Source organism: Sphingobacterium sp. NPDC055346 (genome assembly GCF_053645235.1).
This window is the reverse complement of record NZ_JBSHMI010000009.1, coordinates 57672-115342: the sequence shown is the minus strand read 5'-3', so window position 1 is coordinate 115342 and position 57671 is coordinate 57672. Positions and strand designations below refer to the sequence as shown.

At 42.3% G+C, this 57671-nt stretch carries 45 protein-coding genes (2 of these 45 cut by a window edge); 12 read left to right on the top strand and 33 right to left on the bottom strand.

The window, feature by feature from the left end; translation table 11 throughout:
• The 5 genes from ACWICE_RS17475 to gyrB all read right to left on the bottom strand — a co-directional run.
• A protein-coding gene (locus ACWICE_RS17475; RefSeq protein WP_454298888.1) for a sodium-translocating pyrophosphatase crosses the window boundary here: on the bottom strand, positions 1-68 show its 5' end (the start). 2179 nt of this gene lie to the left of the window's left edge; only the first 68 of its 2247 coding nucleotides appear in the window; it begins with the start codon at positions 66-68; its stop codon lies off the left edge, out of view.
• A gap of 143 nt (positions 69-211) precedes the next feature.
• The gene (locus ACWICE_RS17470; RefSeq protein ID WP_454298887.1) at positions 212-2131 is read right to left on the bottom strand and encodes a RecQ family ATP-dependent DNA helicase; all 1920 of its coding nucleotides are present in this window, start codon (positions 2129-2131) and stop codon (positions 212-214) included.
• Entirely contained in the window at positions 2061-4154 is a 2094-nt protein-coding gene (locus ACWICE_RS17465) for a ComEC/Rec2 family competence protein (protein ID WP_454298886.1), read from the bottom strand. The genes ACWICE_RS17470 and ACWICE_RS17465 overlap by 71 nt, the downstream gene beginning before the upstream one ends.
• Positions 4155-4156: 2 nt before the next feature.
• Positions 4157-6208, bottom strand: coding sequence for a ComEA family DNA-binding protein (locus ACWICE_RS17460; RefSeq protein WP_454298885.1), 2052 nt, complete (start codon positions 6206-6208; stop codon positions 4157-4159).
• Between the two features lie 399 nt (positions 6209-6607).
• Entirely contained in the window at positions 6608-8566 is a 1959-nt protein-coding gene (gyrB, locus tag ACWICE_RS17455; protein ID WP_185214354.1) for a DNA topoisomerase (ATP-hydrolyzing) subunit B, read from the bottom strand.
• A 201-nt stretch (positions 8567-8767) separates the two neighbouring features.
• Here gyrB and ACWICE_RS17450 point away from each other — a divergent pair, with 201 nt between their 5' ends.
• Both ACWICE_RS17450 and ACWICE_RS17445 read left to right on the top strand, forming a co-directional pair.
• On the top strand, positions 8768-9379 hold the full coding sequence (locus tag ACWICE_RS17450) for an OmpH family outer membrane protein (protein ID WP_093098363.1): 612 nt from the start codon (positions 8768-8770) through the stop codon (positions 9377-9379).
• Between the two features lie 152 nt (positions 9380-9531).
• Complete coding sequence (locus ACWICE_RS17445) at positions 9532-10437, top strand: CorA family divalent cation transporter (RefSeq protein ID WP_185214353.1); 906 nt, start codon at positions 9532-9534, stop codon at positions 10435-10437.
• Here ACWICE_RS17445 and tsaB read toward each other — a convergent pair.
• The 5 genes from tsaB to mscL form a co-directional block, all read right to left on the bottom strand.
• Positions 10432-11142 carry a tRNA (adenosine(37)-N6)-threonylcarbamoyltransferase complex dimerization subunit type 1 TsaB gene (gene tsaB / locus ACWICE_RS17440; protein ID WP_454298884.1) on the bottom strand — a complete coding sequence of 237 codons (711 nt, stop codon included), beginning with the start codon at positions 11140-11142 and terminating at the stop codon, positions 10432-10434. The genes ACWICE_RS17445 and tsaB overlap by 6 nt on opposite strands.
• 6 nt (positions 11143-11148) lie before the next feature.
• A complete protein-coding gene (gene yidD / locus ACWICE_RS17435) occupies positions 11149-11403 on the bottom strand; it encodes a membrane protein insertion efficiency factor YidD (protein ID WP_185214351.1) in 255 nt (84 codons plus the stop codon).
• Entirely contained in the window at positions 11366-11779 is a 414-nt protein-coding gene (locus ACWICE_RS17430; RefSeq protein ID WP_185214350.1) for a ribonuclease P protein component, read from the bottom strand. Before ACWICE_RS17430 ends, yidD begins: the two co-directional genes overlap by 38 nt.
• Positions 11780-11839: 60 nt before the next feature.
• Positions 11840-11998 carry a 50S ribosomal protein L34 gene (rpmH, locus tag ACWICE_RS17425; protein ID WP_093098370.1) on the bottom strand — a complete coding sequence of 53 codons (159 nt, stop codon included), beginning with the start codon at positions 11996-11998 and terminating at the stop codon, positions 11840-11842.
• A gap of 171 nt (positions 11999-12169) precedes the next feature.
• Positions 12170-12577, bottom strand: coding sequence for a large-conductance mechanosensitive channel protein MscL (mscL, locus tag ACWICE_RS17420; protein ID WP_185214349.1), 408 nt, complete (start codon positions 12575-12577; stop codon positions 12170-12172).
• Between the two features lie 334 nt (positions 12578-12911).
• Between mscL and ACWICE_RS17415 the strand changes: the two genes are divergently transcribed.
• Complete coding sequence (locus ACWICE_RS17415; protein ID WP_185214348.1) at positions 12912-13556, top strand: response regulator transcription factor; 645 nt, start codon at positions 12912-12914, stop codon at positions 13554-13556.
• Between the two features lie 50 nt (positions 13557-13606).
• On the opposite strand, the gene ACWICE_RS17410 is transcribed toward ACWICE_RS17415, so the two are convergent.
• From ACWICE_RS17410 to mraZ, 15 genes are all read right to left on the bottom strand, one after another.
• Positions 13607-14743, bottom strand: coding sequence for a sugar phosphate isomerase/epimerase family protein (locus ACWICE_RS17410; protein WP_185214347.1), 1137 nt, complete (start codon positions 14741-14743; stop codon positions 13607-13609).
• 78 nt (positions 14744-14821) lie between these two features.
• Positions 14822-15007, bottom strand: a complete 186-nt coding sequence (locus ACWICE_RS17405; protein WP_185214346.1) for a histone H1 — start codon at positions 15005-15007, stop codon at positions 14822-14824.
• Between the two features lie 131 nt (positions 15008-15138).
• Positions 15139-16845, bottom strand: coding sequence for a cell division protein FtsZ (gene ftsZ, locus ACWICE_RS17400; protein WP_185214345.1), 1707 nt, complete (start codon positions 16843-16845; stop codon positions 15139-15141).
• A gap of 141 nt (positions 16846-16986) precedes the next feature.
• Positions 16987-18369: a cell division protein FtsA gene (gene ftsA, locus ACWICE_RS17395; RefSeq protein ID WP_185214344.1), complete on the bottom strand. Its 1383-nt coding sequence runs from the start codon at positions 18367-18369 to the stop codon at positions 16987-16989.
• A gap of 33 nt (positions 18370-18402) precedes the next feature.
• Entirely contained in the window at positions 18403-19233 is an 831-nt protein-coding gene (locus tag ACWICE_RS17390; RefSeq protein WP_185214343.1) for a cell division protein FtsQ, read from the bottom strand.
• Positions 19223-20581 (bottom strand): UDP-N-acetylmuramate--L-alanine ligase, encoded by a 1359-nt coding sequence (murC, locus tag ACWICE_RS17385; protein ID WP_454298883.1) that lies wholly within the window; start codon positions 20579-20581, stop codon positions 19223-19225. The genes ACWICE_RS17390 and murC overlap by 11 nt, the downstream gene beginning before the upstream one ends.
• The gene (gene murG / locus ACWICE_RS17380; RefSeq protein WP_313261148.1) at positions 20578-21684 is read right to left on the bottom strand and encodes an undecaprenyldiphospho-muramoylpentapeptide beta-N-acetylglucosaminyltransferase; all 1107 of its coding nucleotides are present in this window, start codon (positions 21682-21684) and stop codon (positions 20578-20580) included. Before murG ends, murC begins: the two co-directional genes overlap by 4 nt.
• 12 nt (positions 21685-21696) lie before the next feature.
• Positions 21697-22890: an FtsW/RodA/SpoVE family cell cycle protein gene (locus ACWICE_RS17375; protein WP_185214340.1), complete on the bottom strand. Its 1194-nt coding sequence runs from the start codon at positions 22888-22890 to the stop codon at positions 21697-21699.
• A gap of 11 nt (positions 22891-22901) precedes the next feature.
• The gene (murD, locus tag ACWICE_RS17370; protein ID WP_454298882.1) at positions 22902-24275 is read right to left on the bottom strand and encodes a UDP-N-acetylmuramoyl-L-alanine--D-glutamate ligase; all 1374 of its coding nucleotides are present in this window, start codon (positions 24273-24275) and stop codon (positions 22902-22904) included.
• 9 nt (positions 24276-24284) lie between these two features.
• Positions 24285-25529, bottom strand: a complete 1245-nt coding sequence (gene mraY, locus ACWICE_RS17365) for a phospho-N-acetylmuramoyl-pentapeptide-transferase (RefSeq protein WP_185214338.1) — start codon at positions 25527-25529, stop codon at positions 24285-24287.
• A 5-nt stretch (positions 25530-25534) separates the two neighbouring features.
• The gene (locus ACWICE_RS17360; protein ID WP_454291287.1) at positions 25535-26992 is read right to left on the bottom strand and encodes a UDP-N-acetylmuramoyl-L-alanyl-D-glutamate--2,6-diaminopimelate ligase; all 1458 of its coding nucleotides are present in this window, start codon (positions 26990-26992) and stop codon (positions 25535-25537) included.
• Position 26993: 1 nt separating this feature from the next.
• The gene (locus tag ACWICE_RS17355; RefSeq protein WP_185214336.1) at positions 26994-29120 is read right to left on the bottom strand and encodes a penicillin-binding protein; all 2127 of its coding nucleotides are present in this window, start codon (positions 29118-29120) and stop codon (positions 26994-26996) included.
• 16 nt (positions 29121-29136) lie between these two features.
• Positions 29137-29547, bottom strand: a complete 411-nt coding sequence (locus ACWICE_RS17350; RefSeq protein ID WP_185214335.1) for an FtsL-like putative cell division protein — start codon at positions 29545-29547, stop codon at positions 29137-29139.
• Between the two features lie 12 nt (positions 29548-29559).
• Positions 29560-30477 carry a 16S rRNA (cytosine(1402)-N(4))-methyltransferase RsmH gene (gene rsmH, locus ACWICE_RS17345; protein ID WP_454298881.1) on the bottom strand — a complete coding sequence of 306 codons (918 nt, stop codon included), beginning with the start codon at positions 30475-30477 and terminating at the stop codon, positions 29560-29562.
• Positions 30464-30937, bottom strand: coding sequence for a division/cell wall cluster transcriptional repressor MraZ (gene mraZ / locus ACWICE_RS17340; RefSeq protein ID WP_454298880.1), 474 nt, complete (start codon positions 30935-30937; stop codon positions 30464-30466). Before mraZ ends, rsmH begins: the two co-directional genes overlap by 14 nt.
• Positions 30938-31372: 435 nt before the next feature.
• Between mraZ and aspS the strand changes: the two genes are divergently transcribed.
• Together aspS and ACWICE_RS17330 are read left to right on the top strand one after the other, a co-directional pair.
• Positions 31373-33127 carry an aspartate--tRNA ligase gene (gene aspS, locus ACWICE_RS17335; protein ID WP_454298879.1) on the top strand — a complete coding sequence of 585 codons (1755 nt, stop codon included), beginning with the start codon at positions 31373-31375 and terminating at the stop codon, positions 33125-33127.
• Positions 33128-33311: 184 nt separating this feature from the next.
• Positions 33312-34697: a LutB/LldF family L-lactate oxidation iron-sulfur protein gene (locus ACWICE_RS17330; RefSeq protein ID WP_185218547.1), complete on the top strand. Its 1386-nt coding sequence runs from the start codon at positions 33312-33314 to the stop codon at positions 34695-34697.
• 511 nt (positions 34698-35208) lie between these two features.
• Here the strand turns inward: ACWICE_RS17330 and ACWICE_RS17325 are convergent.
• Complete coding sequence (locus ACWICE_RS17325; protein ID WP_454298878.1) at positions 35209-37041, bottom strand: YfbK domain-containing protein; 1833 nt, start codon at positions 37039-37041, stop codon at positions 35209-35211.
• A 79-nt stretch (positions 37042-37120) separates the two neighbouring features.
• Here ACWICE_RS17325 and ACWICE_RS17320 point away from each other — a divergent pair, with 79 nt between their 5' ends.
• Together ACWICE_RS17320 and ACWICE_RS17315 are read left to right on the top strand one after the other, a co-directional pair.
• A complete protein-coding gene (locus tag ACWICE_RS17320; protein WP_185214330.1) occupies positions 37121-37696 on the top strand; it encodes an RNA polymerase sigma factor in 576 nt (191 codons plus the stop codon).
• The gene (locus ACWICE_RS17315) at positions 37689-38981 is read left to right on the top strand and encodes a carboxypeptidase-like regulatory domain-containing protein (protein ID WP_185214329.1); all 1293 of its coding nucleotides are present in this window, start codon (positions 37689-37691) and stop codon (positions 38979-38981) included. Before ACWICE_RS17320 ends, ACWICE_RS17315 begins: the two co-directional genes overlap by 8 nt.
• Before the next feature lie 224 nt (positions 38982-39205).
• Here ACWICE_RS17315 and tsaD read toward each other — a convergent pair whose 3' ends face one another.
• Positions 39206-40207, bottom strand: a complete 1002-nt coding sequence (gene tsaD / locus ACWICE_RS17310) for a tRNA (adenosine(37)-N6)-threonylcarbamoyltransferase complex transferase subunit TsaD (RefSeq protein WP_454298877.1) — start codon at positions 40205-40207, stop codon at positions 39206-39208.
• Between the two features lie 22 nt (positions 40208-40229).
• On the opposite strand from tsaD, the gene ACWICE_RS17305 reads away from it, so the two are divergent.
• Positions 40230-44723: a translocation/assembly module TamB domain-containing protein gene (locus tag ACWICE_RS17305; protein WP_454298926.1), complete on the top strand. Its 4494-nt coding sequence runs from the start codon at positions 40230-40232 to the stop codon at positions 44721-44723.
• On the opposite strand, the gene ACWICE_RS17300 is transcribed toward ACWICE_RS17305, so the two are convergent.
• The 3 genes from ACWICE_RS17300 to ACWICE_RS17290 all read right to left on the bottom strand — a co-directional run bounded on the left by ACWICE_RS17300 (position 44668) and on the right by ACWICE_RS17290 (position 47937).
• Complete coding sequence (locus ACWICE_RS17300; RefSeq protein WP_454291291.1) at positions 44668-44955, bottom strand: hypothetical protein; 288 nt, start codon at positions 44953-44955, stop codon at positions 44668-44670. The genes ACWICE_RS17305 and ACWICE_RS17300 overlap by 56 nt on opposite strands.
• A 111-nt stretch (positions 44956-45066) precedes the next feature.
• Positions 45067-47316, bottom strand: a complete 2250-nt coding sequence (locus ACWICE_RS17295) for a Tex family protein (RefSeq protein WP_185214326.1) — start codon at positions 47314-47316, stop codon at positions 45067-45069.
• Between the two features lie 75 nt (positions 47317-47391).
• Entirely contained in the window at positions 47392-47937 is a 546-nt protein-coding gene (locus ACWICE_RS17290) for a Sec-independent protein translocase subunit TatA/TatB (RefSeq protein ID WP_185218541.1), read from the bottom strand.
• A 154-nt stretch (positions 47938-48091) separates the two neighbouring features.
• Here ACWICE_RS17290 and ACWICE_RS17285 point away from each other — a divergent pair, with 154 nt between their 5' ends.
• The gene (locus ACWICE_RS17285; RefSeq protein ID WP_254530158.1) at positions 48092-49468 is read left to right on the top strand and encodes an MATE family efflux transporter; all 1377 of its coding nucleotides are present in this window, start codon (positions 48092-48094) and stop codon (positions 49466-49468) included.
• Positions 49469-49514: 46 nt separating this feature from the next.
• Here ACWICE_RS17285 and ACWICE_RS17280 read toward each other — a convergent pair whose 3' ends face one another.
• The 3 genes from ACWICE_RS17280 to ACWICE_RS17270 all read right to left on the bottom strand — a co-directional run bounded on the left by ACWICE_RS17280 (position 49515) and on the right by ACWICE_RS17270 (position 54936).
• Positions 49515-50939 (bottom strand): dihydrolipoamide acetyltransferase family protein, encoded by a 1425-nt coding sequence (locus ACWICE_RS17280; RefSeq protein WP_454298876.1) that lies wholly within the window; start codon positions 50937-50939, stop codon positions 49515-49517.
• Between the two features lie 107 nt (positions 50940-51046).
• Positions 51047-52297: a competence/damage-inducible protein A gene (locus ACWICE_RS17275; RefSeq protein ID WP_454298875.1), complete on the bottom strand. Its 1251-nt coding sequence runs from the start codon at positions 52295-52297 to the stop codon at positions 51047-51049.
• Between the two features lie 26 nt (positions 52298-52323).
• Positions 52324-54936, bottom strand: a complete 2613-nt coding sequence (locus tag ACWICE_RS17270) for a putative LPS assembly protein LptD (RefSeq protein WP_214648520.1) — start codon at positions 54934-54936, stop codon at positions 52324-52326.
• Positions 54937-55143: 207 nt separating this feature from the next.
• On the opposite strand from ACWICE_RS17270, the gene ACWICE_RS17265 reads away from it, so the two are divergent.
• The 3 genes from ACWICE_RS17265 to ACWICE_RS17255 all read left to right on the top strand — a co-directional run.
• The gene (locus ACWICE_RS17265; protein ID WP_454298874.1) at positions 55144-56037 is read left to right on the top strand and encodes an N-acetylmuramoyl-L-alanine amidase family protein; all 894 of its coding nucleotides are present in this window, start codon (positions 55144-55146) and stop codon (positions 56035-56037) included.
• A gap of 69 nt (positions 56038-56106) precedes the next feature.
• Positions 56107-56955 (top strand): N-acetylmuramoyl-L-alanine amidase family protein, encoded by an 849-nt coding sequence (locus ACWICE_RS17260; RefSeq protein ID WP_254530167.1) that lies wholly within the window; start codon positions 56107-56109, stop codon positions 56953-56955.
• Positions 56956-57010: 55 nt separating this feature from the next.
• Positions 57011-57671: the 5' portion of an MlaD family protein gene (locus tag ACWICE_RS17255; RefSeq protein WP_185214320.1), read on the top strand. It continues 287 nt past the right edge of the window; only the first 661 of its 948 coding nucleotides appear in the window; it begins with the start codon at positions 57011-57013; its stop codon lies beyond the right edge, outside the window.

The following is a 57671-nucleotide window of genomic DNA, read 5'->3' as shown; positions in this document are numbered from 1 at the left end:
TTGACAAACATAAATAACAGACCCAATACAGCGAGTGCTGCTGGTAAATAGATGATAAATTGTTCCATACAAAGTTTATTTGGTTAGTATTAAAGATAACACATTTTTTTATCAATATACAAGCGTACAAAAACTTGTTTGTTTTTGTACTCAATCGATAAACCTTGGAGGAACAATCACTTATGCTTAAGATTTTTTATGCTGGAATTGGTTAGAGGGCATTCCAACTATAGTGCTCGTTTTCCAATTTCACTTCATCGGAATCCAATAGTTTTCGGAGGACTTTGAGGCGGTCCTCATCTTTGCCTATCTCAATAGCTTCGATCAGGTCATGAAGCAACATAGGCTTTGCCAGCAATAGGAACTGGATCTTCTTTTCTATAGACTCGGCCAAACCCGATTTATGCTCGCGGACCACACAGAGATCACATACGCCACAAGGTTCCTTGGCTTCTTCTCCAAAATAATGCTGCAAACTCAAACTCCGGCAATCCTTGCTGTCCAGATAATGATATATGGCCTTTACCTGATCCTCTTTGATCAGTTTTCGTTCTGCAATAAACGCGGTATCGATGTAGAGGTTCTTATAGTCCACCCTTGGCTGTAAAAATTGTAATTGTGGTGAATCAGTCTTGGCCACATAGGTCATCAGCTCCTGTTGTTGCAGGTACCGCATCATCCGAACAACCTCTTCATAGGGCTTGCTTAACTTCTTGGCAATTTCAAATTCATTGATCGGGACATAATAATCAAATACACCACCATAAATCCGCAAGATGGCCTTGATCAATGGATCATACTGCGCACTCTGGACCTGAAATTTATAAAGCTCCTGAAAATCCACCTCGAATTTAATCCTTGCCGGAATATACACCGCTTCACTTAATGACAACCATTTATCTCTTTCCAGGAATTTCAAGGAGCTCAGGGTCTTGACCACATCCAGCTTATATTTCTTGGCAAAATCGACCACATCAAAATCATAGGTCAACCCTTTCCCAGCACCGTACGCAATCTGGAAATAATTACAGAGATGATGGTAGACTTGTTGGATATATTGAAAATCCGGAAAGCTCAAATCTATATTTTCCCAGAGTTCATTTCGATCAGCTTGTTGATACAACAAGACTGGAAATGCTTTTTTTCCATCTCTACCTGCCCTTCCAGCTTCTTGATAATAGGCCTCTAGGGAGTCTGGAATGTCCAGGTGAATGACAAAACGTACATCAGGCTTATCTATTCCCATCCCAAAGGCATTGGTCGCTACAATGACCCGTACCTGGTTACTGGTCCAAGCATCCTGTTTTTTGGAACGGCTTTGCATATCCAATCCGGCATGATAGTAATCAGCCGGTATACCATGGTTCAACAGATAGCGAGCCACCTCTTGGGTTTCCCGACGGTTCCTTACATATACAATTCCCGTTCCACCGACCTTGGAGATGATCTTCAACATCCGACCCATCTTATTGTCTTCCTTGAAAACCATATAACCCAAGTTTTCCCTTCGGAAACTCTTGGAGAGTACATTTGGCTTCGCAAATCCTAATTTTTCCTGTATATCTTCAACGACCTTAGGGGTAGCGGTGGCGGTCAAGGCCAGTATCGGAACTTTGGGTTGTAATTCCCTTAACTTGATCAGTTCCAGATACGATGGGCGAAAATCATATCCCCATTGCGAAATACAATGGGCCTCATCAATGGCAAACAGATTCACCTTCATGTGGCGAATCCTTTCTTGGACCATATCGTTGTACAATCGCTCCGGTGCCAAATAGAGGAATTTGATATTGCCGAAAATACAGTTGTCCAATGCAATATCCACTTCTCGATGCGACATACCTGAATAAATGGCAATCGCTGGAATATTTCGCTTGCGTAGATTTTCGACTTGATCTTTCATCAGAGCAATCAATGGACTGATCACGATGCAGATCCCTTCTTGGAGCATGGCAGGTACCTGGAAACAAATAGATTTCCCGCCACCGGTTGGCATCAAAGCCAAGGTGTCATTTCCCAACAGGATCTCATAGATTATCTCTTCCTGCAAGGGACGGAATTTATCGTATCCCCAGAACTCCTTTAATATGGATAAGCTCGTTTTTTCCATCTTGATTACTCTCCCAAACATACGCAAAATTATCCTTCAATATGTAATAAGCCCTGTTTACCCTTTTTAATTCTGCCACTGTCTGCTCGATATACCAATCTGAATTGGACCCATCCAAAATGCACATAGAAGCATTCAATTCACTCGGTAGCTGCGCATTCTTTCTGAGCAATAAAATCTTGGAAGCCTGGTGATCATGGACCTTGGTATTTTGGATATATAGGTCCATATCATCATAGAGATGTAGGCATTGGTTTTCATCCTTAACCTTCAAGCTGGCAAACTGAATATCTTTTGGATCCACATACTTCTTTAAATCTGGCAATACTGAAAACTGCAGGCTTTTATGCTGAAGAGAATCACAGGTACTCAAGAGCAGTACATCTGCACGATTGATATAGGCAATGCTCAACTCTTTTCTTGTATTATAGATTTTTACTCCCCGAAAGGATCGATGATCCAGCCTTATTTTTAGGACCATGGAAAATAGCATGACAAAGGAAATGACCGAAGTGCAGAGAAATATTTTCGACTGTTTCTGAAATCCAATAAAAAGAAAGGCAAGACCTAAGTAGCAGAGAAAGGTTACTTTCGCATCTATTACCATTCCTTTGATGCTGGAAAAAGGAATGGAATCAATGTACTTAAGGATTTGGTAGGAAAACAAAATGCATTCGTTCAAGAGATTGCCAAGGATCTCTCCTATCCCTTCAATTGAAAAAACGACTAGCCCCATGCCTAAATAAAGGATAACCGTAGATGGCAGGCTGATAAAAAGGTTGGAAAACAGAAAGAAGGTGGGAAACTGCTGGAAATAGAAAATTGCCAAGGCAGTTGTTGATAATTGTGCTGCAACGGAAATATATAACAGGTCCAATAGCTTATTGATCCATATGTGGGATGTATAATATAAACCTTGGAGTACGGGAATAAACAGCAGGATTCCAATAACTGCATGATAGGAAAGCTGAAAACCTATATCAAGAAGCATAAAGGGGTCAAAAACCAATAAAAGAAATGCAGAGGAAAAGACCGTGTTTAATGATAGGACGACCCGAGCTCGCCAATGTCCGATCAAGTACAGGCTAAACATTAATGTTGCTCGCAGCACGGCGGGGACAAATCCACAGATCAGTGCGTAAAACCATATAAAACAGAGAATTAGAAGGTATCTTGCCTTTCGACCATGTGCTAGGCGATCTATTGGTTTTAATATCCAGGTCAAAAGCAAGAACATCAAACCGACGTGCATGCCTGATACACTCAGTACATGAATGGTCCCGGTGTTAGAGAACACTTCCATCAGCTCATCGGCCATGTCGGAGCGATATCCAAAAGTAATCGCACTGGCAATCTGAAAGGCTGAAGGATCGTTGATAAATTTTCTGAAGTTCATCTGGAGCCTTTCCTGATATTGCAAAACCCAGCTTTCAAACCTGTTGATCTTGGCAATTTTCAGTCGCAACAATTGGTCTATTGGGATAAAGACCTGGTAGAATATCCCCTTCCCATTTAAATATTTTGAATAGTCAAACTGTCCTGGATTAAAGGCTGGATCCAATTCCTTAATCTTGGTTCTAAATCCAATGATATCGCCCTTGTGCAAATGGACTATGCTGGAATCTTTATCCCAAATAGTGGCCATAACCAGGATACTCTTTGGTTTTGGACCTGAAGGAAGATGTTGAAAATTCAGTTCAAGCTTACTTCTTAAAACCTGACCCTTTCTGCTTGGCTCTTCCAATAATTTCCCTGAATAGATCAGCGTTTTGGATAGATCGACTTTTTCTTTGGGCATTTTTATCGCAAGGCTCAAGACCCCCAACAGAAATAATAGGACATAGATAAGATAGTAAAGATTCCTTGATTTTTTCCGCACCCAAAACAGGAGAAGGAGAACAAACAACATTAGGATCAATAGTGCCAATCCTTGGAAATAGGCATAATTCCAATGGATCTGAAAGGAGACCAATATCCCAAGTCCGAAGCAAAAACATATCCGAAAGAAGGGAATCTGCTCTAATTTTAATTCTTGGATTTCCATGTTTACCAGGAATAACGGATTTGCAATTTTATATCCGACTTTATATTCCCCGATATCTGATCCAAGCCAGAGCCTATCTGCGTTTGACCTAGATAATGTGTCAGGGCATACCTGAGCCAAATATCAATTCCTTTAATAGGTCTCATTTTTTGGTTGAGGTAGGCGCGAAAGCCTTTTCGAAAATAAGATGGAAATGAAAATCCATACAGTACATCCCTTTCGTAAGCATATAATCGCGATTCGTAGGATTCGGCATTGAAATAGGCCAAGCGGAGGTTCCCCCCGATCCGCCAGGTAGGTTTATTCCAGATCAAATCTTGATATGCCATGAAACCATGCTTTTTCCCCAAGTTGCTTTTATGGAACTCTTTCACTTCCATCTGATGTCCAATCTGTACCGAATTATTGAGCTTGTACAGGAAGATCAGCCTCGCCTGTTGCCTGGCTACATCTGCCACAGCTATTGGTCCCTTCTGCGTAGCACGATAGTTCTCCTGAAAGAATTTATATTGATACCGTAATCGCAGATGCCCTTTCTTATACCAGATATAACTTATTTGGATGCGTCCCTGGAAGGAATAGGAAGCTTCTTTGGTCCTAAATTTCATCCAAGGAAATTTTACATAGTCTATGCTATTCATCCATTCTATTTTCCGGTTTGGTTGAAAGGCGAAACCCAGGCTCCAGGCTTTTTCATTGGACAAATGAGATTGTGCCTGAAGAGACTGAGTAAAAAAAGCATGATAATCTTTCGCATAATCCCTATAGGAAATGGAAGCAGAAAACTTCCTTCCCAGCGCTGCTATCAATCCATGGTTATGGGCCCAGCCTGATCCAATGGAATGTGCTGATTCTCCAAATAGCAACATGTTGTATAGATTGTATTGATAGTAGGCAGAAACGTTCTGTAAATTTTGACCTTCAAATCTATACCGGCTGTGGGCTTTCGTATTTAGCTTTAGGGGTAAGCTGAATTGCGTATTCAAAAGATTTGCCCCTACTTTAAAACGTTCATTCACATAACCCACCTGAATTCCGTAAACCATTTGATCGAGCCTTTTTCGATTTTTCCATTCAGTGGGCGTTCGATGTAATCCAGAATAATTGATGCGCTCGACAAAGGGTTCTTTGCCTTCGGTATTTAGGCTGGCCGAGAGGTTATTGTAGGAAAAAAAAGGGCTTAGCTCAAAGCTTTTCCTCTTGATCCGAATCGCCAAGCCACGCATAAATTTACTTTCCATCATTCCTGTATGCGGCCTGATCCCCAATCCCTGTTGCATAATGTTTGCAACAGATGCTGACCTACCCACTACAGATCCATTCCATAAGGAAAGGCCTTGACCAAACTGTAAAAGATAATCGCCCACAACAATCTGCTCAAAAGGTCCTAGCATATTGATCAAGATCGATCCTGAATAATAATCGAATCCCATCTTTTTACCCTTTATCGAAAAGGGTTCACCCGCATCTTTCTTCATGTTGAGGCTGACCTTAAGCTTCTTTCGGGCATTCCAGCGGATACGGTTGATGATCCTGTCTGGACTGCCCAAATACCTTGAGCGCTTAGGATCGGCAATCTCATAACCTCTAGGCACCTGCAATCCACGGGAATAGGTCATCATCCAAGATCCACCTGGATCCTTGAGCAATTCGCGCCAATGCCCATCTCCATCCAAAAGGTTTTCATTGACCCTGACAAAGGGAAGCAGTCTTTCTAAAGTTTCTAGATTGATGCTTGGAATAGCCTGAAGTTCCAAGGTAGAGATAAATGGTCCAGCTTTCTCGCGGTGTAGCAGGATCTGCTGTACCTGAAATGGTGAAAGGAAAATCAATTGATTTAGATCCGCTGCTGTTACGTTGTTCAAATCCAGAGGTCGCTTTAAGTATTGAGATAAAGCTTCTGCATAGTCGGAAAGACCTGCATCTACTTCACTTTCATCCAGAATCTGGTTGACTATTATTTCTTCGGTTTCACTTTCATTTTGGGCAAGTACAGAACATGAAAAAAGACATAGGGCAAAATGGGAAAGCAAACAACGAAATATACTATTCATTCAAAAAAGCAATACAAATCCACACTCGGGTTTTCATGCTAAATATCGTTTCCCTCTGTTAATCGGGAATGATCTCAATTTTAAACTAAGGCTAAGGGTACGGTACTGTAAAATAATTTTTGGTAAAGTACAGCTGAAGATCAGGACAGGGAAAGGGGAAAAAACCTAAAGAAAAATAGGGTTGAAAAATAAAAAAATCGAAAAAAGTTGGAAAACTTTACCTTACTCTTATTCGAGGCATGTTCGGGCCATATTGCGAAAATTCCGAATATGTCCCGAATAAGACCAAAATCAGAATGGGGGAAAAATTCATGGCAAATCCATGTTAAGAAAAAGTAAAGGTGGTCAAAATTACTTCTGACCACCTTTACTCTGTGAAACTTATATTTTTATCTATTCTTAGATATCTATTTTTGCGTAACGTGCATTCGCTTCGATGAACTCTCTACGTGGCGCAACCTCATCACCCATTAGCATAGAGAAGATACGGTCACATTCAGCTGCGTTCTCAATGGTGACTTGGCGAAGCGTACGTTTTTCAGGATCCATGGTCGTATCCCATAACTGCTCAGCGTTCATCTCTCCAAGACCTTTATAACGTTGAACATGTACGCTATCTTCTTTACCTGCACCTTTTAAGCGTTGGATTGCTGCCAGACGCTGATCTTCGGTCCAAGCGTATTCGAAATCTTTACCTTTCTTCACCAAATATAATGGTGGAGTAGCGATATAGACATAGCCACGTTCAATCAATTCTTTCATGTAACGGAAATAGAAAGTCAACAACAAGGTTGCAATGTGCGAACCATCGACGTCGGCATCCGTCATGATGATGATCTTGTGGTAGCGAAGCTTATCAATGTTCAAGGCCTTGGAATCTTCGGCAGTACCGATCGACACGCCTAATGCAGTGAACATGTTCTTGATCTCTTCATTTTCATAGATCTTGTGTTCCATGGCTTTTTCCACGTTCAAGATCTTACCACGTAAAGGCATGATGGCCTGAGTAGCACGGTCACGGCCTTGTTTCGCCGTTCCACCCGCTGAGTCCCCCTCGACGAAGAAAATCTCACATCTTTCAGGATCCCTATCCGAACAGTCGGCCAGTTTTCCAGGAAGTCCGGAACCACCCATTACGGTTTTACGTTGCACCAATTCTCTTGCCTTACGCGCAGCAGCACGTGCTTGGGCAGCTATCACTACCTTCTGAACGATTTGCTTAGCCTCTTTCGGGTTCTCTTCCAAATAAGAGCTCAAGATCTCGCCTACGGCAACATCTACGGCACCCATTACTTCCGAGTTACCCAATTTGGTTTTGGTCTGTCCCTCGAATTGAGGTTCTGCAACTTTTACCGAGATTACCGCAGTAAGTCCTTCACGGAAGTCATCACCGGTGATCTCGACTTTTAAGTTTTTCAATAGACCCGAATCGTCAGCATATTTCTTCAGGGTACGGGTCAATCCTCTACGGAAACCAGCAACGTGAGAACCACCTTCGATGGTATTGATGTTATTTACATAAGAATGAACATTCTCAGAGTACGTATCGTTGTATTGCAGGGCAAGTTCAACTGGAACCCCTTGTTTGATACCTTCCACATAGATTGGTTCAGGGATCAGAGCGGTTCTATTACCGTCCAGGAATTTCACGAATTCTTGAAGACCACCCTCTGACAGGTATACATTTTTCTTAAACTCGCCATTGTCCAAGATTTCCCTTTCATCGATCAAGGTCAACTTAATGCCTTTGTTCAAGAAAGAAAGCTCTCTAAGACGGTTTGCTAAGGTATCGTAGTTATATACGGTAGTAGTGGTAAAGATTTCCGGGTCAGGAATGAATGTAACAATGGTCCCTGTGACATCACTGGTACCGATTTCTTTTACATCAGCCTGAGGTTTTCCTTGTGCATATTCTTGGACAAAGATCTTACCTTCTCTATGTACTTCAGCGCGTAAATGAGTGGAAAGGGCATTCACACAGGAAACCCCCACACCGTGCAAACCTCCGGACACCTTATAGGTATCCTTGTCGAATTTACCACCGGCGTGCAATACAGTCATTACAAGCTCTAAAGCCGATTTCTTTTCTTTTTTATTGATTCCTGTTGGAATACCACGACCATTGTCGCGTACAGATACACCGTTAGATTTTAGAATGGTTACGACGATGTCGTTACAATAACCGGCAACAGCTTCATCGATAGAGTTATCGACTACTTCATAAACCAAGTGATGTAGGCCTTTTACGCCTGTATCACCGATGTACATGGAAGGGCGCTTACGTACAGCTTCTAATCCTTCTAATACCTGGATATTATCCGCTGAATACGTAGATGCATTTTTATTTTCTTCGCTCATGAAAATCCTTTAAAATTACTGTTGATTAACTTTCAAAAATACGAAATTTTCCCCTAATAATCAAATAAAAAAGGCAACGTGAACGAGCAAAATTAACATTATTTCACTATTTAAATTCCATAGGAAATAGCGGCGTTTTTAGAATAATTGAAATTTTTATATTAGGTTTGTCATTAAGAAAATCGAAATATAAAACACAGAATGAATAAACTATTAAAAATTACCTTAGGTCTTGTTGCTACTGCAGCAATCGTATCTTGTAATCAACAGGCTAGTACCCAAGCAGAAAAATCACCATCTGCAGCAACAACTACCGCTACTACACCTGACCCTACTGACAAAATCGCATATGTAAACTCGGATACTCTTTCTGAGAAATACCAATATTTCAAAGACGTTCGCACTAAACTGGAAGCTAAAGTGAAAAAAGCTCAGAGCGACCTTCAAGCGAAAGGACAAGCTTACCAACGTGAACTAGCTGAATACCAACAAAAAGCAGCGACCATGAGCGCTTCGGAGCGTCAAGCTACAGAAGAGCGTTTGGTAAGACACCAAAATGACCTTGGCCGTATGGACCAAAATGCATCTACTTCCATTGCGCAAGAAGAACAGACTGAATTCACTAAAGTGTACACCACCATTACCGACCACCTGAAGAAACACTCAGAAGGAAAAGGTTACAAATTGGTATTGACCTATTCAAAAACCAATCCTGCGGTATTGTATGCTGATCCTAAAATGGACATCACAAACGAAGTTTTAGATGCCCTAAACAAGGAATATAAAGACAAAAGCGCTGCTGACAAAAAATAAACAGTAAAGGAAATTTTGGAGATGCCCCGATAGATCGGGGCATTTTTTATGCCCTACAGTTCCCTAAAAAACTGTCAAAGGCATGCCTAGCCTTACAAATCAAATTTGTAATTTAATGGAATCTCACTAAATTTCATCTTTAAACGAAATACATGGTACGACATATCCTCCGAAAAGAAGAAAATGGTTACGATTGGTACGAGATCCTGGACCCTACCCTAGAGGACTTTATCGAACTCAAGGCAAAATACGACCTGAACGACGCTTCCATCAAGGATTGTTTGGAAATTGGCCACCTTCCCAAGATTGAGGAATTCGACAATTACCACTTCCTGATCTTGCGTTCCATTGCCGATTCCTTTCCGGAAAATTCGGATACCTTAGCGGATATCACCTTACGTATTTCGGTCTTTTATGATGAAGATTTCATCATAACGGTCCACAGGAATGAAATCCCATTGCTCAATGAACTGATTGAACTGGACAAGACCAATAAAAAGCTGAAGTCCAGCAAGAGCCTGGTCAACAGCTTGGTATCGCAATCGCTGAAAACCTTCGAAAACCTGGTGATCAATGATTTGGCCGAGAAACTGGATGATTATGAAGAGATCGTGTTTTTGCACAGAAAGCGGAAACCCTTCCTGATGAAGCTTTATTACCTGAAAAGGCAGGTAGACCTTATCAAGATAATCCTAACCCTGTACAAGGACATTGTGGACTATTTCCATATGCCGGAATACCAGAACATCTATACGCAGGACCTTAGGGACATTTACTCCAGAACGAACACCTTGTATAGGAATATAGCTGAAAACACGGCTCAGTTGCTTTCTGTTTACTTTAACATAGAATCCAACCACACCAATGAGATCATGCGCATCCTGACCATTATCTCGGTGTTCTTTATGCCATTGACCTTTATCGTCGGGGTATATGGGATGAACTTCAAATATATGCCCGAATTGGAATGGTTGCTAGGCTATCCTGCAGTCTGGATCTTGATGATCTTGGTTTCCCTGATGATCTACATCTGGTTCAAAAGGAAAAGATGGTTATAATAAAGGCGATTTCTTGGGTGTAGTAGCCACAAAATCTTTGAGATAGAAAGGCTCAAAATAGGCCACATCTTCAAATTTCTGATCCACAAATTTCTTGTAGGAAACTTCATCCTGGTAGTTGGCAATGGAATCGAAGCCAGCAATGACCTGAACCTGATCGTTATTTTCAAACGTAGTCATAAACTTATCTGCACCTGAACCGAAAAGTATCAGTCGGTATCCATCGTTCAGGTATCCATCAAATGTATGTTCATCGATGATCAAGGCTTCAGTTTCCTTATACAGGCTTCCGTCTGTGTGGAATACTGCGGTATAAACCTCTCTCCGTCTTGCATCGATCATTGGCAACAGTAGCACCTTATGATCACTTTGGGGATATTTGGCCATGAAACCGTCTTTTAGCGCTTCTAAGGTATTATTGGCGATAAGCGGGATATCCAAGGCGTAACACAGTCCTTTTGCCGTAGAGACGCCAATTCGCAATCCGGTATAAGATCCTGGCCCCATGCTTACTGCAACTGCGGCAAGCTGATCGAGGGACATGCCAGCCTTATCCATTAATTCCTGGATGAAAACGGTCAGTTTGGTCGCATGAAGATTGGGCTCATTGCCGACTACGCTGCATAGATTTTGACCATGATTGGAAAGAGAAACTGAGCACAGATTGGTCGCAGTCTCGATGGAAAGGATATACGAATTTGACATAGTGAATTAAGGGACTGGATCGTGCCCATGTCCACCCCAAGGGTTGCAACGGGCAATACGTTTAATAGTTAGCCAACCACCCTTGAAAGGGCCGTGCTTAAGAATTGCTTCTTTGCCGTATTGGGAACAGGTTGGGGAATATCGACAGCTAGCGCCGAGCAATGGCGATAGAAATAGCTGGTAAATCTTGATTATGAGCAAAAAAAGCCACTTTATGGGCAACTTAATTCCTTTCTCCCAGATTAGATTTAGATATTTCATGTTCTAGTTTACCGATCAATTGACCAAGCTTGCCCTGAAGCGTTTCCATAGGTAGCTTTTCATTACTTACGTACTGAATGGCCAGCAACAAATTTAAGGAATGATCTTGTAAAAAGGAATAGAGTTTGTCTTTCTCGAGCCTGTAACATTCCCGGGTAAGTCTTTTGATACGGTTTCGGTCCACTGCTTTTTTGAAGCGTTTCTTGGGGACCGAGGTAATGACCTGAGCGGGGAATTGCTGTTCGGGACTGGCGGGCTGGCTAAGGTAAACCACTCGGAAAGGATATACAACAAAAGAAGAACCATTATGGAAAAGATCGTCAATAGACCTTTTGCTACATAATCGTTCTTCTTTTTTAAATGTATATTTTTTCATCACGATGACCATAAAGCCGGCTAAAACAGCGCGGTCCCTATATCACCGGCGAGCGCAAGATTAACCTTTGTGACGGCTTTCGTCAGAAACTGAAAGGCGTTTTCTTCCTTTTGCTCTACGAGCAGCAAGTACTCTTCTACCATTTGCAGAGCTCATACGCTCTCTGAATCCGTGTTTATTTCTTCTTTTTCTTTGCGAAGGTTGAAATGTTCTCTTCATGACGCTTTTATGCTTGTTTTAATACTTTTAATCAAATTATCCCTCAAAAGAGGAATGCAAAAATAAAGTTTATTTCACACATACGCAACACTCTAAATCTAATAAATAAAAAAAAGCAAATTATTTGGGCCAATAACCCTCATAATTTGCTTTAGAGCATATATTTTATGCTTATTTATTTTTTAAAATATCGCGAATCTCAGCAAGCAATGCTTCCTCTTTTGTAGGAGCTGGAGCTGCTTCTGGTTCTTTTGGTTCTTCTCTTTTCAAAGAATTGATCCCTTTAATCACCAAGAAAATACAGAAAGCAATGATCAGGAACTGGATCAACACGTTGATGAAGTTACCATACGTTACGGCCACTTCGGCAACACCTGCTGCTTCGTTTCCTTCTTTGATAACATACTTCATGGCGGAGAAATCCACACCACCGGTAATGAATCCAATAGGAGGCATGATGATATCATCGACCAAGGAGGTAACGATCTTTCCAAACGCGCCACCGATAACAACACCGACAGCTAGATCAATCACGCTGCCGCGCATAGCGAATTCTTTAAATTCTTTTAAAAATCCCATAAGTTAAATAGTCTAAAAGTGAATATAATATGTTTAAATTGTTTTTCCCTTAATAGTTGTGTAATGTATTGAATATCTTACAAAAAAAGCGGTTTACATTCACAAACTAAAATTATTTTCAAAATAAATGAGTATTTTTATTGTATACTAGGTACTTGTACTGAAGTAGCCGCACACAAAACTTTAAATTATTTTTTAAAGAGAACGAATACATATAAAATTATTATATTTGAGGAAACAAATTAACTACTAAATACAATTTTTCAACCCAAATCTATACGTTGAGAAATTCAAAAAAATCATGTGAATCTAGGGTAATTTGTGTAATAACTTTATGAAAAAAATATTAATAGCCGACGACCATATTATTGTCCGACTGGGGGTTTCAACTGCCATTAAAGAGACTTTAAAAGCGGTTGAGATAGTCCATGCGCAAACATATGATGAGGTATTTGCACAATTAAAGACAACACATTTTGATTTACTTCTCCTAGATATCAATATGCCGGGAGGAAATAACATCAAGGTGATCAAGGAGTTGTTGGACATTCAACCTGACTTAAAAATCTTAGTCTTTTCTTCTTATGACGAGACCCTGTACGCCCTTCGCTATATAGAGGCTGGTGCGGCGGGCTATGTCAACAAAACGACTAGCATGACCGAATTCACCAATGCCATCAATAGCATTTTTGAACGCGGACGCTATATGTCAGAAGCCATTAAGGACCTCTATGTTCAAAAATTGACGACCAGTAAATCCAAGGTGGATAGCCTGAACCCTCTGTACAAACTTTCTAATCGCGAAATGGACGTGGCAAGACACTTAATTGAAGGATTGGGAATCATTGAGGTTTCAAACAGGTTGAACCTGAGCTCATCCACAGTGAGTACCTATAAGAGTAGAATCTTCGAGAAGCTGGGTGTACACAACATCCCAGATTTGATATCGCTGTTCAAAATGAACGCAGATAAGGAATAACCAAACGGTTATTCCTTATTTTTTTATCTTCTGCCTATGGTTTAAAACCCTTAGGTCAGATCAGCCATGCTCTTCACGGGAATGTCTTCTCGCGAAACTACATTTAAAGGCTTCTGCTCGGTAAATTCATATCCATTGGCATCTAGCTTCCAGAGCAATGGTGAAAGGAAGCTGATACAGGCTTTGGCACCTTGGTTGATCGCCGCCATATTATGCGTGTCCTTGGAATTCTTCGCTTCGTTTTCAATTTCAAAGGGCCCTGAAAAGCCGCGCTCATGCAGAACCTCCGCAAAGCTGTTCCAGTCCATATCATCAGTACCTCCAAAACCCGGAAGCATCGCGGTATAATGATGACGGTCCCAATCGCTCTGGGGCACACTGACACCCGCTCGTTTAGCAAGTTCAGCATGCACCTGCTGCATGGGATACATTCCGCCCCACTCTACCCTAGCCTTGCTGCTCAGCATCCTAGTTGTTTTTACATGTACACGCTTCAATCGCTCGATATCCATTTCTTCAATTACCTCCACGGGATCTGTATTCTGCCAGATATCATGGGAAGGATCGTATATCTCTCCATGTGCCTTGCTAGGGATCATCGTGTACATTAGTTTGCGAGCTGCCAATACGCCGGGCAGGTTGTTGAAGGTACTTGTGTAACGAGAGGAACGCCATCCTTCCATCGGACAGTTTTCGTAGACCACCGTTACGCCCAGGTCTTCTGCATAGCGGATGATGGGCTCGAAAACCCGTTTATATTCATCGAGGTTCTTTTGGAAGCCATCGATTTGGTTACCCAGCTCATGGTTATAGCCTACGAATGTCCCCACCATGACATTGTTTTCATCTCCACCCAGCAAATGAGCTATTCTGATCAGTTTTAAGAGATGGTCCTGGTTTTTCAGCCTTTCCCCCTCATCACCACCGATCATGTTCTCAAAAGCCCCCAAAGACAGCCTTAGCCCTTTATTATTGAAGGCTTCCAATGTTCTTTTGGCCTCCTCTGGACCGAAGCCTTCGTAATCCAAATGGGTAGCGGTATGGTCAGCCCTGGAACCATCCTTACGGAACACACAGAGATCAATTCCCTGCGCACCTAATTGGGCAGCAGTATCTAATAGTTCGGATTGTCCCAACTGGTCGTATGCGGAGCTCATCAGCCAAATGGGATTCTGGATCTGTTTCATCTTATATCTAGTTTATTCGAATATACACATAAAAAAAGCCCAATAATGGGCTTAGTTCTTAATAGGGTTTAAAGATCTTTATTTCTTGTTTTTCAGACCTTGGATTCCTAGGCGTAGATCTTGAGCTAATGTCTTGATATCCTGCAGGCCTTTTCTTACTCGTGTACCAGCGGCACTATTCCCTTTTGCAAAAAACTTGTCTGCGTCATTTTCTAATCCGTCAATTAGAGACTTCAACTCTTTGAATTTATCAATACTTGCCATAACTTTTAGATTTATTTATAATTTTTAATAGTAACTCACTTAAAATTAGCATCTTTTTTCTATAAACAAAATCTAAAAAACAAAAAAGGTGACCTTTTCAAGCCACCCTTTATTTATTAAATAGGATAAGATTAATCTACATTATCGTGTAGAAAGGAGTTATTCGGTCTGATTTCAGTCTCACCATCATCAAAAGATAGGGTGAAACGGGAAACCTGAGATTCTGAGGAATGAGGAACATCATCCAATGTTTTTTGCTTTCTTTTGTAAGCTGGCTCATTCTCAAGCTCTTGAAGACCATTTGAAGACTTCAACTTCATGCTCAGTTCTTTCAGGCGAAGGATACGCTCCTTGGTTTTCAACAACTGATCTTCGAAATTAGTTTCTTCTTTCTTCGCTTCTTCCAACTCGATTTCAGCTTTTGGCTGAACAACTTCGTTCACTGGTTCTGGAGTTGGCTCTTCCTTCTCTTCAGTAGGTTTGTATGTATCAAATACAGTAGGCAACTTGAACTCGAACAGTGATGGCGAAGTCTTTAATTCAAACCCATGTGGATTTGGATCTTCCTCAATTTCTTCCACATCAGAGTTATCATCTAATTCCAATGTATGGCGAACGATTTGAGATTCGTTTTTTTCCACTGCATTTGCTTGTTGGGCAGCTACTGCTGCTTTGTTTGAAAACAAGTCGCTTTGTGGAGCTTGATTCGATGGCGAGTCAACTGGCGTACTAGGCTTCACGAAAGCACTAGCTTCAGTATTGCTTCTATCCACGAATTGATTGGTCGTTACCGGTTTAACGAATGCTGAAGTCGATACCTCAGGAGTCAAAGGAATGGCAATCTTTTCCATTTCTTTTTCCTTCACACGCTCTTCAGAAGTCTGAAAACCAGTAGCGATTATGGTTACTGAAAGTTCCTCTTCGTAGTTTGCATCGATACAGTTACCCCAGATTAAGTCAGCTGAAAGGCCAGCTTTTTCTTGGATATAGTCTGTAATGATCGCAACCTCATCCATGGTTACTTCACGGGTACCGGAAGTAATGTTCAATAGGATGTAACGAGCACCTTCAATTTCATTGTCTTTTAATAATGGTGATGCCAACGCGCCTGTTACAGCATCTAATGCACGTTGTTCACCTGTTGCCACAGCATTACCCATGATCGCAACACCAGAATCGTTCATAACGGTACGAACGTCCTTGAAATCGACGTTTACATATCCAGGGATGGTGATGATCTCTGCTATACCTTTGGCCGCAGTGGTCAAGATATCATCTGCTTTGGCAAATGCAGCAGTCATCGTCAGGTTCCCGAAGATTTCGCGCAAACGGTCATTTGAAATAACTAGATAAGAGTCAACGTATTTGCGAAGTTCTCCCAAACCGTCTTCTGCTTGCATACGACGACGTTTACCTTCGAATGTGAATGGAGTTGTAACGATAGCAACGGTCAAGATTCCTAATTCCTTTGCTGCCTTGGCAAGCACCGGACTAGCTCCAGTACCAGTACCACCACCCATTCCTGCAGTAATGAAAAGCATCTTTGTATTGGTACCCAACATGCGTTTGATATCCTCAATACTTTCGATAGCTGAGTTTTCACCAACATCAGGATCAGCGCCAGCACCCATACCTTCTGTAAGACTCGCTCCCAATTGCACCTTGTTTGGAATAGGGCTAAGCTCCAAAGCTTGCGCATCTGTATTGCAAACTATGAAATCAACACCACTAATTCCTTGCTTATACATGTGATTGACTGCGTTTCCGCCGCCCCCACCTACACCAATTACCTTGATAATTGATGAGTTCTCCTTTAACATTTCAAATTGTATCGACATATATTTTATCCTATTTAATTCTTCATCAAGCCTTTACGTTAACACAACGCAAGTCAACAATTCTAATGTAATATTACCAAATTCTTAACAAGAGTTTTCCACATTTGTTAAAATGTGGAAAAAACAAGTCGATGTTGATAATTATTTCTTACCGATGAATGTGTCGTCGTCTATATCCGCCCCATCTTTGATCCAATCGCCTAAAAAACGAGTCAACCACCCTTCTTTTTTGTTTTGACCTTCCGCTATTTCTTTAACGCCTTCTTTCACTTTTCCTTGTGTTGGCGCAGTCTTTTTGATGAATTTCTCTTCATTCCTTTTCTCTTCTTCCTCGATCGACTGAATCCCTTTGATCAATAGACCGATACCGGTTGCATACAATGGGCTCTTCAATTCTTCAAATGCCTGCTTGTTCAACATATCGGTTTTTGCAAGGTATTCATTCGGATATCCAATGCGACAATCGATTCCAGTGATATATTCTACCAATTGAACCAAGTGCTTCAATTGTGCACCACCACCAGTGATCACGATTCCTGCAATCAATTTGTCTTCATAACCTGAAGATTTGATTTCGTAGAACACGTGCTCGATGATCTCTTCCATTCTCGCTTGAATGATATATGCTAAGTTCTTAACGGAAATTTCTTTAGCTTCTCTTCCTCTGATACCAGGTACACAGATAACCTCGTTCTCTTTGTTCTCATCGGCTAAAGCTGATCCGTAACGTACTTTCAATTGCTCAGCTTGATTGCGCAATACGGCACAACCTTGACGGATATCTTCCGTAACGATATTTCCTCCCAAAGGAATAACAGCCGTATGACGGATGATGCCCTCATGGAAGATAGCAACGTCGGTAGTTCCACCACCGATATCCACCAACACAACACCTGCAGTCTTTTCCTCTTCATCCAACACAGCCTCGGATGATGCAAGAGGTTCAAGAATCAATTCAGAAACTTCAAGGTCCGAGTTGTCCACACATCTCTTGATGTTCTTGATGTCGGTAACACGACCAGAGATGATATGGAAGTTAGCTTCCACTCTTCTTCCCGCCATACCGATTGGTTCCTTGATACCAGGTTCGTTGTCAATGGTAAATTCTTGTGGCAAGACATGGATGATCTCTTCTCCCGGAGGCAGTACCAACTTGTACATGTCCGAGATCAAACGCTCGATATCCAGGCGTCCGATTTCATCATCGTCATTCTTTGTTAAAATACCACGGTGTTGGATACTCTTGATGTGCTGTCCGGCAATACCTACATTGACAACTTTGATGTCAACATTGGATTGACCTTCAGCCACAGCAACAGCCTCACGGATACTTGTAACGGTCTTCTGGATGTTGGCAACAACTCCACGATTTACGCCGGCAGATTCCGCTTTCCCTACACCTAATAACTCAACCTTGTTCGATCCACTACGACGACCTACAGTTACGCAGATCTTTGTCGTACCGATGTCCAATCCAACGATAATTGGATTTTCTTTTTCATTTTCTACAATTCTAGGTTTCATATGCTGTGTTTGATGCTGTATGTAATTTGTTTCTTAAATCTTCTTGTTAATTTTCATTTGCAGGCTATCGATAAACCAATCGCCCTTGCGCTCGCAGACTATCTGTCCGCTATACTTCACGTTCACCTTGCTGTATGCATCGGAGCCTACCCTTGGAAGGATATGCGTATAGAACTTCTTCAAACGTTCCAACTTGTAGCTTAAAGAGTCTGCATTTCCGATGATCAATTGTTGGCTGCCCACTCTAGGAACGATCTCGATATCTCTTTCATCATTTACATAAAGTTGGACGATCTGGTTGCTCCAAAGCTCATCTGCTTTTGTTTCCTCAACGATCCTAACCAGGTCTTTCACCAACTGGCTCTGTACAGGCTCCAAAGACTTCTTATAGCCCTCTTTGATATTTCCGTTTGCAACCATGACATGCGGTACATATTTTAAGGTCACTGGAATCTTATTTCCTTTGGAGTCTACATAGAACTCCTGCCCACCTTGATTGATAATCCTGACAACAACCTCGCGCTGCTGAACGGAAACGCGCATTGTACCATCCATATCCATATGAACATCAGCATTGGATACATATGGTGATTTTTTCAATTCCGTTTCGATCTGTTGCAATGGCAATTGGTTCAATTGCTTGCCTACCACTGCTCCAAACTTCTCCTTGATCATCGATGAAATATCATTCTGATCAATGAAAGTCTCCTTTCCTTCTACCATCACTTTGAGTGCGGTACATTCTTGCACTTGGTCTTTCTTGTTGACCAAGCTCATCAACATGCCGACACCTACGATGGCCACTAATCCTAAGAAAAAATAGCCGACTTGACGCCATTGTATATTTCTTATTCTATTTAGCATGGTTCAATTCTTCTTTAAGAGGTTTCACCAATTTGTCAATATCTCCAGCTCCAACGGTTACCAATAATTCTGGATCTTCTGTTTTCACGATTTCCAGAACTTCCTCAGGGCTTACCAAACGCTTGTTTTCCAATTCGATCTTGTTCAGCAACCATCTTGAGTCAACACCTGGGATTGGCAATTCCCTCGCCGGATAGATTTCCATCAATAGCAACTCATCTGCCAAGCCCAACACTTCTGCAAAGCCATCAACAAAATCCCTGGTCCTGCTGAAAAGGTGCGGTTGAAAAACTACCGTCAATTTCTTGTTTGGGTACAGTTTTTTCATCGAGGTCAAAAATGCCCTCAACTCTTCTGGATGATGTGCATAATCATCGATGTACACATTCTTATCAGACTTCACGATATATTCAAAGCGTCTTTTCACGCCTTGGAAATCAGATAATGCCGCAACGATTTTATCAGCAGGGATATCCAAAAGATGAGCAACCGTAATGGCCGCAACTGCATTTTCAACATTGTGCAATCCTGGAATCCCTAAATGGATATCCTTTATCACTAAATCTGCAGAGTGGTAATCAAAATAGAACTCTCCATTTTCCACCCTTACATTTTCTGCATAGGCATCACAAACCTGCTCTCTTGCATAGCTGATATCACCTGAAAAAGGCAATCCAATCTTTACGATTTTCTTTCCGCCATCTACGACCCTATCCAGGAACATCTCAAAAGAAGTAATCAACTCCTGAGGATCGCCGTAGATATCCAAGTGATCCGCATCCGCAGACGTCACGATGGCAATATTCGGATGCAAGGTCAGGAATGAGCGATCATATTCATCGGCCTCAACCACCACTACATCATTTTCTCCAAAGAGAACATTGTTTTGATAATTGGTACTGATGCCGCCTAAGAAGGCTGAGCAATCAAAACCAGAATGTTTCAAAACATGTGCTACCATGGTCGAAGTTGTTGTCTTTCCATGTGTACCTGCAACTGCAATGGTAAATCTACTTGCAGAGATAAAACCAAGTACCTGAGAGCGTTTGAAAAGTTCATGTCCGTGATCAACAAAAAACGCTTTCAATTTTAGATCCTTTGGAATAGCAGGTGTGAAAATGATCAGGGTTTCATCGCTTGCCGATTTAAAAGAAGCAGGAACGGTATCCAAATCATCAGCATAACTGATCGGCATGCCTTCCGCTTCTAATGTTCTGGTAAGCTCTGTTGAGGTACGGTCATAACCGGTCACCTCACAGCCCAAACGACTAAAATAACGAGCCAATCCGCTCATGCCGATTCCGCCGATACCCAGTAGATAAACTCTTTTTATTTTGTCGATATTCATTTTCTATTTTCTATTATACTCAATACTTCTTGTGCGATCACCTCATCTGCGTCAGCCAAAGCCAATTTCAGAATATGTTCGCCTAGTTCTTTCTGCTTGCTTTCACCCTGAAACAAAGCCAAGACCGTAGGCACCAGCTCTTCACGAGCCACATTATCTTTCACCATCAGGGCGGCATCCTTTTCAACCAGGGCATTTGCATTCTTGGTCTGATGGTCATCCGCTACATTTGGCGATGGCACCAAGACCACTGGCTTTCCTACCACACATAATTCTGATATGGTCCCTGCTCCTGCTCTCGCCACGATAACGTCAGCTGCTGCATAAGCATAATCCATACGCTCTAAGAATGGCATCAACTTGATGGTCTCCGGTAATTGATCTGCCAGTTCAGCATTCAATTTCTCGTAGTAGTAGCTACCACATTGCCAGATTACCTGTATTCCTGCTGCCACCAATTTCTCCAAACCGGCTTTAATGCTATCATTCAAGGTCAATGCACCAAGGCTTCCACCAGTAACCAACAAGGTTTTCTTGTCCAGGTCCAATCCAAAAGCATGGATAGCTTCCTCTCGTTTACCTTCAATGGCTACTGAAGATTTACGGATCGGATTACCGGTCAACAAAACGCGGTCTGCCGGAAAGAACCTTTCCATGCCTTCATAGGCAACACAGATCTTTTTGGCCTTAGCACCCAACTTTTTGTTGGTCACCCCTGCAAAGGAATTCTGCTCTTGGATTACCGTCGGCAACCCCATCATATTCGCCATCATCAATAATGGTCCAGATGCATATCCGCCAACACCAATTGCCGCTTCCGCTTTAAACTCTTTAAGAACTTTCCTCGCCTTCCACAAGCTTTTCAACATCTTGAATGGAAGACTTATATTTTTCAGTAAGGACTGACGGTTGATCCCAACGATATCCAGTCCTACGATTTCATATCCCGCTGCCGGTACTCTTTCCATCTCCATTTTGCCATTTGCCCCTACGAACAGGATCTCAATATCTGGAGACAGGTTTTTTAACGCATTGGCTATCGCTATCGCCGGGAAGATATGCCCTCCGGTTCCACCACCACTTATGATTACTCGATGCGCCATTCAATATTTCAATTAAATTGAGCCAACTACCACTTTGCGTGGAGCCTTTACAACTTCTTTTTCTTCTTTAACTTTCAACTCTTCAACATTACGGCTCACACTTAGGATGATCCCTAAGGCTACACTCGTAAACAAGATCGATGTTCCCCCCATACTCACTAATGGAAGAGGAACCCCGGTCACTGGTCCAAGACCAACGGCAACCGCCATGTTTGCCAAAGCCTGAATCGTCAGACTGAAGCCCAACCCGGCTGCCAGAAATGCCCCGAAGGCCCGCGGACTTAAGGTGACAATCCGGATACATCGATACATCAATGCTATATACAGGAAGAGCAACACCGCCCCTCCGATCGTGCCATACTCCTCAATGATAATGGCGAAAATAAAATCTGAATATGGGTGAGGCAAAACGTTACGCTGAACACTGTTACCGACACCTTTACCAAACATCTCACCCGTAGCAATCGCTATCTTGGCATTGTTTGCCTGGTAGTTTTTATCATCCTGAAAGGACCCTTTCCCTTCATGCACTTCTTCTGTATTGAAGAAACCCTGAATACGGCTGATATAAGTAGCTCGTCTAGGCCCCATAAAGATCACCAGCATCAACAGCACTCCTCCGCCCATACACACCACTGCAATCTGTTTAAAACTGATACGACCGATCAACAATAACAATACACTCACCCCAAACAGCATCAAGGCTGTCGAAAGGTTTGCCCATGCGATCAATACGAACACAAAACAAACCGCTCCCATGATCGGAATAAAGGATTTCTTCACGTCCTTGATCTCCTCTTGTTTACGGGACAGCATCCTCGCCAAGAAGGTAATCAAGGCCAATTTCGCTAAATCCGAAGTCTGGAAAGTCTGATTGATCACCGGAATGGTCAACCAACGGCTGGCATCATTTACCTTGCTACCGAAAACAAGGGTATATAACAACAATGGAATCGTGACTACCATCAACAACTTGGATATCCCAGCATAATAGCGGTAATCCAACTTATGTGATAGATACATCATCACTAAACCAGCAACAACGATGAAAAGGTGTTTGAATAAATAAAGTTCTGTACCTTTTCCTTCCTTGTATGCCAAGGTGCCTACTGAGCTATAAACAGCTAATAGTGACCAAATGGATAGCAAGATCACAATGATCCAGATCCATTTATCGCCTTTTAGTTTAGAAAAAATGTATTCCATTGTCCTCCTAATTATAAAGTCATTACCGCTTCCTTAAATTTATCACCACGATCTTCGTAGTTCTTGAACCAGTCAAAGCTGGCACATGCTGGCGATAACAATACGGTATCACCTTTCTTCGCCAAATGAGATGCGATCTGAACAGCATCACTCATCGAGGCGCTATTGACGATTACATCCGTATCATCCTCAAAAGCCTCATGAATACGGCCCGTATCCTTTCCGATACAGATGATTGCTTTCACTTTTGATTTCACAAGGTCTTTCAACATTTCATAATCGTTGCCTTTATCTACACCACCCATGATCAATACGATATCCGTAGAGAAACTCTCAAGTGCATACCAAACCGAATTGACATTGGTCGCTTTAGAATCATTGATATAATTAACCCCACCGATACAAGCTACATGCTCCAATCTGTGTTCCACGTTCACAAATGAACCCATGCTCTCCTTCATCGTTTGGTTCCTCAATTCCTGAGCCTTAGCAACCAGTCCTGAAGCCATGTTGTTGTAAACATTGTGCTTGCCTTGCAGTGATAATTCTTCGATATTCATGATAAAAGCTTCTCTATTTGGTATTAAAATGTTCAAATTCTTCTCCTCGTCCAGATACGCACCGGTATCTACGGTTCCTTCCTGTGTAAATGGCAGGTGCATTGCTGCTGTTGGATGTTTCTCCAGGGCTGCCATCGTCTCCGGATCATCTTTACAATAGATAAAGTAATCCGTCGGCTTTTGATTTTGAACCATGCGGAACTTCGAGGCCACATAATTCTCCATCTTATAATCATATCGATCCAAATGATCGGGTGTGATATTCAAAATCACGGCAACATCAGCGCGGAAGTGGTACATATCATCCAGCATAAAACTGGAGATCTCCAAAACGTAAGCATCATGTTGCTCTCTAGCTACCTGCAAGGCAAAGCTATTTCCTATATTTCCAGCTAGACCTACATTCAGACCTGCATTCTTCAATACATGGTAAGTCAACAAGGTTGATGTTGTCTTGCCGTTTGAACCCGTGATGCACAATAATTTGGCATCCGTATATTGAGCTGCAAACTCGATTTCCGAAATGATCGGTAGGCCTAAACCTCTTAGTTCTTTTATCAATGGAGCCTTCTCCGGAATCCCTGGGCTCTTCACCACTAGATCGGCGTTGATTACCAATTCCTGTGTGTGCTGCCCCTCTTCAAATGCAATCCCCTCTTTTTCCAAAGTGGCTTTATACGTATCAGCTATCGTTCCCATATCTGACACAAACACATCAAAACCCTTATCCTTACCTAGGATCGCTGCACCAACTCCACTCTCGCCTGCGCCTAAGATCACTAGGCGGCCAGTTTGAGGGTAATATGTGTGTGCTATATTCGACATCTTCTTCTACTATCTTACTTTCAATGTAACTATGGTTAATATGGCCAACATGATCGACACGATCACAAATCGCGTCACGATCTTGGACTCATGATAACCCTTTTTCTGATAATGGTGGTGCAAAGGCGACATCAGGAAAATCCTTCGGCCTTCGCCATATTTCTTCTTGGTATACTTGAAGTAAGAAACCTGAAGGATAACCGATAGATTCTCGATCAAGAAAATACCACACAATACCGGAATCAATAATTCCTTACGGATCAGGATCGCGAAAGCAGCAATGATACCACCGATCGCCAAACTACCCGTATCTCCCATAAATACCTGTGCAGGGTAGGCATTGTACCAAAGGAAACCTGTACAGGCTCCAACAAATGCACCCGCGAAGATTACCAGCTCACCCGAATTCGGGATAAACATAATGTTCAGGTAATCCGCAAAAATGATGTTACCGGATACATAGGCCAATATGGCCAAGGTAATCCCCATAATAGCGGAGGTTCCCGTGGCGAGGCCATCGATCCCATCTGTAATATTCGCTCCATTGGAGACTGCCGTGATGATAAACACGACAACAACCAAGAAAACAAAGAACGTTGCCAAAGGGCTATTGATACCGAATACGTCCAACACTTTGGCGTAATCGAACTCATTGTTTTTGTAAAAAGGAATGTTCGTCTTGGTAGACTTCACATTCTCGGCATAGGTCTTCTCCCCTGTTGATGGATTGATGATCACTTCCACCGGTTTTGAAGAAGTAGGATTTGCCACTTGCTGTCTAGCAACAATCTCAGGGTGGAAATACATCGTGATCGCGATCAATACGCCCAATCCCACTTGACCAATCACCTTGAACTTCCCAGCCAATCCTTCTTTATTCTTACGGAATACTTTGATGTAGTCATCCAAGAACCCGATTGCACCCATCCAGATTGTTGTAATGATCATCAGGATGATGTAGATATTATCCAATTTTGCAAAGAGCAATGTTGGGATCAAGATACCGGCGATGATGATCAGACCTCCCATTGTAGGGGTTCCTTGTTTTTTCTTCTCACCTTCCAATCCTAAATCACGGATGGTCTCTCCCACTTGTTTTTGATGCAGTAAACGAATCAATCGGCTACCAAATACCGTTGTGATGATTAACGAAAGGATGACTGCCATGGCCGTACGAAACGAGATATATTGGAATAATCCAGCACCTGGAATATGTACGTGCTCGTTAAGCCAAGTGAATAAATAGTAAAGCATGCAGTCTAATTATGTTCGTTAAAAATCTTTATTAATTCCTCTTTATCGTCAAAGTGATTTTTCACCCCATTGATATCTTGGTATTTCTCATGTCCTTTTCCAGCGACCAAGATCACATCCCCTGGTTGTGCTAGATGGAAAGCAGCACGGATAGCCTCTCTTCTATCTGTAATCGAGAAAACATTCTTGCGCTTATCTCCAGGAATACCAACTTCCATTTCTTTGATAATGGCAGCAGGGTCTTCCGTTCTTGGATTGTCCGAAGTCAGGACCACTTTATCGCTCAATCGTGAGGCTACTTCTGCCATCTCTGGGCGTTTAGTCTTATCACGGTCTCCACCGCAACCCAACACCGTCAGGATCTGTTGACCAGGCTTTCTCAATCCGCCAATGGTTTCCAGAACATTTTCCACCGCATCAGGGGTATGGGCATAGTCCACAATGGCAACCACACCTGTAGTAGATTTTAAGGTTTCAAAACGCCCCTCAGCACCAGTGATCTCACTCAAAGCCATCAACACCTTTACAGTCTCCTGCTCCAATAAAATGGAAGCACCGAACACTGCCAATAGGTTATAGGCATTGAAATCACCGACCAATTTCACCCACACTTCCTGTCCGTCAACCTGCAATAACATCCCATCAAAATGGCTTTCCAAGATTTTTGCCTTAAAGTCCGCCATTTGGTGCAAGCCATAGGTTTTCTTATGGGCAAACGTATTCTGAAGCATCACCTGACCATTTTTATCATCGATATTGGTCAATGCAAATGCATATCTGTCTAAATCATCAAAGAACTTTTTCTTCGCCTTGATATAGTTGGCGAAAGTTCCATGGAAGTCCAAGTGATCATGCGTGATATTGGTAAAGATGCCACCCGCAAATTTCAACCCTGCGATACGCTGCTGAACAACAGCATGCGAACTCACTTCCATAAAACAGTAGTCACATCCATCTTCCACCATTTCCTTCAACAGGGAATTCAATGATATGGGATCTGGAGTGGTATGGGTCGCTTCAACAATGCGCTCACCGATCTGGTTCTGTACCGTAGACAATAGGCCTACATGAAAACCCAATCTGCTGAACAGGTTGAAGAGCAAGGTAGCCACGGTCGTTTTCCCATTGGTACCTGTCACGCCCACTAACTTCAGTTTCGAGGATGGATTTCCGTAAAATGTAGAGGCCATTACACCCAGTGCATAAGCCGAATCGCCGACTACCACATAAACTACATCTTCCTTGATTTCCTCTGGTAATTCTTCTACCAGCACCACGGAAGCACCTGATTCAATCGCTTTATTGACGAAAAGGTGTCCATCGGTCTGATGCCCACGAACTGCCACAAATACACTGCCCTTAACCGCCTTTCTTGAATCCAAGCATAGCGAGCTAACCTCTGTGTCCAGAGACCCTCGGTAATCAATTACCGGAATGGCATGTAGCAACTCTTTCAACAACATATTAATTCAATTCTATTAGAACATGGGTGCCAGGTTTTAATTTCTGACCAGCAACCAATGATTGATTTATTACTCTTCCTTTTCCCCTTACAGTGGTCTTGAATCCCGCATTCTCCATCGCGTAGATTGCATCTACCAATCCCATTCCTTTCACGTTCGGCACTACACCTTCCTTAAACTCTGCCACTGTAAATGCGCCCGCCGAATGGTTCGCTGAATCCTTATCAGCAGCAACAATGGAATTCCAGTTCACGGCCTGCACGCCCAACATCTCATAGACCTTCGCCGTAGCATCCTTAGAACCTTTCAAAGTATATGGAACTTTATTTCCAGCTACATTTACTTTTCTATTGTTAAATGTCTTGTGCAATGACAGGTCATTTGCAAAAACCATATCAGCCAACTCTCTAAATACAGGACCTGCTACCGAACCACCATAGTATCCATTCCTAGGATTACGAATCACGACGATCATCGAATACTTTGGATTCTCCGCTGGGAAATAACCTGCAAATGATGATTGGTATCTTCTCGCTCCATATCCCCTTGCACCATCAGCCATCTGCGCTGTACCTGTTTTACCTGCAGATGAATAAAGTGGGCTCTTCAATTTCTTACCGGTCCCTTCAACCATCACCCCTTCCATCATCTTCTGCATCTTACCGATCGCCTCTTTGGAAGCAATCTGCTTATTGATCACCCTAGCTTCAAACTTCTTAACCGTTGAACCTAGGTGTTGAATTTCTTTTACAAACAATGGAGCCAACATCTTACCATCATTGGCAACTGCATTGTACAAGGTCAATGTCTGCAATGGCGTTAATTTCAACTCATATCCATAGGCCATCTGTACCAAGGACAGCTTGCTCCAAGACCTGCTGTCCGGCATTTTCACCCAAGGATTTGCCTCACCGGGAATTTGCAAGCCTAATGGCTTGGCCATTCCCCACTCGTGCAATTTGCCAGTGAATTTCTCTGGATTCTTGCCATATGCATTCCCGATCGTTTTGGCAACCCCCACGTTGGAAGACTCTTCAAATGCCTCCTTGATGGTCACCTTTGATTTTTTCGGTGGGTGAGAATCTCTAATGGTATGGCCAGGAACTTTCCAGGTACCATTACCGATATCGATCACTGTATTGGTGTCAACCTTATTATCATCCAATGCCACCAGGTAGGACGCAACCTTGAAAGTTGAACCAGGGTCAGCACCTTGCGCAATGGCATAATTAAATTTCTCTCTATATACCCCTTCACCATCTCTGGTAAAGTTGGCAATCGCACGTACCTCTCCAGTTTCCACCTCCATCAGGATCACACAACCGTTGTCTGCATTACTGATGATCAGCTGTTTTTCCAAGGCACGTTGCGCCATGTCCTGCATGTTCACATCAATGGTGGCAATGATATCCGAACCATCGGTTGGAGCGACCTCCATCTCACGGTTTACCGGAATCCATACCCCACCAGCAATACGCTGCATCAACTGCACCCCGCTCTTACCTTCGATATAATCTCCGTAAGCACCTTCCAATCCAACACGAACGGTATCGCCCTTGCTGTTTTTATAACCAATGGTACGGGCTGCCAAATTCGTGAATGGCAGGATACGCTTGTTTTCTCTTACTGCTATCAAAGAACTGGAGAATCTTTCCTTCTCTTCCTTAAAGTTTCTCAACAAAGGAAAGGTCTTTAGGACCTTCAACTGTTGGTGTGATACATTACGCTTGATCAAAACGTAACGTTGTTTTTTAGCCCTTGCCTCTTTCAACTGAGTCAGGTACTGTCTGGCCGATTTATCCTTAAAATAGGTCGCTAGCTTACTGGCCAAAGAATCCACCCGAGCATTGAACACATTGTTGTGCTCGGATGGAATGGCCATCGCATCAAACCGTATCTCATATTCCGGAACAGAAGTAGCCAGTAAACTTCCGTCATTGGAATAAATATTTCCTCTCGCCGCTTCGATTACGCGTTCGCGTATCGTCAAGCTATCTGCAATCTCACGCCACTTATCACCGTCCACATATTGCAAATGCAATAATTTCCCAAATACCATTAAAGCACCAAAAACCATCAGGCCAAACGCCAGGTACACCCTAATCAATATGGACTTCCTAATATTCATGTTTTGGTCTTAATCTTTATTTTACTTCCCTTACTATCTCCAACTTGATTGGCGGTTCCGTTCTTTCTTTCAAGCCCAAGGTATCCGCACGTTTTGCAATCTCTGTCTGCGTGGTCAATTTCATCAACTCGGCATTCAACGATTTATAGTCCCAACCTAACTCCTTCACTTCCCTGCCCAACTTATCGATCCTTCTAACCGTGTTCTCTGCCAAGTGACGGTTTGAGATATACAGCAAACCTAATAAGGCAAGAAATGCCACGAAAGGCAGATTCTTGGCAACTAGGTATGTAGAAAGCTTTTTCTGAGAAAAGAAGGTCTTCAGGAAGTCTTGGGTTTCCTCAACCTTTTCCTCCAGTGCATCAGACATCTCCTCTTGCACTTCCTCACTCAGTTCATTTTGCTTTATAGTATTTCTCTTTGCCATATACCTTCGCTACTATATTTTTTCCGCAATCCTCAACTTCGCACTGCGTGCTCTGTTGTTCTGTTTTACTTCATCTTCCGAAGCAACGATCGCTTTTCTACTGATCACTTTAAATGGCTTGATCTCATTCCCAAAGAAATCTTTCTCCACTTCGCCCTTAAACTTCCCTTTGGCCATGAAATTCTTTACCAACCTGTCTTCCAATGAATGGTATGACATGACTACCAAACGACCTTCCGGTTTTAAGACCAATGAGGTCTGCTCCAAAAACTCCTGCAAGGCTTCCAGCTCTTTGTTCACCTCAATGCGCAGGGCTTGAAAAACCTGAGCATGATATTTATGCTCTTTGCCTTTAGGAACCAATTTCTGGATCACCTGCTTCAACTCGGCCACCGTCTGGATCGGATTGCTCAATCGGCTCGTCACAATGGTTTTGGCCAAGGATTTCGCATTCTGGATCTCACCGTACATCCCAAAAATCCTGTGCAATTCCTCTTCAGCATAGGTATCCAGTACTTTACGGGCATCCAAATCAGCTACTTGATCCATTCGCATATCCAGATCCGCATCAAAACGGATGGAAAAGCCACGGTCTGCAGCATCAAATTGATGCGATGAAACACCAAGGTCAGCTAAAACCCCATCCACTTGTTTCACCCCTTCCAGGCGCAAATAATTTTTTAAGAACTTGAAATTTTGATGGATCAATGTAAATCGATCATCAGGAAGTGTGTTTTTAATCGCATCTGGATCTTGATCAAAAGCGATCAATCTGCCATTTGGCCCCAAATGCTTCAGGATTTCCTTCGAGTGTCCACCACCCCCAAATGTCACGTCTACATAAATCCCGTTTGGCTTTATCGCTAGTGCGTCGATACATTCCTGCAACATCACAGGAACATGATATCCAATTTCATTATTCATTGTCATCTCCTGCAAAGTTAAATCCACCCATTACCTCCTCAGCCAATGCAGAAAAATCCTCGTCAGTACTATTGTCCATCATTTTTTCGTATTCGTCTTTCGCCCAAACCTCAATCTTATCAAACTGACATTGCAAGAAAACCTCACCTTTGATATTGGCATATTCCAGCAATGATTTTGGCAAAAGAACCCTACCTGCAGAATCCAAAGAAAGCTCCGTAGCACCACGCATAAACTGACGGATAAAGTTCCTGGTCTTCTCGTTATACTGGTTCAATTTCGAAAGCTGGTGCATCTTCTTGCTCCATTCTTCTTTGGTATAGATCACTAAATTCTTCTCAAAACCGCGATTCATAACAAGCCCCTCACGCTCTACATCAGGCAGTTGCCTTTTGAGCGCAGCAGGGACCACCATTCTTCCTTTGGTGTCTAGCTTGCATTCGAATTCTCCGATTAATTGAATCATTTCCTATAATTCTACTCTAATTTTAATGTAAAAGTATACACTTTCTCCCACAATCTCCCACAATGCCCCACAAAAAAGTTTTCCACATAGCCTATCAACTACAAAAAAGCCCTTTATTGCACTTTAAAAGCATAATAACATTGAAATACAATAAATTAAGAATTGTAAAAATCATCTCCATAACAGTAATATTTGGCCCCAATTCTCTTGTTTTTAAGGAATTGTAGACTCAAAAAACAGCAAAAGTGGGGCGAAGTGGAGCAACTGGAACCAAATGACATGTCGAGTGGGGCAAAGTGGTAGAATCGGCTATTTTTTGACCTAGATTTCATAGGGCTTTTGCTCAAGTCCAACCCTCCTTCTGGTTATTACTTAAATATTCTTTATTCTCGCATAAATGCGATAATTTTGTGGCTCAATAAAATTGAGATAATCATGCACAGAACACATACTTGTGGCGAATTAAGAATTGAAGACCTAGGAAAAACCGTAACCCTGAGCGGATGGGTACAAAAATCACGCGATTTAGGTGGAATGACTTTTATTGATGTTCGTGATAGATATGGTATTACTCAGCTAACTTTCAATACCGAAGACAATGAATCACTTCGTAGCCAAGCCCGCGAATTGGGAAGAGAGTATGTTATTAAGGTTACAGGTACCGTTATTGAACGTTCCAGCAAAAACCCTAAAATCCCTACCGGAGAAATTGAAATCAAAGTCAGCAACCTTGAGGTACTGAACGAATCAAAATTACCTCCTTTTACTATAGAAGATGAAACAGACGGCGGTGAAGACATCCGTATGAAATACCGTTACCTGGATATCCGTAGAAATCCCGTAAAGAACAGCCTATTGTTCCGTCATAAGGTAACCCAAGAGGTAAGAAACTATTTATCTGCCCTAGATTTCTGCGAGATCGAAACACCTTATTTAATAAAGTCCACACCTGAAGGTGCCCGTGACTTCATCGTTCCATCACGCATGAACCCTGGTCAGTTTTACGCACTTCCTCAATCTCCACAGACCTTTAAACAACTGTTGATGGTGGGTGGAATGGATAAATATTTCCAAATCGTGAAATGTTTCCGTGACGAGGATTTACGTGCTGACAGACAACCTGAGTTTACACAGATCGACTGTGAAATGTCTTTCGTAGAACAAGAAGATATCTTGAACGTATTCGAAGGAATGACCCGTCACCTATTAAAGTCCATCCATGGAATCGAATTGGATCAATTCCCAAGAATGACTTTTGACGAAGCGATGCGCACCTATGGCAACGACAAACCAGATATCCGTTTCGGAATGAAGTTTGGCGAACTGAATACCGTAGCTCAACATAAGGACTTCGCGATCTTCAACAATGCCGAATTGGTTGTTGGTATCGCAGTTCCAGGCGCTGCTTCCTACACTAGAAAACAGATCGATGAGCTAGTTGACTGGGTTAAACGTCCCCAAGTAGGTGCTTCTGGAATGGTCTATGTAAAATGTGAAGCTGATGGAACTTATAAATCATCAGTAGATAAATTCTACGACCAGGCTGACCTAGCTAAATGGGCCGAGGTAACCGGCGCTCAAACTGGCGACCTGATCTTAATCCTTTCTGGACCTGCAAATAAAACAAGAGCGCAATTAAGCGCCCTGCGTATGGAATTAGGAAATCGCATGGGCTTACGTAAGCCGAACGAATTTGCTCCACTATGGGTAGTAGACTTCCCGTTATTGGAATGGGATGAAGAAACGGAAAGATTCCACGCTATGCACCACCCATTTACATCTCCGAAAATCGAGGATATGCCTTTATTGGATACTGACCCAGGAAAGGTTCGTGCCAATGCATATGACTTGGTGTTGAACGGAAATGAAATCGGCGGTGGCTCTATCCGTATCCACGACAAGGATATGCAAGCCTTGATGTTCAAGCACCTAGGCTTTACTCCTGAACAGGCACAAGCGCAGTTTGGCTTCTTAATGAATGCTTTCCAATATGGAGCTCCTCCACATGGTGGTTTAGCATTCGGCCTTGACCGCTTGACCGCAATCTTAGGAGGTCAGGAAACCATCCGTGACTTTATCGCATTCCCGAAAAACAATTCCGGACGCGATGTCATGATCGATGCTCCTGCTGAAATTGCCAAAGAACAACTGGACGAACTAAGCATCAGCTTAATCGAACCGAAAAAATAAAAAACACAAAAGCAAAAATAGCGGTCAACGAAAATTGACCGCTATTTTTTTGTTCATAGCTCAAATTTTGAACAGCGCTTTAGTTATAAACATTTTACTGCCTTTAGCAGATATTTTTTTATCTTTAAAATTGGTTGATTATCACGCTCAACCTTTATTTTTGCATGAGCAACAGAACATCCCTATGGCACAGACAGTAGCTGAGAAATTCCTGAAAGATAGTGCTTCAAAATCCTTCGATTTACAGCATAGACAGATTATCAATAATAACATTGATAAGTATGAGCATGCTTTTGAAAAAGGGAAAAGTAAGTTCCTAGATCTCGAAAATTCCAAGATCAAGGCAAACCTGATCAAATGGAAGGTAATAGAGAATCTGGATCGCTATCTCCTGGATTTTGAATCCAATTTTACAGCGCATGGCGGCAAGGTCATTTGGGCAAACGATGCTGAAGAAGCTCGGGAGGAAATCTGGAAGATCATGGAACAGCACCAAGCCAAATCGGTAGTAAAATCCAAATCCATGGCCACCGAGGAAATTGAGCTCAACCATTTCCTGGAAAAGAAAAACATTGAGACCATTGAAAGTGACTTGGGTGAATTTATCATTCAACTGCTTGGTCAAAAACCGTATCACTTCGTCACTCCTGCCATGCACCTCAGCTTGGAGGAGATTGCGAAACTTTTCCATGAAAAGTTTGACACCCCATTGGAAGCTACAGCTGAAGAGCTCACGATGAAAGCCAGGGAAATATTGCGAGAGAAATATACCCAAGCCGATATCGGAATCACAGGAGCAAACTTCCTATTGGCAGATACCGGTGCCATCGCCATTACCGAAAATGAAGGAAATGCCCGATTGACTACCACCTTCCCTAAAGTGCATATCGCCGTTGTAGGGATCGAAAAAATATTGCCGAGCATAAACGACCTAGACCTTTTCTGGCCTTTATTGGCCACCCATGGAACTGGTCAAAATCTAACGGTATACAATACCGTCTTATCTGGCCCAAGGAAAAACACGGAATACGATGGCCCTGAGGAGATGTATGTCATCCTCTTGGACAATGGCCGTACCAATGTACTTGAACAGAAAGAGCAACGCCAAGGATTGTACTGTATCCGTTGTGGCGCTTGCCTCAATGTATGCCCAATCTATCAAAATATTGGTGGCCATACTTATGAAACAACCTATCAAGGTCCTATTGGCTCCCTGATCTCACCTCACTTGAATGGCATGAAAGAATTCAAGCATCTCAGCTATGCTTCTTCCTTATGCGGAAAATGTACAGAGGTCTGTCCGGTAGGCATCGATATCCAAAAGATGCTTTTGGTAAACAGAAGGGATGCCGTTCAACAAGACCTGGTTTCTTCAGTAGAGAAGAAAGGCTGGAGCATGTTCACTTGGGCAATCCAAAAAAGAAAACTCCTTGATTTCTTCGGAGGAAAGACCAAAAACTTCTTTGTCCGAAACTTCTTCAAGAAAGCTTGGGGAAACCAACGCGAACTTCCAAAAATCGCCGATAAATCTTTTTCCCAGCAATGGAAAGAAAAACAGAAAGATAAGTAGATAAATCTTATTGAACAGGTCCATTTTTTGAACCAGGATGTTCGGGATTCGAGGATGGACCAAGATCTGGGAATGAACCAGGATTCAACAGAGTTGAGGATAGACCAAGAAAGGGGAATGAACTAGGATGTGGCTCGACTATGCTCCTTTAGCTTTCTATGAATACAACTCCAGCGCATTTCCAATTCTGAACGGTCAGTGAAGAATCCGTTCGGTTCTCCTCCATCAGGCCCTGTCATTCTGCACCGAAAGGTGCAGGAACTGTACGCCAAAAAACTCATTGCTTGAATGGTTTCGATAATCTTTTTGCCTCAGATTAACTTGAAAAAGTAACAAAGAAAATTATTGTCAATTCGACTTCGTACTTGAGGATCCTTTAGGTTCCTATAGTCGATGATTTTTACGCCCTTTGGTAAATTTCATCTTCCAGACTTTTTTTTAATAGAAAAAAGGTTCACTTTCGCGAACCTTTAAAAATAAAAACATTAAAAACCTATTTATCTCCTCACTTTTACTTTTCTGTATCGACAATTGACTTACTATTTTCTGCCATACGGATAAACTCTGCACGATAGCCTTCATCATCCTTTCCTTTTGCAGCTTTTGCACGGGCGATCAAGCTTGAAAAACTTGAGTTTTGCTTGTAATCTGAATTACGCAACAACATCCCAAATTCAGCAACTGCTGTTGCAAAACGGAAATCCTCACTCACGGTATCAAATGCTTTTGGAGCATCTTTCACGACAGTCTGCTGCAATTCACTCTTGTCCGATTTAGGGTCTTTGTACCTGAATTTCACGGTTGCCAATTCTCCATTCTTAGACCCCAGATTTGGTTTATCGTTATTCTGGTATTTCAATGGATCCACCGTTCCAATAATTGAACTCTTAACACCTACCGGAATGATTTCGTAGATCGCAGTTACGGTATGTCCAACGCCCATATCTCCACCTATTTTAGCATCATTATTGAAATCTTCCGCTTCCAATAAACGGTTTTCATATCCAACCAATCTATAGGCTTGCACATAAGCCGGATTAAACTCCACTTGAATTTTCACATCCTTGGCAACGGTAAATAAGGTCGCTCCAAATTCAGTCACCATAGCCTTTCTTGCTTCTGAAATATTATCGATATAAGCATAGTTGCCTCTTCCTTTGTCCGCCAAAGTCTCCATCTTACTATCTTTCAGGTTTCCCATTCCATAACCTAATACAGTCAGGTTAACCCCACTTTCGCGTTCTTTGGCAATCAAGTCTTCCATCGCTTCATCACTGGACTCACCCACATTGAAATCTCCATCCGAAGCCAGGATAATTCTATTGTTTCCATCTTTAATAAAATTTGCTCGGGCAATCTGATAGGCTTTCTTAATTCCTTCTCCACCGGCAGTAGAACCTCCAGCTGTCAGTTCATCAATGGCAGTCTTGATTTTCATCTTTTGATCCCCACGGGTACTCTCTAATTTTACTCCAGCAGAGCCTGCATAGGTAACAATGGCAACCTTATCTTCTGGTCTCAATTGGTCCACCAGCATCTTCAAGGAAGACTGCACCAATGGTAATCTATTATCTCCCATCATAGATCCTGATACATCGATCAAGAAAACAAAATTGGATGCCTTCAAATTTTCCTTAGGAATATCTTTTGCCTTCAAGGCGATACGCATCAACTGATGCTCCTTATTCCAGGGCGAAGTGGTTAGCTCTGTATAGATCTTCACGGGCTCGCCATTGGTCGGACCTTGTAGGTCATATTGGAAATAATTGATCATCTCCTCTACCCTTACCGCATCTTTAGGCGGCAGATTACCTGCATTGATCATTCTTCTTACATTAGAATAAGAAGCAGCGTCCACATCTACCGCAAAAGTTGACAAAGCTTCTTTTGTAGGAGAAATAAAACCGTTCTCTTCAAAACGACCATAAGTTTCCGTATTTTGAGGTCTAGGTTGCAAATATAAACCGTTTGAATGTGCCATTGCACTGCCGGTTACCCTCTTTTGTGCTTTATTACCATAGCCTACAACAACAACTTCATCTAATAAGGCTTCCCTTGCTTGCAGTACTACCTTTATGCTATTCTTCTTTCCTACCTTTACTTTTTTAGTTTCGTACCCTAAAAATTTAAACAGCAAAATATCTTTTTCAGCAGCTTTTATGGAAAATGCTCCTTGCTGATCGGTCAGCGTTGCTTGCTGCTTTCCTTCCACGCGAACCTCCACACCGGCGAGTGCCAGCTGTGTTCCCGCCTCAGTTACAATACCTTTGATCATTCTTTCTTGGGCTAGTCCGCTACCACCTAGAGTAAGCAAAAAGACTAATAATGCAAATATTTTATTCATGACTAGTAAGTTTTGCCAAAGGATGCAGAAAAAATCAAATTTCCATAAACGAGAAAAAAAAATTAATTTTCAGCAGTAAATGAGCACTAGGACCTTGTCAAAACAGAAAAATCTATCGGATGAAGATCTGCTAAAACTCTATCTGCTGGATGGCGACCTCAACCATCTGGGCGACCTCTATCAAAAGCATAGTGAAATGGTCTATTATGTGTGTTTACGATACTTTAAAGAGCCTGAACGCAGCAAGGATGCGGTCATGCAAATCTTTGAGGAACTCATCGACAAAGTCAAAAAACAAGATATACAGGATTTCCCCCGCTGGCTCTACGTGGTCAGTAAGAACCATTGCCTGATGGCACTGCGATCTGCAAAAAACAAACAAGAAATTGTTACAGATAATTTTGTGGAATTTTCAATGAACCTGCATCAGGAGGAAAACTATCAAGAAAGGGAGGAACAGTTATTGAGACTGGAAAGCTGCTTGGATACCTTAATAGAAAAGCAAAAGAAAAGTATTCAGCTCTTTTTCATCGAACAGAAATGCTACAAAGAAGTGGTTGATATAACCGGCTACAGCATGAACGATGTAAAAAGCTATATCCAAAATGGCAAAAGGAATTTGAAGAACTGTATGGAAAGGAATTCTCATGAATAAGAACTTTGACATAGCATATCTACGCAAATACGTGAACGGAGAACTGAGCGACTCCGAAATGTATGCTATTGAAAAGGCATCCCATGAAGATGAACTTTTAATGGATGTATTGATGGGATTGGAGGAAGAGAAAAAACTGAACAACCCTCTTGAGGTCGCAGATCTTCATTCCGCAATTTTCGAAAGGACGCATCCTGCGAAGGTTAGACCATTCGGCTTCTATAGAAACCTATCGATCGCAGCCTCGGTATTACTGGCATTAGGTATCGGTACGATTTGGTACTTAAACAGGGACCAGAACAAGGTCGCTGAGACAATGGAAACCGTGGCCATGGACAACAAAGCCGATGTGCCGACGGATACCACGCTGAACAGTATACATTTGGACAGTTTAGATGGCCTCTCCGAAGAGGACAACCTGATTGCCCTTGCTACACCAGCCGAACCTGCTCCAGCTGGAGCGGAAGCTTCAGCCCAAAGGAAAAAAAACGCGAATACTGCAAAACCTACGGTAGAAGAAGTGCTTGCTGATAATTCCGATGTTTTCTTAAGGGAAGTTCCTCGATCGGACACAAGTACTTTCCATGATAAAATTGACAATCGAATAGCTTCAAACGAAATGGGATCCTTCAAAAAGATAGACAAAACCAATGTCATCCTGATGAATGGAAAGACGCCAGCGAAGTCAAAACAAACTAGCCAAGCTGCAGTTGCTTCGGCCGACCGCGTAAGCTCCCTCCAAGACGTTAAAAAGTTAGCGACCGGCCGTGTCCTAGATCAGCAATCTGGAAGGCCGATCGTTAGTGCATCGGTGCGCGATGTCAAGACCAACGATGTGGTCATGACCGATTCTTCTGGCCAATATATACTGCCCTTGACTTCAGACAATCAAAAACTGGAAATCCTTTCCCTAGGTTACGAGAAAGAATTGATCACTGCCAGCAACAATAAGATCGTGCAACTCAAACCAAGCTTTGGAGCACTTGATGAAGTAGTTGTCGTTGGCTATGGAAATAAAACGGAAAAGGTAAAATCAGAACCTCTAGTAGGTTGGGTTGCCTACAAGAAATACATCAACGATAATTCTTACCAAACCCTGTTGGGCAAAGGCTCCGTTACCTTGATCTTCGATATTTCAACATTCGGTAGGCCGATTGATATCAGCATCAAGAAATCAAGCAATCCTGACCTAAGTCAGAAAGCCATTCAGATTATCCACAATGGACCAGATTGGAAAAAAGGTAATGATGGCAAAAAGATTGAAGTCAAGATCAATTTCAGATAAAATACATCCCCTTTAAAGTTTAATCTTGCTAAAATAAAAAAGGATAAATCATGAATTCATCCTATCTATTGCTCTGAAAATTCTTCGAGAATGCTTCGAGACATATTCGAGACATATTGCCAGATTTCCGAATATGTCTCGAATAAGGTCAAAGTATGAGCTGAAATATTAATACTAAAATTTTTCTGACCGATAATATTGAAAAAAACTTTATTTGAGCTTGATTATACTCCCATTCGAGCTACAGGTCCAACCTCTTGTCCAATAAAGTCTTCTTTCAAGAACTTTTGGTAGCCTGCAATGGAAATCATGGCTGCATTATCTGTACAGTATTCAAATTTAGGGATAAATACATTCCAATTATATTTTTTCCCCATTTCAATCAGACCATTCCTTAAACCAGAATTGGCAGATACCCCACCGGCGATGGCAATATCCTTCACTCCGGTCTGCTTGGCTGCTTTCTTTAATTTATTCAACAGGATGGAAACGATACGGCTCTGAACAGATGCACATAGGTCATCCATTTTTTCATTCAAGAAATTAGGGTTCTGTTTTATTTCAGCCTGTACCAAATATAAAATTGCTGTTTTCAATCCTGAGAAGCTAAAGTTCAGATCTGGTATTTGAGGTTCGGGCAACTTAAAGGCATCGGGGTTTCCGTTTTGGGCAAGCTTGTCAATCAAAGGTCCGCCAGGGTAAGGAAGATCTAAAATCTTTGCGGTCTTATCAAAAGCCTCCCCTGCTGCATCGTCTAAAGTTTCGCCCAACAGTTCCATTTCAAAATAATCCTTGACCAATACGATTTGCGTATGACCACCCGAAACGGTAAGGCATAGGAAAGGGAAATTAGGCTTTGGATCATCAATGAAGTGCGCTAAGATATGTGCTTGCATATGATTGACATCGATCAATGGGATATCCATGGCAAAGGCAAATGATTTTGCGAAGGAGGTTCCCACCAATAAAGCACCTAAAAGTCCAGGTCCGCGTGTAAAAGCTACTGCATCTATGTCATTTTTCCGTATTTTAGCAGCAGCGATAGCTTGGTCTACTGTTGGAATGATGTTTTGTTGATGTGCGCGAGAAGCTAACTCAGGAACCACACCCCCATATTTAGCATGAATTGCTTGACTTGCAATAATATTTGACTTAATTTCGCCGTCTATACATATAGAGGCCGAAGTTTCATCACATGAAGATTCTATTCCTAGAATAATGGCCATTTTGAGAGAAGTATAAAATTTAATTTACAAAAGTATCAAAAAAATACTTAAAATAACGCTTATTAGCCTGCTCAGCATACTCGCACTGCTGTCGGTAATTTTATTCTCTTTACAATTTTCATCTGTTCAAACATTTGTCACCAAAAAAGTGGCAAAATACCTTTCCAAAGAGCTTAATGCCAAAGTAGAAATCGGAAGCATTTACTTCAAGCCTTTCTCCGAACTTAATCTCTATAATTTCAACCTGGCAGACCAAAATGGAAACCTAATTCTTTCTGCAAAGAAATTAAATGCAGACCTTATCCTGACGGATTTTTTCCGGAACAAGGTCATCATTGAAAAATTAAATATTGAGCAGGCCTATGTGGATTTTCAGGTCTACAAAGACAGTTCAAACATCAAATTCCTAATCGACTATTTCAGCCCAAAAAAGAAGAAAAAAACTGGCCCTAAGAAGCAAATGGAACTGAAATTGTACGAAGTCAATTTGGTTGACAACCACGTCAAGATCATTAACCATACCCAGAAACACTATAACCGTGGAGTGGATTTTTCGGACATCGAACTGACCCATCTCACAGGCAATTTCAGCAAGATAGAACAGGATAGCAGTTCGATAAAAGCCAAGATCAAGAAATTGACATTCCAGGAGAAATCTGGTTTTATCGTAAGAGAACTGAGTGCAGATGCCTTCGTTACGGACCAATCCATGGAATTTGACCAATTAAAGCTGATCACCAACAATTCCTCTTTGGGAAGACACTTGAAATTCAGTTATAAAGATTTTGGCGACTTTAGTGATTTCGTGAAGAAAGTACAGATTGAGTCAAGCATGAGCAATGTATTTGTTGATTCCAAGGACATCGAATACTTTGCGCCAGACATGAAATTTGTCAAGTTTAAAGCCAAAGTAAACCAAGGTAGTGTCAAGGGTACGGTAGCCAATATGTTCGTGAAGGATGCCGATATACAGACCGGAGAGGAAACCCGATTGACGGGGGATTTCAGCATCAAGGGGCTACCCGATATCAACAGGACAATTTTTGATTTCAATGCCAATCAGTTGCAGACCAGCGCTTCTGACGTGGAAAAACTGGTACCTGAACTTTCTAACAGAGGTTCTTTTGACTTACCTGAGCAGCTTCATAGATTGGGACAGATTAATTTTAGGGGGACTTTTAAAGGGCTGTATAACTTATTTGATGTCGTGGGGGCCTTCGACACGGAATTGGGAAAATTAGAGACCAACGCTAAAATAGACATCCAAAAGAATATTCAGTACGCTGGAAACATGAAATCTGAAGAGTTTCAGATTGGAAATTTGATCAACAGCAATAGCATCAAGAACACGGGGCTTAATCTGGACTTTGATGGGCAAAACTTGGATTTCAAAGAAATTCAATTGAACATCATAGGAGACCTGAGAAGACTACAACTTAATAATTACCAATACGACAGCGTATCCGTGGATGCCTTCCTATTTGAGGAGCAGATTGAAATGAATGGCCACATCAGTGACCCGAACATTGCCTTGGCTTATGATTCGAAAATTAACCTATCCGGTGAATTCAACATCTATAATGTTGATGCCCAGATCGATCAAATCAACCTAAAGAAATTAGGCTTGGTCAATAAGGATAGCATCATCATCTATGATTCCAATATCAGCACGCACCTGACCGGCAACAACCTCAACAACTTGAACGGAGACCTTCGGGCCAATCAGATCAATATGCAGACCAGTAAGGGGAAATTCAGCATTGATGATGTGTTCTTTGCCGCTGAAGGCAATGAAACGGATAGGCTCTTGACCCTGAAATCCAATGTGATGGATGGAGAGATGAAAGGTGTGATAGACCTGAACACACTTGTACCTTATTTCAAGGCATTGGCCATGAAATATGCACCGGCAATTGGCTTGGAAACAGAACCGTACAATCCTCAAATTTTCGACCTTGAACTCAAGGTCAAATCCTTTGAACCTGTATCCGCATTTTTGGACCCAACCTTAACCTTGGAGGATGGAGCAACCTTAGAGGCCCACTTTAATTCAGAAGATTTTACGGCCGAATTCAATGCCTTTAGTCCTTTTGTCAAGTATCAGGGCATTAACCTGCAAAACCTGAGCATCGATGAGATTGCTGATGAACATGCTTTCTCCCTAAACCTGAAAGCGGACAAGGTATTTCTGACAGACTCCGTTTTTGTCAATAATGTTGAAATCAACAATATCCTTTCCAAGGACAGCCTATTGTTTAATATCAAAGGGGCAGAAGAAACCGAAAAGAATTACATGCGTTTGAATGGTAACATTCACTTCGCACACAATAAACCTGCATATATCCGTTTTGAGGAGTCCACCATCGTTGTGAATTATGAACCTTGGGCTTTCAACAAAGATGCTGAAATGCGGGTGTCCAAGGGGAAATTCTATTTAAACAACTTAATTGCATCCCAAGGAAACCAAAGGGTGGAATTCAATGGCGTATTATCCAATGAAGACGATAAACTGGACATCAAATTTGAAAGGTTCAACCTGCATTCTTTGGAAACGGTAACAAAGCCAATAGGGGTTCATTTAGATGGTGAATTGAACGGAAACATCGAATTGCATTCCATTTTCAAAAAGCCTTACCTATCTGCAAACGTAACCACCACACCTTTGGTGTGGAACCAAATACCAATTGGGCAATTGGTCCTGTTAGCAGATTTCGATCCGGAATCGAAGGTGGCCAATTTGGATTTCCAGTTATTGGACGACCGAAAAAGAGGATTGACCCTGAACGGTACCTACCAAGTGGTATCCGGTGAACAAGCCATAAATTTAAAGGGAAACCTGAACCAGACCGAATTGATCTTGTTCCAACCTTTTATCCGTAGCTTGGCATCCGACCTGGAAGGAAAAATGGATGCGGACCTTCAAATCACAGGAACACTTCAAAATCCGCAAATCAATGGTTCAGCGAAGATTGAAAGTGCATCCTTCAAGGTTAATTACCTAAAGACCACCTATAACCTGAACAATCAGTCTGTGATGATCGATAATAACGCGGTCATGATGAATAACCTGACCTTTACCGACTCTAAAGGGCATCAGGCCGTAGCGGGTGGAGTAGTCAATCTTTCAACATTGAGCAATCCATATATCGATGTGAATGTAGCGACCAATAATGTGATGATCCTGAATACAACCTATAAGGACAATAACCTATATTATGGTACTGCATATGCCACAGGAACCTATCAATTTAAAGGATATACCTCGGCGATCGACATTAATATCAAGGCCAGGTCAGAGGACAATACGGTAATCAGTATTCCATTCAATACGGCCATGACGATCTCAGAAAGTGACTTTATCTACTTTGTCAGTAAAGACTCCAGCGTAAACAAGGAAAATGCAAACCGATATTTCCTAAAGGGCATGACGATGAATATGGACCTGGAGTTGACTCCGAGTGCAGAGGTCAACCTACAGACCGACATTGGTTCGCTGAAAGGTACTGGAACCGGAGAAATCAGTTTGAAGATTTCCAGTTTGGGCGATTTTGAGATGTTCGGGGATTACGCCATCAATTCGGGAAAATTCCACTTTACGGCGCAGGATTTTATCAACAAATATTTCGACATCAAGCAAGGTGGAACGATTCGCTGGACGGGATCTCCTTCTGGAGCAACCGTCAATATCACGGCAGTTTATCAACAGCGCACCTCCATTGGTGATCTGTATAATGCAGCTGGGCGTGCCGGCACGGACGAAAGAGTATTGGCGCAGGCTGACATGATCATCAAGGGAACCTTGAGCCAGCCCGATGTCTCCTTTGACCTGAACTTCCCACAGACACCATATGTCAAGGATGAACTGCAAGCCTATTTCAGCGATGCCAATAATGTCAATCAACAGGCATTGAGTTTAATTATCCGGAGAAGCTTTACCGCTGGAAACTCGGGAGAAATTGGCAGGGAGGTAAACAACACCTTATTATCTGCTGGAACGGAAATCGCCTTTAACCAATTAAACAATATTCTGGCGCAATCCCTAAAGATCAACTTCTTGGATTTCAACATCCGATCGCTAAACGATGCCTCTGCATCCTTCCGATTCTTTGATGACCGATTGGTATTGACAGGAGGAATTGTGGACCGTAGGAACATACAGACGACCGACCTGACCTTTTTCTCTAACCAGGTGGCGACCGATGCCGAACTGACCTATAAGATCAGGAGAGATGGTAGCTTAATGTTTAGGGCATATAACCGATTGAATACAAGAAATATTCTCTTTACCCCTACGGACGATTATATCAATGCTGTAGGTTTGGTATACCGTCAGGAATTCAATACCCTTGGTGAGTTTTGGCGTAAGATGTGGACATGGAAGCCTAAGCGCGACAGCTTCCCATCTATCCCTAACATCCCGCAGGACAGCATCAAGAGCTCGTCTGACAGCAGTACGAACGTTAATCCAGGTAAAGCTCCAAAAGCTGGTTATGTTCCGCCTCCAGGCTTCCACTAAACTCAGGCTGCTTGGCACGGTTGTACCAGTACCTAGCATTCCATAGATCCCCTTCCACACGATGTAGGTAAGCATGCACATGGGCAGACCCTCTATCATTAAGGTGATCGATCAGGTCATGCGCATTTTTCCAGTCCCCTTTCGCATCATACCATAGTGCTTGAACCTGTACATTCCAGTTTGGATTTGGCTGAGCGTCTTTCAAGGTTGATTTAAATTCTTCTAAAGTCATGGAATTAAGATATTCATTTTTTTAAGATAAAGGAAATCGTGCGGCTTTCGAGGCGATAGATTTCAAGAGATGGTTAAAAACAAAAGGGCGATAATCGCCCTTTTGTTTTTATTATTTAAACTTGCTTGCCAAGGCTGCCAGTTTAGCTGCCATATCGGTTTCAGGTGCTCGCTCCTGACGTTTGTCGGAACGTTTATCTGAACGTTTCTCCGAATGTTTCCTTGGGGCTTTTTCCTCCGTTTTCATGGTCAGACTGATTCTGTTTCTTTTTTCATCAACTTCAGTCACTGTAACGGTCACCTGTTGTTGAACTTTTACGACCTCATGGGGGTCAGAAACAAAATGGTTAGCCAGTTGGCTGAGGTGAACCAATCCATCCTGATGAACACCGATATCCACGAATGCTCCAAAATTGGTAATATTCGTAACGATACCTGGCAGTTTCATACCGATTTTCAGGTCTGAAATCTTATTCACTCCCTCGGTAAATGAGAAGGCTTCAAACTTATCACGAGGGTCCAACCCTGGTTTAGCCAATTCAGCCATGATATCATTCAAGGTAGGCAACCCTACTTCATCCGATATGTATTTCTTCAGGTCAACACTCTTTCTGACCTTTTCATCTTTCATCAGGTCCTGGATGGAAACATGTATATCTTTCGCCATCTGTTCCACCAAAGCATAACGCTCGGGGTGAACTGCAGAGGCATCCAAAGGATGATCCGCATTGCGGATACGCAAGAAACCCGCGGCCTGTTCAAAAGCCTTGTCCCCTAGCCTAGGCACCTTTTTCAATTCCCTGCGAGAACTGAATGGGCCATTTTCTTTCCTATAGTTAATGATCTGTTGCGCCAAAGCAGGCCCTAACCCAGATATATAGGATAGGATCTGTTTCGAAGCTGTATTCAACTCCACCCCAACCGAGTTCACACAGGACATCACGGTATCATCCAGCGCTGACTGCAATTTATTTTGATCCACATCATGTTGGTACTGTCCAACCCCGATTGATTTAGGATCGATCTTCACTAACTCGGCCAAAGGGTCCATTAATCTTCTACCGATGGAGACTGCACCTCTCACGGTTACATCATGGTCGGGGAATTCTTCCCTTGCCACTTCTGAAGCAGAATAAATAGATGCTCCACTTTCATTGACCATTACGATTGTTGCTCCCGGCATATTCATTTTACGGATAAAATCTTCCGTTTCCCTACCGGCAGTACCATTACCGATAGCAATGGCTTCGATATCATGTGCTGAGATCAATTTTTTGATGATACGCTCAGCTTCCGCCTGTCCGGCCGCGCCATTGTGCGGGAAGATAGCCGTATTTTCCAAAAGGTTCCCTTGCGCATCTAAAACGACCGTCTTACAACCAGTCCTGAACCCTGGGTCAATGGCCAACAGTCTTTTTTGACCAAGTGGTGCCGCCAATAACAATTGACGAACATTGTCCGCAAATACCTTAATGGCTTCCTCATCAGCTTTCTGTCTCGTCAATACGCGGATTTCCGTTTCCATAGAAGGCTTTAGGAGACGTTTATAGCTATCGGACAGTGCCAATGACACTTGTTTGCTCGCTTCATTGTTTCCTTTGATATATAGCTTCTCAATGCCTGGAACGACATCTGTTTCAGCGATATCAATATCGAGGTACAATAATTCCTCCTTTTCACCTCTTCGCATGGCCAAGACACGGTGCGAAGGGGCATCTTTCAGGGATTCAGCCCATTCGAAATAATCTTTGTATTTCAGTGCAGCTTCTTCTTTGCCTGGAACAACACGCGAAACGAACTGTCCTTTGTTCAACAATGTTTTTCGGGCATGAGCGCGCACTTCTGCATCTTCAGCGATTTGCTCGGCTATGATATCACGAGCACCAGCGAGTGCTTCTTCCAAGGTTGCTACACCTTTTTCATCATCGATGAAATTGGCAGCATTGGATTCCACATCCAATTTATCTTGCGTAAGCAAGAGATCAGCTAAAGGCTGCAGGCCTTTTTCGCGCGCTGCAGAAGCTCTGGTCTTGCGCTTAGGTTTGTAAGGCAAGTAGATATCTTCCAAGGCAGCCATGGTTTCGGCTGATTTCACTTGGATCTCTAGTTCCGGAGTAAGCTTACCTTGATCAGCGATCGACTTCAGGACGGCTTCCTTACGTTTGTCCAAGTCTCTCAATTGCTGCATGCGATCACGGATGGCTGTTATCTGCACTTCATCCAAGCTTCCGGTCAATTCCTTACGGTATCTCGCGATAAAAGGAACCGTTGCACCTTCATCCAATAGGTTGATGGTGGTATGCACTTGTTTCTCGCTAATCGACAATTCTTTCGATACGATAATCTCGTGGGATGTACTCATAAAATATTTTAAAATGAAAAAACAAAGCTGTTGAATGGATTCCAACAGCTTATCGATATAGAATTCTTAATTGTTTTAGGCTTTTTTAGAATTATTATCTTCTAATGGATTTTGCTCAACTTCGGGTTCAGGGGTTTCCGTTGAGTTAGCTACTGCTTGGGTGTCATCAGCAGCTGGGCTGTCATTGCTTCCAAAGTGATCATTATAACCATAGCTATAGTAATCGTCCTGTGTTGGCGTGCTGTATGGCTTATGCTCATAGGTTCCAGCAGGAGCCGTAAATTGAGGAACTTTCTTCTCCACTACACCCTCTTCGGACACTTCCTCTGTTTCGGTGGCTGCATTTACCTGTTCAAAATCTTGGATAGGTGTTGCAGCAGGTTTATTGGTTTCAGGCTCTTTATCAATATCTGTTTTTATATCGTCAATTTCTTTTTCGAAGTTATTGATCTGATCTGAAATCTCTCTCTTAATCCCCTCAGAAGCATCTTTAAATTCCCGGATACCACGTCCCAGTCCTCTAGCCAATTCTGGTAATTTCTTGCCACCAAAAAGCAATAATGCAACTAAAATAATAAGCATCATCTCTTGGGTACCAATGTTCAAAAACGCTAAATTCATCTCTACTTTATTAATTGTTAATAAGCTAAGGTAAGTCTATTATTTTTTTTCAGCAATTTTTTGATGTAAATATTTAGAAACAAAAAGTTAACCCAAACATGATTCGCTAAGCAAGTTTTAACTCGTACCTTTGTGCTCTTTACTTTTTTCGTATATGCTGCAGAAAATCAAATCCAATAAAATTTATTACTTAAGTACGATGGCTTTGGCGGGTCCGGTTGTGATTTCACAATTGGGGCATACCTTGGTCCAAACAGCAGATACCATTATTGTCGGTCACTTTGCAGGGACCATCCCATTGGCAGCAGTTTCCTTGGTGCACTCTGTTTTCATGGTAGTTTTGGTGATAGGCTTGGGGATAGCTTACGGCTTGACACCTTTGATCGCCCAAGAAAACGGTCGTCAGAATTATAAGGAATGTGCAAAATTATTATCCAATAGTTTTTGGTTGAACATTGTATCAGCTATCCTGCTCTTCCTATTCGTTTTTTATGGTTCTATGTTTGCCATGGAACATGCCGATCAGGATCCTGAGGTAGTTAAGACTGCGAAGCCATATCTATTGATCTTGAGTCTTTCTATCATGCCCTTAATGGTCTTCAATACCTTCAAACAGTTTGCGGAAGGTTTGGGATTCACCAAACAGGCGATGAACATTACCATCTGGGGGAATGTGCTGAACGTCATCATTGCCGTAATCCTTGTGAAAGGGATGTTCGGAATCGAACCGATGGGCGTGCGTGGTGTGGGTATTGCAACCTTGGTTGACCGCATCTTGATGATGATCGTGATGGCTTGGTATGTGTTGAAATCGAAAAACTTCAAGCGCTATATCGACCATTTCTCGGCCAAGTTTATTGACTTCAATAGAGTAAAACAGATCTTTAAGATAGGCGGTCCTGTGGCGATGCAATATGTATTTGAAATCGGAGCATTTGCAGGAGCGGCGCTAATTGCAGGTAAGATCGGTGCGGTAGAGCAGGCAGCTCACCAAACGGCCATAACACTGGCGGCAATGACCTATATGATGGCAAGTGGAATTGCTTCTGCGGCTACCATCAAGGTGGGCAATGCCTATGGAAACAAAAACTTCTTCCGCCTACAGAAGTTCGCAACGGTGTCCTACCATTTGGTATTGATTTTCATGGTTATCTGTGCGATTATTTTTGCTGTGTTCAATCAATACCTGCCATACATCATCAGCAAGGATCATGAGGTCGTGGTTATGGCATCACAGTTATTGATCATTGCAGGAATGTTCCAAATATTTGATGGTACGCAGGTGGTAGGTCTAGGTACATTACGGGGTATGGGTGATGTGAATTCCCCTACTTTTATTACATTCTTTGCCTATTGGGTGATCGGTTTACCAACAGCCTATTTCTTGGGAATTCAACTGAACTTTGGCGTTAAGGGAATATGGTACGGTTTGACCTTGGGCTTATTGACCTCTTCGATATTACTATATTTCAGATACCGCTATATGGTGATGATGAAATTACCGAGGCATCAGCTTATGGTAAATGGATAAAACAAAAACGCTCATCGGATGATGAGCGTTTTTGTTTTATTATGGATTAGATAACTCTTTCAGAGTCCCAATTTTCTAAGTAATCAGCCACACGTCGGATAAACTGCCCACCCAATGCACCGTCAATAACGCGATGGTCATAGGACATGGAGATATACATCATATGGCGTACAGCAATGACATCACCAAATTCAGTTTCCAGAACTGCCGGTTTCTTTTTGATCGTTCCGACGGCTAGGATAGCTGCCTGAGGTTGGTTAATGATCGGCATCCCAAAGATATTGCCAAATGCACCGATGTTGGTGAAAGTGAAAGTACCACCTTGGGTATCGTCTGGCTTAAGCTTGTTGCCTCGAGAGCGGTTCGCCAAGTCATTCACAGACCTGGAGATTCCGGTTAGGCTCAGTTGATCGACATTCTTGATTACCGGAACGATAAGGTTGCCTGTAGGCAGTGCCGTTGCCATTCCTATATTGATGTTCTTTTTACGGATAATATTATAACCATCTACTGAAACATTCACCATTGGAAAATCTTTGATGGCTTTTGCAATAGCTTCAATGAACAATGGTGTGAAGGTAATATTCTCACCTTCAGATTTCTTATAGCCATCTTTTACTTTGTTTCTCCAATTCACCAAATTGGTTACATCGGCTTCGACAACAGAGAAAACATGCGGAGAAGTCTTGACACTGTTCACCATATGGTCTGCAATCAGCCTACGCATACGGTCCATTTCAATGATCTCTGAATCAGCATTACTACTTTTCACGACCTGAGCTGCTGGGGTTTGAGGTTCCTCTACTTTAGGCTGAGGTCTTTCTTCAGTAGCGGGTTGAACAGGCTTTGGCAATTGAACGCCTTTGTTCTGTTCAAGGTAATTCAAGATATCTTGTTTGGTCACCCTTCCTTCACCGCCAGTACCTGGGATACCGTCAAGCTCTTTTTGGGAAATACCCTCTTGCTGAGCGATATTCCTTACTAAAGGAGAATAGAAGCGGATGCCGGAGTGGATCTCCTGATGGTTGGATTCGATTTGAATATTTTTTTCCTGAACCTGATCAAGACCAGGGATATCATAGTCTGGTATTTCCAATGCCGGTGATTCGACATCAGCAAGGTCCTTATGAATGGATTCGGATTCGTTTGCAGTATCTACAGGCGTATCTGAGCTTTCAGTAGGTTCTTCCTGTTGGGTAGACTGAGGCTCTTGGCTTTCCTCCTCAGGTCCTTCAATTTCAATCAGGGCAATGACCTCACCGACCTGAACTACCTGATTTTCTTCGAACAATCTTTCTTTAAGAATTCCAGATACTGGCGATGGAACTTCAGAATCGACCTTATCGGTAGCAAGTTCTACAACTGCATCATCCTCTTCAATATGATCCCCAACCTGCTTTACCCATTTGGTCAGGGTCGCTTCAGAGACGCTCTCCCCCATCTTAGGTAACAAAAGTTTATATATTGCCATCTATTATTATTTGGATTGTTAGATTACTAAGTTAATTATTAATACTTACTTGACAAGTGAACAAAATTAAATATTTTATCATATATAATTAACAAAATATCGTTTTGTTAAAACTCTGATTCTTGTTGAAATAAGTTCCAGAGCATCAGTAATGCCTGAGCAGTAGTGCGTTCTATGTTAATTAAACGGTCATGATGGAAGTGAAACAGCTTTGTTTTCACCTCATTCTTACCCGCAATGGCCACCCAGACCGTCCCTACAGGTTTCTCGGCCGTACCCCCATCTGGGCCGGCAATTCCACTGGTAGCAATGGCATAATCCACCTCTAACCTTTGCTGAACGCCCTTTGCCATTTGAATGACGGTCTCCTCACTTACGGCTCCATGGGCGATCAAGGTTTCCCTATCTACCCCTAACACATGCTCCTTAACTTCATTGGCATAGGCAACAACCGCTCCATTGAACATTTTACTGGAGCCCGGAATTTCGGTTATCAACCTGGAGATATTGCCTCCAGTACAGCTTTCTGCTGTCGCTAAGGTCTTTCCCTTTTCAGAAAAAGCATGGACGATGACCTCTTCAAAACTGATATCCTCCGTAGCTACCACCGCATTGCCAATTCGATCGACCAATTTATTTTTCCAGTCCTCTGCTTCGACTTCAAGCTTTTCAAGATCTGATCCGGATGCAGTCAACCTTAATCGAACCAAGCCGATCTTAGGCAAGTATGCTAAATGGATATGCGGAGGAAATTGATCCTCAATCGCTGCAATATGTTCAGCTAGATGGGACTCTCCTATTCCGACCGTCAGGATATATTTGTTGACCACCTTTTCTTCCGTCTTAAAGTCCTTCAATTTAGGAAGGACTCGGTAAGTCATCAGGTTCTTCATTTCAAATGGAACCCCAGGAAGGAACACATAGACCTTGCCATCATGCTCTACCCACATACCGGGAGCAGTACCCCAATCATTGAACAGCACATCGGCATTGGCCAATACTTCAGCTTGTCCCTTATTGATTTCAGGCATGGTACGTCCGAAACGATGGAAGATCTGTTTGACATGTTCCATCACCTCTGGATTATGGACCAAAGTAGTGTTAAAGAATTTTGCAGCTGTAAACTTGGTCACATCATCTTTGGTAGGCCCTAGACCACCGGTACAGATGATGATTTCGGCACGGCTGGCAGCATCATGCAATGCTTCCAGGATATGGCTTTCCTGGTCTGTGATAGAAGTGATCTGTTGTATTTGGATTTGCTGGGCGAATAGCTCTTGGGCTATCCAAGCAGAATTGGTATCTACTATCTGTCCGAGCAAGATTTCATCACCAATGGTAATAATTTCAGCTTTCATAGATATAGTTTTATACAGAATGTCTATTAGTACGAATAGTGACTCTGTCTCTTGGTCAATTTTAAATCCTGTAATATGGATGCTTTCGCACGTATGGTAATATTATAACTCTTATAGGTTCCGAATGGCACCCAGCCCACCGACATATCCCAACAGTGCAGATCTCTATAGATGCTGACCTGGGTCATGGATGCTTCTTTCTGCACAAAGTCGTAACCGGTGTTGAATTGTACCTTCCACTTAGGAGTCACATTAAAATCACCATGCACGTTTACCGTACTGGTCAATCTGGTCTCCATTCTTTGCTTTTCACGACTGAATACACGGGCATAGTTCATACTGAATGAACCGGCCAAGTTCCATGGAATATTGAAATCCACAAATGCATTCGGGTCGGTACTGATCCTTGCCAAGGCTTGCGCCTGTTCAGGCGTTAGGTTAGGCATAGAGCTTCTCAGGGAGTCAATATTATCGCTTCTGTTTTGGTTTGCTTTCGGGTTTAGACTATAGTCGAAGGATAAACCAAAGTTGGTCAAGCGTGCTAGCGTACCATCTTTGATTGCAAAACGGTCAATACGGTTACCGGTATATTTATCGTAGGTATATGGATCGAATACCCCGTTGAAGTTCACATTTACTTTTTTGTCGAACAGGGCTGTACGACCAGAGAAAGTAATCTGGGAAAGTTTCAGGGAATCGGCCGCCACGTTGTAGTTACCACTGAAGGTCAGACCTTGGATTATGGGCACCTTTTTGATCCCGGTACCGGTGGTGTCCTTATCGTTCCGGATCTTGGCCTCGAGGGTATTATCCACGGAGAATCCAATACCAAAGGATTTACCTGCGCTCGGTGTTCCATAAATACCGTTCTCGAAGATGGAGTATCTGCTGTACACCCCATTTTCATCCGTAAAGTCCCGATAGAAACCATAACGGGCATCCGAGAAATCGGGTCTATAGTTCACATTCACCGATGGGGTAATGGTGTGTCGCATGGCTTCGATCTTCCCGATCTTCTTGTTCATCTGACCATAGATCTTGGTCGATAATCCTGAAGATACTGAATAGTCGTAAGCACGCTTAAAGCCCTGAAGGGTATCTCTTACGTTTTGAAATCCATAAGGTTGGTTCACCAGTCTGTTCCTTACATATTGAAGGTACCAGCGCTCGGTATAGTTGAATGAAGTATTGAATTGGAAGTACTTCATCACGTTTAAACTTAAACTTACTGGGATATTGTGCTGTACACCATTGGTGAATTTATTCAGTGATTCTTTTCTGAACAACAGGGAATCTGTCGTTACGATTCGGTTTTGACCTTGCAAGCTATATCCTACCGTGATACGCTGATACCATTTCTGTTCACCGATGCGGTCTTTGGAATCGAATGGGTTGAAGGTTGCAACGTTTAAACTGATGGTTGGTAGGTCCATGGACAAGGCTCCTGTTGATAGGTTCTGTTCATGGGACATATTTGCCGTGAAATTCACCTTGCCATCAGCAAACACTTTTCCGTAAGCAACCGATGAACGCATACTGTTGTTGATCGCTTGCTGAGGGTTATAGCCACCTGTTGTGGCAGCATTACGGTAAGCATTTCGAGAACCGAAGTTTACCGATGCGGAGAATGATGTACCTGGATTTGCTTCTTGACGTTGAGAGTGGTTCCAAGTAAATCGGAAGTTTTTCTCGCGACCATAATTATCTGTTCCTTCCACCCCTTGCACATATGAGCCATATTGAAGGGCGAAGTTACCATTGAACTTATAATTCACTAAGTATTGGGTCCTCACATTGGCTTCCCAGGTTCCTTTGGAATATAAGGTACCCCTGATTTCCGAGTCCCAATAATCATTGAATGTCAGGTACCATCCTAGATCACGCATCGCGAAACCTCTAGCGGCATCTTCACCGAAAGATGGAAATAGGAATCCGGAACTTTTCTTGTCCTGTTTAGGAAAAAAACCAAATGGGATGGCCAAGAACTTAATCGGAATATTTGCTACGACCAAATAGGAAGGTCCGGCAATAATCTGTTTCTGGGTGATGACCCCTTTGGTAATCTGAATACCAAAGTGAGTATGTGGATAAGGTAGGTTACAGGTGGAGTAAAGCCCTTTGTAAAGGGACATTTCATCATAGATGTTTTTCCTGACCTCTCTGGCCTGAATGTATCCCCCGTCAACCTCGGTCATTACACCGAAGGTTTTGGGCACTTGAGTCTTATAGTTGTAGAGAAGGGAGTCGACCGCAATGGGCGATTCACCGGGCATGATCACGACGGGACGACCTACATATTTGCCGTTATGGTCCATTACCCCGGAGGCAAACAGGACATTGGTATTTCTATCCAAACGGATATAATCCGCTGCCAATTCAAAGCCTTGGTATTTAACTTTGGCGCCTTTGTATAAGTGAAGAACGTTTTTACTGACCTGGTTCCATGAGGAATCATTTGCGGAAATGGTCACAACGGTTTCCAAACCACCTTGATCTTTCATGTGGACTGTATCCTGACCATTTACTTCCTTGAAGTTATTTCTGCTGGTATCGGTCGGAATTGTATCTCTTTGAAGTGTGTCTATTGTAACATTTTGAGTGCGAGAATTGGTCTCCACCTGAGCCTGTAGCACAGACATCCCAATAAAAAAAAACAGAATGGAAAGGAAAAAACAACTTAAGGCCTTCAAAATGAAATATGAATGTTATTTTTGTGCTAATTTTAAACTCTTGTTGGCAAAAATAGTCAAAAATCAATAACAACGATTAGGTTTTTCAAAAGTTAATCATATTTAACAGTTTACATTTGCAATGTTATTGATAGGACTAAAATAATAACGTTAACTATGAATTTCAATAAATCAACAAAAATATCGATTACGTTTGCAGCAGTACTTCTTCCCTTGATTTTCTTGAGCGGTATTGTTCATTCCACTGAAAAGAAAAATCCTGAGAATAATCCTCCTCAAACTTCGCAATCCAATAAAACATTCAAATTGGTCGTTATTGACCCAGGACATGGTGGTAATCTACCCGGTGCTCGAGGAAGGACCACCGTGGAAAAGGATATTACGCTGCAAGTGGGAAAACGATTGAAAGAAGCGATTGAAAAAGAAATGCCTGGCGTAAAGGCTATGTTGACCCGTGAAACTGATGTGGATGTTCCTTTTCACGAAAGGACAGCCTTGGCAAATAAAAACCATGCTGACCTTTTTATCTCTATCCACTGCAACTCGGCCGATGTCGACCGCCGAGTGAAAGGTAAGAACGGGCGCTATACCACCAGGACCATCAGGAACCCTGGAGTAAGTGGTACCGAAACTTTTGTTTGTGGTTTTAACAGGTTGCAGCGAGGAGAATCGGAAGTAGCCGTTAGGGAGAATGCCGATATTCTTTTTGAAGAGAACTATCAGGAGAACTATGGCGGATTTGACCCAAATGACCCTTCTACCTATATTATCTTCTCTTTAATGAAGAGGACATATCGCGATAAGAGCATTCGGTTTGCAACTCATATCCAAAATGAATATGTTAAAAAAGGCCGTCCAAACCGCGGGGTACAAGAATTATCCCTGGCAGTTTTAGCTTCGGCAGCTATGCCCGCTGTACTGACGGAAATCGGCTTTATTTCTAACCCAGATGAAGAACAGTACATGGCTTCTGAAGCTGGACAGAATGAAATCGTAGGTAATTTAGTGGACGCCATCAAGCAATATAAATCAAATTCAATTGCACATTAGGAATAGAATTTGATAGGAAACAGAAACGATTAAGAGAAATTGGAGAAATTGACAACAAAAAAGACAAACGTGATTCGGAAAATTGGGTTATTGTTGACTTGTATCTCAGTGGTTGTATTAGCGAGTTTTAAACCAAAAGATTTACAAAGCGACCAAAGTGGAAGTCCTAGAAAAATTAAAACAATAGTATTAGATCCTGGGCATGGTGGACATGATTCTGGGGCAGTAGGTAGGCAATCTAAGGAAAAAGACATTGCCCTACAGGTGGCCTTGAAACTGGGAAAGAAGATCCAGAAGGAGTTCCCAGGCATCAAAGTGATCTATACACGTACCACGGATGTATATCCTAAACTCTATGAACGTCCTGCATTGGCAAATAAGCATCATGCGGACCTTTTTATTTCCATACACTGTAACTCAGGTGGTGCCAGTAGCCGTAGGGTAAAAAACAGCCGAGGTCGTTATGTCACGCAACGTGTGCTGAACACCTCCGCGAAAGGAACCGAAACATTGGTTCTGGGTTTTAGCCGTACCGGTGACCAAGATGTAGCGATCCGTGAGAACGCATCCATCCTAATGGAGGAAAACTACAAAGAAAACTATGGTGGTTTTGACCCTAAAGACCCCTCTACCTACATCGTATTTTCATTGATGAAAAGAAAATTTAGAGAGCAAAGTATCCGTCTTGCATCCTATATGCAAGATCAATTTGCGGGATCTAGCCGTACGGACAGAGGTGTAAAGGAACAATCTTTAGCGGTTTTGGCAACAGCAGGTATGCCGGCAGTATTGACCGAAATCGGATTTATTTCCAATCCAGATGAGGAACGCTTCATGATGTCATCCGCTGGACAAGAATCAATTGTCACCGATTTGTTCAATGCCATAAATACCTACAGAAAAAGCATAGAAAAATAAACTTTTTCTTAAATTGGCGGTTAGAACAGAGTGGTAGTACTTAAATAGGGTAATTTTGAAAATATCTAACGAAACTAAAGTCGGGGCATTAACTAGTATTGCTATTGCAATCTTATTTATCGGTTACAGTTTCCTCAAAGGGAACAATGTTTTTAGCAGCGAAAATACTTTTTACACAGAATATGATAACGTGGACGGCCTAGCGGTTTCTAAACCTGTATTGGTCAGTGGTTTCCAAATTGGCCGCGTTTCTAAACTTACCCTCCAACCGAACGGAAAAATTAGGACTGAATTCAAGATCAACAATGACTATGATATCCCATCCAATACAGTGGCAAGAATTGTAAGTGCCGACCTATTGGGTAGTAAGGCCATCGTCTTTGAATTAGGAAACAGCACCACCATGGCCAGAAACGGAGATCCATTGCTATCGGATGTCCAGGCTAACCTGATGGAAAAAGTTGAACCTTTGCAAAAGAAAATCGAAAACTTGGTCGTAAAACTGGATTCCGTACTATCGGGTGTAAACTCGGTATTGGATGAAAACTTCCAAAGAGATTTCAAGAGCAGTGTACATAGTATCTCTGTTTCCTTGAAGAACCTTGAAAAGATTACAGGTGATGTAGATGGATTGATGGGTGCAGAGAAAAACCGCTTGAGTAAGATCCTTGCCAATATGGAGTCCATTACGATGAACTTCAAAAACAACAACGAAA

Bases quoted from the DNA above. Each gene is read 5' to 3' on its own strand.
- ACWICE_RS17470 (WP_454298887.1), bottom strand. From the start codon at position 2,131: ATGTTTGGGAGAGTAATCAAGATGGAAAAAACGAGCTTATCCATATTA.
- ACWICE_RS17465 (WP_454298886.1), bottom strand. From the start codon at position 4,154: ATGGAAATCCAAGAATTAAAATTAGAGCAGATTCCCTTCTTTCGGATA.
- ACWICE_RS17460 (WP_454298885.1), bottom strand. From the start codon at position 6,208: ATGAATAGTATATTTCGTTGTTTGCTTTCCCATTTTGCCCTATGTCTT.
- gyrB (WP_185214354.1), bottom strand. From the start codon at position 8,566: ATGAGCGAAGAAAATAAAAATGCATCTACGTATTCAGCGGATAATATC.
- ACWICE_RS17450 (WP_093098363.1), top strand. From the start codon at position 8,768: ATGAATAAACTATTAAAAATTACCTTAGGTCTTGTTGCTACTGCAGCA.
- ACWICE_RS17445 (WP_185214353.1), top strand. From the start codon at position 9,532: ATGGTACGACATATCCTCCGAAAAGAAGAAAATGGTTACGATTGGTAC.
- tsaB (WP_454298884.1), bottom strand. From the start codon at position 11,142: ATGTCAAATTCGTATATCCTTTCCATCGAGACTGCGACCAATCTGTGC.
- yidD (WP_185214351.1), bottom strand. From the start codon at position 11,403: ATGAAATATCTAAATCTAATCTGGGAGAAAGGAATTAAGTTGCCCATA.
- ACWICE_RS17430 (WP_185214350.1), bottom strand. From the start codon at position 11,779: ATGAAAAAATATACATTTAAAAAAGAAGAACGATTATGTAGCAAAAGG.
- rpmH (WP_093098370.1), bottom strand. From the start codon at position 11,998: ATGAAGAGAACATTTCAACCTTCGCAAAGAAAAAGAAGAAATAAACAC.
- mscL (WP_185214349.1), bottom strand. From the start codon at position 12,577: ATGGGATTTTTAAAAGAATTTAAAGAATTCGCTATGCGCGGCAGCGTG.
- ACWICE_RS17415 (WP_185214348.1), top strand. From the start codon at position 12,912: ATGAAAAAAATATTAATAGCCGACGACCATATTATTGTCCGACTGGGG.
- ACWICE_RS17410 (WP_185214347.1), bottom strand. From the start codon at position 14,743: ATGAAACAGATCCAGAATCCCATTTGGCTGATGAGCTCCGCATACGAC.
- ACWICE_RS17405 (WP_185214346.1), bottom strand. From the start codon at position 15,007: ATGGCAAGTATTGATAAATTCAAAGAGTTGAAGTCTCTAATTGACGGA.
- ftsZ (WP_185214345.1), bottom strand. From the start codon at position 16,845: ATGTCGATACAATTTGAAATGTTAAAGGAGAACTCATCAATTATCAAG.
- ftsA (WP_185214344.1), bottom strand. From the start codon at position 18,369: ATGAAACCTAGAATTGTAGAAAATGAAAAAGAAAATCCAATTATCGTT.
- ACWICE_RS17390 (WP_185214343.1), bottom strand. From the start codon at position 19,233: ATGCTAAATAGAATAAGAAATATACAATGGCGTCAAGTCGGCTATTTT.
- murC (WP_454298883.1), bottom strand. From the start codon at position 20,581: ATGAATATCGACAAAATAAAAAGAGTTTATCTACTGGGTATCGGCGGA.
- murG (WP_313261148.1), bottom strand. From the start codon at position 21,684: ATGGCGCATCGAGTAATCATAAGTGGTGGTGGAACCGGAGGGCATATC.
- ACWICE_RS17375 (WP_185214340.1), bottom strand. From the start codon at position 22,890: ATGGAATACATTTTTTCTAAACTAAAAGGCGATAAATGGATCTGGATC.
- murD (WP_454298882.1), bottom strand. From the start codon at position 24,275: ATGTCGAATATAGCACACACATATTACCCTCAAACTGGCCGCCTAGTG.
- mraY (WP_185214338.1), bottom strand. From the start codon at position 25,529: ATGCTTTACTATTTATTCACTTGGCTTAACGAGCACGTACATATTCCA.
- ACWICE_RS17360 (WP_454291287.1), bottom strand. From the start codon at position 26,992: ATGTTGTTGAAAGAGTTGCTACATGCCATTCCGGTAATTGATTACCGA.
- ACWICE_RS17355 (WP_185214336.1), bottom strand. From the start codon at position 29,120: ATGAATATTAGGAAGTCCATATTGATTAGGGTGTACCTGGCGTTTGGC.
- ACWICE_RS17350 (WP_185214335.1), bottom strand. From the start codon at position 29,547: ATGGCAAAGAGAAATACTATAAAGCAAAATGAACTGAGTGAGGAAGTG.
- rsmH (WP_454298881.1), bottom strand. From the start codon at position 30,477: ATGACAATGAATAATGAAATTGGATATCATGTTCCTGTGATGTTGCAG.
- mraZ (WP_454298880.1), bottom strand. From the start codon at position 30,937: ATGATTCAATTAATCGGAGAATTCGAATGCAAGCTAGACACCAAAGGA.
- aspS (WP_454298879.1), top strand. From the start codon at position 31,373: ATGCACAGAACACATACTTGTGGCGAATTAAGAATTGAAGACCTAGGA.
- ACWICE_RS17330 (WP_185218547.1), top strand. From the start codon at position 33,312: ATGGCACAGACAGTAGCTGAGAAATTCCTGAAAGATAGTGCTTCAAAA.
- ACWICE_RS17325 (WP_454298878.1), bottom strand. From the start codon at position 37,041: ATGAATAAAATATTTGCATTATTAGTCTTTTTGCTTACTCTAGGTGGT.
- ACWICE_RS17320 (WP_185214330.1), top strand. From the start codon at position 37,121: ATGAGCACTAGGACCTTGTCAAAACAGAAAAATCTATCGGATGAAGAT.
- ACWICE_RS17315 (WP_185214329.1), top strand. From the start codon at position 37,689: ATGAATAAGAACTTTGACATAGCATATCTACGCAAATACGTGAACGGA.
- tsaD (WP_454298877.1), bottom strand. From the start codon at position 40,207: ATGGCCATTATTCTAGGAATAGAATCTTCATGTGATGAAACTTCGGCC.
- ACWICE_RS17300 (WP_454291291.1), bottom strand. From the start codon at position 44,955: ATGACTTTAGAAGAATTTAAATCAACCTTGAAAGACGCTCAGCCAAAT.
- ACWICE_RS17295 (WP_185214326.1), bottom strand. From the start codon at position 47,316: ATGAGTACATCCCACGAGATTATCGTATCGAAAGAATTGTCGATTAGC.
- ACWICE_RS17290 (WP_185218541.1), bottom strand. From the start codon at position 47,937: ATGAATTTAGCGTTTTTGAACATTGGTACCCAAGAGATGATGCTTATT.
- ACWICE_RS17285 (WP_254530158.1), top strand. From the start codon at position 48,092: ATGCTGCAGAAAATCAAATCCAATAAAATTTATTACTTAAGTACGATG.
- ACWICE_RS17280 (WP_454298876.1), bottom strand. From the start codon at position 50,939: ATGGCAATATATAAACTTTTGTTACCTAAGATGGGGGAGAGCGTCTCT.
- ACWICE_RS17275 (WP_454298875.1), bottom strand. From the start codon at position 52,297: ATGAAAGCTGAAATTATTACCATTGGTGATGAAATCTTGCTCGGACAG.
- ACWICE_RS17270 (WP_214648520.1), bottom strand. From the start codon at position 54,936: ATGTCTGTGCTACAGGCTCAGGTGGAGACCAATTCTCGCACTCAAAAT.
- ACWICE_RS17265 (WP_454298874.1), top strand. From the start codon at position 55,144: ATGAATTTCAATAAATCAACAAAAATATCGATTACGTTTGCAGCAGTA.